The following is a 50,887-nucleotide window of genomic DNA, read 5'->3' as shown; positions in this document are numbered from 1 at the left end:
ACAACCACAGGCGCTTGAGCTCAGCCATCTACGCGCGGCGGCAAATTTAAGTGACCATCAACGCTTTATTCAAATGTTAGAAAGCGAAGGTCGTCTTGATCGCGCCATTGAATATCTGCCATCGGATGAAGAGATTGCCAAGCGTCAAAAAGCGGGCACAGGTCTCACCAATCCAGAGCTGGCAGTGGTCATGGCTTACGGCAAAATGTGGGTGTACGATAATTTGTTGGCGTCAGATTTGCCTGATGCGCCGTACTTCGTTAATGAGCTGCGCCAATACTTTCCCGATGAGCTAGCAGCAAACTTCTTTGATGAGATGAAAGAACATCGCCTGCGCCGTGAAATCATCAGTACTTATTTGACCAATAGTATCGTCAACCGTTTGGGTATCGAAGCCTTATTCCGTTTATTTGAGGAAACGGGGCAAACGCTTGCTACGATCGCGCGCGGCTATGCAATTGCTCGTGATGTCTTCCATGTATCCAAAGCTTGGGAAAAACTTGAGTCACTAGACAACCAAGTCGATGCCACCTTGCTACTCGAGCTTGAGCTGCGTTTGCGTGATGCGCTTGAAAATGGCGTAGTGTGGTTTATCAATGCCTTTGGGCAGGACTTGCAAGTTGCCGATATGATCGAGCGCTTTGAAGACAGTGTGGAAAAATTAACCAAAGCAGGCGGTTTTATCGAGCAGCAGTTCTCAGAGTACTTGCAAGAAGACATCACAAGCTTAACGGAAAACGAGCTGTCTGCGGATGACGCGGCGATGTTCGCGATGTTGCCGTACCATGTCGATGCCCTAGATGCCGCGCTGTTGGCTGAGCAGTACGAGCGCCCAGTCGATGAGATTGCCACTTTATACTTTGAGGCCTATCACGTTTTACAGCTAGATTGGATGATGGATAATATCGCCACCTTACCGCAGCAAGACCACTGGGATCGTCGCGCGCGTCATGCCCTTGTCAACGAAGTTTCGCGCAGTCTGCGTATGCTGATGGATACTTTATTAAAGCAGCCTAATGCCAAACAAGCCTTTAATGACTGGAAATCGCGTCATGAAAGTCAGCTTGAGTCCATCACCGCTGAGATGCAAAAAATTGATGGCAATGATGAAAGCGCTATGAGTTTATCCACCCTATCTGTGCTCATGAGCGAGCTGAGTGGTTTGGTAAGTAAATAATAAGCTAAAAAATAAGCCAGATAGCAAATTACAGAAAATCTAGACTATATGTTTATAGAAAAAAATCACCGTTATGAGTTAACGGTGATTTTTTGTTTTTCAATAATAAAAAGAAAATTAAAAGCACTAATCTAAGCGTATAAAGGTATTTAAACGGCGCATTTTGCCATCTTTTTCAACCCAGACTTTCTCGCCATCATCACGATAGCTAGCAAATTGAGGTGTTAGTATTGCATCACCTTTATCATTCATAATCCCAAACTTGCCAGCTTGTTTATAAGTATAAAGCTGATGGTATAGCAGCTTTCTGATGGGGGCGTCTGATGCGAGGATTAACTTACCATTGGCATCGATAATTTGGGCGCTAACAATCTCGTCTTGGATATCTTCGCTCATGCCTGTAGCGGTGCTACCATCAATTAACGTACTACGCAAAAAAAGCGGTGGCTTAGCAGAAGTATTAAACGCTTCGATATGTTGATGGGCGGCAAAAGGAATAATAACGTCATTGTTTTGGTCAATGAGCGCTGTCTTATCGTTTAAGCTTACTTGCAGGTATAAAGGCTGACCCGTACAAGCATTTAACGGATGAATCGCTTCATACTTTGGCATGATTATCCAGTAGCCTTTATCATCAAGCAGTCCTGTACACCCTTGATTATTAGTTATTTTAAAATAATCTTGGTCATGATCAGAATCGTAGTGCGCATGCTCGATACGTGCCGTAGTTAGTGGAAAAATCCAGTCGCCATGACGATTAATAATACCTTGTCTGGTTGTCGCATCTGATGATTTTATGCTGACAATAAAGCTGGTTGCGATATCCGGTTCGGTTTGAATATCATCATAGTCAAAAGGGACAATAATCTTGCCAGCAGCATTGATAACGCCGTATTTACCATCCTGCTTAGCAAGCACATAGCTGTCCATCACGATATAAGCATCGGACAGATTATCCATGACGATCTGACCACTTAGGTTTTGCAGTTGCTGCGACCCGTCAGCTTGTTCGATCAACTTGCCAGCAAACGGCGTATTATTTTCAATACGCTCAAAGTAGCTACTGGGTAAAGTTCCGGCGCAATTAATCGTCGCCTGCGCAGACGTCATGCTTAAAGTAAAAGCAGTAATGGTAAATATAAAAGCAATAAGAAAACGCGCATTAATATAAATAATTTTAAATAGAGTATGCATAAATGTGCCACCTTAAAATTACTTTAGCCATTAACTGGCAATATGATAACAGCCTTGTCCAGTGATTTTACTAAAGCCGCCTGAGAGCTTAGTGACTTGAATTTGGGTCAAAATACGCTCTTTTAGCGCCTGCACGTGTGAGATGACGCCAATCAATTTGCCTTCTTGCTGTAAGCTTGTCAAGGTATCGAGGGCGATATCCAGTGATTCCTCATCAAGGGTGCCAAAACCTTCGTCCAAAAATAACGAGTCGACGCGAATATTATGACTGGCCATCTGCGACAGCCCAAGCGCTAATGCTAGGCTAATAATAAAGCCTTCACCGCCAGAGAGATTTTTAGTGCTGCGTCTCTCGCCACCTTGATAGTTGTCAATGACATTGAGCTCGAGCGGATTATTGTCGTCACGCGCCAGCAAATAGCGATCGCTCATTTTATGCAGTTGGGCATTGGCATGGTTCACCATGATATCAAAGGTCAAACCTTGGGCAAAGGTACGATACTTTTTGCCACTGCTTGAGCCTATCAGTTCATTGAGCTGTCGCCAAACTTGCAAGGTGTCTTTTTGCTGAGCAATGGCTTGGCGCTGCGCCTGCTGGTTGCCTTTTTTCTCTTCATTGTCTTTGAGCTGTTGGCTCATGGCGCCGATTGCCTCAATCAAGCGCTGCAACTCATTGTGCGACAGTTGCTGCTGTTCGACCAGTGTTTCTCTATCTTCATTGGTTAAAGGGTTGGCTTTTTTCTCCGCCAGTGCTTGCAGGGTTTGAGTCAATAAGGATTGCGCTTGCTTGAGCGTATCGTTTATTTGCTGCTGCTGCTCGGTTAAGTGATGACGCTCGGCAGCTGGCAGGCGCGCGCGCATGAATGCTGCTTCATCGCTAAAGTCGGAGCTGGCAAGCGCGGTTTTAAAAATATCTTCTTGCGTCGTCAGAGCCGTGCTAGCGGTCGTTAATTGCTCGGCAAGCAGCTGCTGCTGTCGTTGTAATTGTTTGAGGGTAAGCTCAGCACTATCTAACTGCCGCTGCGCTGCTGCTTTTTCGCTATGCGCCTGTTCAAGGACAGTGCGTAACCTTGCTTCTTCTGCATCAGGATTGATATTAATATTGCTATTATCATTATCAGTGTTTGGCACATTACCTGCAAAAATATTGTCTGCAAAAATATCGCGCCGCTCAGCCGTTAATTGCGCCAGTGTCTTAGTTTTTGTATTAATTGCTTGCAGCAAATCATCAAGCTCAGTCTCTTCTTTATCTAACTGAGCTTGTTTAGTTTCGATTTGCACAGTGATGCCGCTAATCGCAGTGATTAGGTTTTGTTGGGCATTTTTATAAGCAGTAAACTGCTGCTTTAATTGCACCAAACTACTACGCTGCTGACGCAGCGTATTAAGATGAACCTCATAGTCAGCTTTACTTAGCACAACTTGCTGGTCAATACTCGCCAGCAGCGGCTGTAAAGCAGCAGGTTCGGTGACGGCATCTAGCTCATACTTGCCCGCAAGATATTTATTTAGTATCGCCAATATAGCGTCTTTAAGCTGTGTTAATTCGGCAAAATTCGTCGAGATTTTTTTCTCGATAGCATCCAAAGCCAGCGCGCTTACTTGATTGTTGCTTTTAATCTTATGAATATCAGTGGCAAGCTGATACTGCTGCTTTTCAAACGTCTCAATGGTTTTGTTTGTTTTAGCAAGCTCATCGCTTAACGCTTCATGTTTTGTAAGCGTGTCTTTTAAAGACTGCTTGCGCTCGCTAAGTTGGTCTTTAATCGTATCTAGCAATAACAAACTATCTTTTATTAAGCGCTCTTTTATCAATGTACAATCGGTCGAATCATCAGCTCGCTTAGTCAAAAAATCCATATCTATACCAATTTGGCCAAGCTGAGTCATGCTTGCGATCACAGCGTTAGAATAGGTATTAGCCAAAAGCGGCTGTATTAAGTCATCGCTGTCCGCGCCCAGCTTTTTGATCTGCTCATAGAGTGGGATTTTTTGGTCGTGCAACTGCTTAATCTGATTTTGTGTGGTGGCATATTCAATACGCTGCTTAGAGATGGTTTGTTCTAGCGTATTGATCGTCGTATCCAGCTCGCTTATTTGCTGCTGCGTTTGAGCAATTTCAGATTGCTCTTTGTTCAATACAGGATGATGGGCGCCGTAAGGATGTTCACGCGCACCGCAAAGCGGGCAAGGGTCACCTTCTTTTAATTGGTTAATATAACGCTCTAAACTGGCAACCTGTTGCCATGAATCGAGAAGTTTTTGCTTATCTTGACGTCGGTCTTTGGCGTCTGCCATAAGCGCTTCGTTGTCAGTAATGCTCGCCGCCAGTTTGGTCAAGGCATCATTAATGGTCGGCAGGGCAGTGTTTATCTTATTGATTTGGCTAGCAAGCGCTTCAATGTGCTGTGCCTTAAAGCTCACTTGCTCTATCTGACTGTACGTGTGCTCAATCTGATCTTGCTCATCACGTATAGCAGCCAATGACTGCGTTTGGGTTAACGCTGCCTGCTGTTTTTGCAAAGTGGCTAGCGCTTCACGCGCCTTAGCAATCAAAGCGTTGGTCGCATCTTGCTGCTGCTGACATTGATCAAGATTGGTTTGATATTGGATTGATTGCTGCTGATGAGCAATTTTTTCGTTTGCCAAAGCGGCATTGTCTTGCAGCAGCGCTTTTAGGCGGCTGCCTTGACTATCAAAATTTGCCGCATCGGTATCTATATCGTGCAAAGCGGCGGCGTCAATCAAGTATTTTTCTATCGTTGCTAACTGAGCCTTGTCCTGATTGAATTGGACGGTATGATTTTCTATCTCTTGACGTAAGCCTTGCGTATTAGTCGCTAGGCGTTGTTTTCTTTGCTGCTGATCGTCTAACGCCTGCATTTGCTGAGCGATTGCGCCATCTAGCTTACGAGCGTGAGCAATTTTTGGTAAGGTGATTTGCAGCTTGTCATAGGCGCTCTGCGTATCAGCGTCAGCTGCTTTTAGCGTATTCACCGCGTGCGCAAGGCGCTCTTCTTGCTGCGGCAGCTGATGGTTTAGCGCCTGCTGATCATTTTGCAAACGCTTGACAGTGTCCCGATTATGGGCAAGTTGACTGTATTGGCTGTCAATCTCCAAGGCTTTATTAGCGGCGTTAAGTCGCTTAGCGTCAGGAGCGAAATCTGCCTGCGCTTGCTTGGCGACCGTAACCTCGTTTTGATAATTATCGACGTTTTTTTCTAATTCTGCCACCGTATCGAGCCAATTGATTTGCGTTTGCAGACGTTGATACTGTTGTTGCTGCTTGGTTTGCGCGGTTTGATGTGAGGTCAGTTTTTCGTTAATCAGCGCTTCCTCATTGGCGTCTAACAAAGTTAAACCCTCTAAACCAAACTGCAATTTATTTAAAATCTCTTCTTCCGCGCGTTTTTTTTCAAAGACATGGGTCGATATCGTCGCGTAGATATCTGTACCCGTGATTTTTTCTAAGATATCGGCGCGCTCATCGGCCTTAGCCTTTAAAAACGCGGAAAAACTCCCTTGCGCCAGCAAGATTGAACGCGTGAACTGCTGAAAATCCATTCGTGTCAGCTCAACGATTTTTTCTTTGGTGCGTGAGAGTTTGCTTTCTAGTATTTCATCGCCTTTAAGCTTGTCATCTTTGCTATCGGCATTACTGTCATCGTCAGTTTTAGGCGTTACCAAAGCGATTTCGTGGGTGGCATCTTGCAAGTTACCATCCGCCTTGCCATAAGCGCGGCGCTGTCCCCAGCGGCAGCGATATTGAGTGCCATTTAAATCAATGACCACTTCCGCGAAACACTCTGCCGTTTGCCGCGTCATGACCTCGTTGCTACTTTTACTGATGTTATTAATACGCGGCGTCTCACCATAGAGCGCCAGACAAATCGCATCCAAAATCGTGGTCTTGCCAGCGCCGGTCTGCCCAGTAATGGCAAAGATGCCTTCATTGATAAATGCGGAATCAGCAAAATCGATATGCCATTCGCCCTTTAAAGAGTTTAAGTTTTTGAGTCGCAGTTCGATTAGGCGCATGTGTCGGTCTTTGTCGTTTGAATGGATGGTTGTGATTGGAATTATGTTTTGATGCCGCGCTCATTGCTCATTTATTCAGCTTGAGCGTCATCATGGTAGATATTATGGAGTATCTGCTCATAGGCGCTGCGTAATGACGCTTTTTGCGTATCGGCAATGCCATTGATTTCTAAGCATTTATCAAACACATCAAGCTCATTTAAATCTTGTAAGGTTTCAGAGGATTGCTGCTGATTGAGGACTTTATTGTAGGTGCGCGTATTTTTGATTTTTAACACTTCGCAAGTTAAACCCTCAATCATGGCATTCACTTCTTCACGCAGCTCATTGACAATTTCATCACCGTCATAAATCACTTCTAGCCAAATAGACTCTAACGGCTGCAATGATTTTATCGTAGCAGCGATGGCGGTCAAATCGCCCGTTATCTGCGCCAGTTTTTGAAAGCAAGGAATCGGCAGCGAGATTACCTGCATTTGCCGTGACTCATCATGATGCAGTCGTTGAGATGTTAAATCAGACGTTGTAAAAGTGGAATCAAGCTGCACCGCCTTTGACTGAGTAAAGGGTTCTTCATTGACGTTAATTGCGGCGCTTTCTTCTTGCTCAACAAAAGCAAATAAATCATCCATCAATTCCGGCGTTTGAATGGCTGCTTTTTTCGCGACTTTTTCAACCTTACTTGTGGTATTGGCAGGCTGAAGAATAGTACTCTCATCAGACAAAGATTTTTCTACTTCGCCAAACTCTACCAACAACACTTGCTTTTGCTGCTTTGCTTCGCCAAAACCCATGGCGATAGGCGAGCCTGAATAGCGGATATGCTCACAGCCGCCGACGCGCTGCGGCACGTGTAAATGCCCCAGTGCCACATAATCAAAGCCATCATCAAACATATCAGCGGAGATATGACCGAGCGAGCCAACATAAAGATCGCGCACGCCATCATCTTCTGTAGTTTTACTACCTGCGGCGAATAAATGCCCCGTCGCAATAATAGGAATATGGCGCTGATGAGCGTCGCTTAAATGCTCCTGTCTTGCTTTGGCAATGCTAGCCACTTCATCATAATGCGCTCGAATACCCTTGATAACATTGGTATCTTTGCTATCTGCTGATTCGCCAGCATGGCTACCACGCACATCGCGGTCGCGCAGATAGGGCACAGCGGCGATAATACAATGCGGTGTGCCATCTACCGCGTCTAAAACCAACACCTCATCGTTTAAATCGTCACAAGCAGTACCGATGACATGGACATTTAGAAACTTTAAGACTTTACTTGGGGCATCTAAAAAAGTCGGGGAGTCGTGGTTGCCCGCGACGATGACGATATGCTCGCAGCACAATTTTGATACTTTGCCTAAAAACTCATAGTACAGCGCTTGGGCTCTGTTACTTGGCGTCATGGTGTCAAAGATATCGCCAGCTACGATAAGTACGTCCACTTTTTGTGCGCTAATGGTCTCTTGTAGCCAACTTAAAAAGGCTTCAAATTCCTCATAACGCATGCGCCCATAAAGTCTGCGTCCCAAATGCCAGTCGGAGGTATGAAGAATAGTAAGCGGTTTAATAGCAAATGCAGGCATAAGTGAACTTAATAATGGTTAGAAGACTGCGATTATTCTAGCAAGAATTGCTGCAGTTTGCTGTGCTTATAAATTATGGCAGCAGAAAATCACTCTTGGGGCTAAAGACGGAAATGCTTATTCAGCATTGATTAGTAAATCCGACTTTGGTCAGAAAAATGCTGGACAGACGAATAGCCAAACAGGTTGGGTGTATCGATATAGTGGTATAGAGGGCTTTGATTATCAGCCGCATTACGAGTACACCTTGCTTATCAAGAATACAACAATCGCCAATCCACCTGCGGATGCAGCGTCCATTCATAGTAAGCTGATAGAGGTAATTGAGAAGAAAAGGACTATAGAGTAAGGATTACAAAAACCTCTATTAGAGATTGCTTAGAGTATTAATGCATTATGGCTTGTTATGAAAATTTGTGAGTTTTCTAACGCTTGGCTTGCGCACCCTATCACAGTTAACCAACCTCAAAAACTAACTCTCTATTAACACTAATTGTTAATATTGAATTTCATTACGGCTTTGGCTTATCGTCCCAATCAAGTAAGAATTTTCTACGCAATTCAGGAGTTAGGACTTCAATAGAATGTATAGTTGCTACTCTATCCGTTAAGCATTTTTCATCGCCAGTAGTTTGAAGTGCAGGAATATTTTTCTTATCAATAAAACCGCCCCCTGCGAAAACTTCTGTATCAAATGGAACTGCTATTGCATTTAAGATTACAGTCTTTGAATCTAAGTCAACTTTGACATTACTAGCTTTCGTATCAAACACTGGGGTTATATAACCATCTTCGTCGCCAAATAAAAGACAGCCATTCTTCATTATAAATGTGCCTGATAATAATGCAGTTAATTGAACATTATTACTTTCATCATAATAAGAGAAGAGATCGAGTGAGTTTTTCGTTCTTATCACTGGGTTAGAAGTATTTCTTACTGTTTGATTAGTGCAACCAAACTGAAATAGAACTACGATAGGAATTAGGAAAAAATATCTATTTATCATGTGTAATAACCTCATGGCACTGATGGAATAGTAACAGATATTTCATGTGCGTTATGTATTGAGGAAAAGTATTTTAGTAATGAATCGACAATCTTGATAGTCGCTTGACCTTAATCGCACTTAGCCAATCACTAATTGCTCCACATCACCAGCGGTCGCCAAATTAGCGACCATTGATAGCGCATGTGCTTGCTGGCTAGTAGGGGCTTTTGCCGCCGCTGTCTTGCCACCGCGCAACCAATTATCATCGGTATCAGCAGCATTTTGGTTGTTTTGCTCATTGTCTACATGATACCAAGCCAAGTCATGATGTAGGGCGACCACATCTCCCATAATCAGCAGAGCAGGCGTGGGTAGCTGATTTTTTTCTTGCAATTCAACAATATTGGCAAGCGTACCAGTCAATACTTGCTGATTGGGCATACTGGCATTAGAGACAATGGCGATTGGGGTATCGCTACTACGTCCAGCATCAATTAAACCTGTCGTCAAACGTGCCAGTGAATGCAGCCCCATATAAAACACCACAGTTTCGTCGGTATTTAAAAAGCTTTTAAAGTTACTGTTTGGCGTGCCAGCCTTCAAAAACCCCGTGACAAAACGTACCGACTGCGAGTGATCGCGGTGTGTGAGCGGAATACCAGCATAACTGGCAGCGGCATTGGCAGCGGTAATACCGGGTACGACCTGATAAGGGACGCCATGCGCACGCAAGCTTTCAATCTCTTCACCGCCGCGTCCAAAGATGAAAGGATCGCCGCCTTTTAAACGCACCACACGGCGACCATCTTTTGCGCTATTGATTAATAGCTCATTGATGCCAAGCTGAGCGACGGCATGGTTGCTACGTTTTTTACCGACAAATACTTTGTCAGCATCGCGGCGGCATAAATCCAATACTTGCGGTGATACTAACGCATCATAATAGACGATATCGGCTTGCTGCATAAGACGTAGGGCTTTAAAGGTCAGCAGCTCTGGATCACCGGGGCCTGCACCGACGATATAAACTTCACCCATTGGATTTTTTACGGTGTGAGATTCTGTAGATGTATTACCTGCTGTACTTTTTTCATTGATAGCAGGTGCAGTGTTATCTAAATCCGCTTGCAGTCGCGCCGCTGCTGCATCTTCATTGCCAGCAAACATCAGCTGACTGACTTTACCTTCAAAAGTGCGCTCCCAGAACTGACGACGTCCTGTCAGCGTTGGGATTTTGGTTTTTACCTCATCCCGAAAGTCACCAGCCAGCTTGGCCAATTTGCCATAACCTTGCGGGATTAACGTCTCTAGACGTGCGCGCAGTAAACGTGCCAGCACCGGCGCTTTGCCATTGGATGAAATGCCAATCACAATTGGATTACGATCGACGATGGCTGGGAAAATAAAGTCGCATAAATGCGGCGTATCAACGACGTTGACGGGAATATTCAGCTCGCTGGCATCAGCATGAATTTGATGATTGAGCGCTTCATCATCCGTTGCGGCGATAATAACGCGTGCGCCAGTCATATAAGCTTTATTGTAGTTTTCATAAATCAGTTCGTGCTTGGCTTTGTCCTTAGTATGGCTGAGCAAAGCTTGTATTTCAGCACTGATAGTTGGTGCAAGAATCGTGATCGCAGCACCAGCGCGCCTGAGTAAGTCAGCTTTACGTAGCGCGACATCACCGCCACCAACGATCAGTACTTTGCGGTCTTCTAATTTAAAAAATAGCGGAAAGGTGTTCATAGCATCACCAATGATTCAGTCAATATAAAATATGTCATCATTATGCGGTATCACGCGCTACGTCTCATGCAGTGAATTGGCATTAACATATTCGTTTTTGTCATGTTGCTGATGGTTTTTTGCTAAGATGTGGAATAGCTGGGGAATAAAAACGTAGAAACGTGGCAGAAAAAAACCACAAGCTCACTTTTAAGCTTGTGGCTGATGTGGATTCTAAGTCTTATATTTACATGGATAGTGTTTAACGTACTGCCAAAGTCTACTCAAACTCACTTAGCATCTTAGTAATGCGGGCATCTTTTTGTTGCCAAATGTCCTCGAGCCAATCAAACATCATTTCTTTAGTGGCTTCATCACGGTCATAGCCGCCATCCATAATGGCCGCAAATAACTCGTCCGGTATGGTTAAGCGCGTCACATCGACGCCCAAGCGACGAATATTACCTTTCCATAAATCATCATAGTCAGGCGCACCGTCGGGATAGACGATAGTCACGTCTAAAATCGAATCCAATTCATTGCCTAACGCATTAAGCGCCAATGACAACCCGCCAGCGCGTGGTTTTAATAAATGCTCATAAGGTGAGCCTTGCTTATCATGTTTTTCTTTAGTAAAGCGCGTGCCTTCTAAATAGTTTAATAACGCGAAAGGTTTGTTTTTTAATTGGCGACAGGCGCGCTTTGCTTCTTCGATATCCTTACCTTTGAGGGCAGGATTTTTGGCAATCGCTTCTTTAGAGTGACGACGCATCATTGGGAAGTCTAAAAAGTAAAAGGCTTGACCGATAACGGGAATATAAATCAAATTAAACTTGGTGAAAAACCTTGTTAGAGGCAGGGTGTCTTGGCTGATATATTGCACGATACTGGTATCGACCCACGACTGATGGTTACTGACCAAGAGGTACTGCTTGTCCTCGCTTAGACCATCGGGCAGGTTGATGCGCCAGTCTTTATGAGGTAGGGCGTGGTCGATAACGGCATTATTAGTATTAATCCAATACTTAGTAATTGCAATTAAGGCATCATCAGTCAGTTTTGACCCAGTCAATACTTTCGCCGCGCCCATAGTCCAGACCGGTAGACCAACCAACGCACTATTGGCGGTGAGGACGCCAGTACCCGTCAAAAAAGAGGCAGCCTTGCCGACAGCTGGCAATTTATCATGCAGTTTTTCATAGAATGAATCGATTTTTTTTATTAAAGGCATATCAAATATCCGTATTGATGAGTGTGGCAAAGCCATGATCGAGCTTGATGATAAAAAGGCGCACAGGTAGCCGCAACGACGGGCAGCTTCGTCCATAGTTTAGCGTTAAAAGAGTGGCTTAACGTTTAATGTGAGGTTGCGCCAGCTTTGAAGCCATAGAATACCTTAATGTTAGCCGATAAAACGTTAAGAAAACGTTATTTATGCAACTAAAAGGCTAGATATATGCCAGTTATTAGCTGATTAAAAATGTCCAACATAGCCTAACATTCACAGTTAGGTGACTATGTTAATCTAACCTAGACGTTATCAGATAGAAAAAAGTTTTATTTACAACATAAAAACAAGGATGAACATGATGAAATTACAAGACAGGGTGGCCATTATATTTGGCGGCACATCAGGACTGGGCGAAGCGACTGCAAAAGCCTATGCCGATGAAGGGGCAAAGATCGTCGTCACGGGTCGCGATGAAGAAGACGGCAAGCGCATTGTCAAAGACATGACAGATAAGGGTCAAGAGGCTCTCTTTGTGCATGCTGATGTGACCAAAAAAGCAGAGATTGAAGCGGTAGTTGATAAAGCATTAGAAGCTTATGGTCAAATTGACATTTTATATAATGGCGCTGGCATCCACGACGCTTATGATAATGCCGTCGAGTTAGAAGAAGACTTATACGATAAATTGATGGCAATTAATGTCAAGGCGCCATATCTCGCCTCAAAAGCGGTGATTCCGCACTTTATCAAGCAAGGACGTGGAGTTATCATCAATGTTGGCTCACAAGCCACGCAAATGGCAGGCCCCGGCGGTTCCGCTTATGTGACCTCTAAGCATGCGGTGTTAGGATTTACCAAACAGTTGGCATTTGATTTTGGCAGTCAAGGGATAAAAGTAAATATTCTATCGCCAGGCTTTATCGAAACGCCTATGACCGATGGTATTGATGATGAGCGCTTAAATCGTATCCCAGCCCAGCGCGCTGGCAAGCCCGAAGAGATTGCAGCGCTCGCGGTATTTTTGGCGTCAGATGACTCAAACTATATGCATGGCTCGAACGTCTTTATGGATGGTGGTTGGGTTCTCGGTCGTAAATGACGTTCTAAAAAGCTATAATCTTAAGCTATCTAAGTGTAAAAAGCCCTCTTAAATGATAAGAGGGCTTTTTGATTTCACAGGTTAAGAATAAAACTTAAATTAAGAATAAAGCTTAAAGCTGCGTATGCAACCCACATTCACGGCTTTCTTCAACTTTGGTTGGATCAAAGTAATCAAACTCGTTAGGCAAGTTATGCTCTTCAAGATAGACGTCTAAATCCGCGTCTGTTTTTTCAAATAAAGGCGCGACTTTTAACACGCCATCTTTTGATAAGCTTAAAACATCAAGACCTTGGCGGAATTCCGTTTGATCTTTACGAATGGCGTTAAACCAGACATCAGGTTTTAGCTCATCTAGCGCACGGCGAAATGGCTCAAGCTTTACTTGATCAGTGAATTCATCATGTTGCGGATTATCAATGCCTGGGATACCATTCATGGTTGCGTCACGATAGGCGGCCGTTTGCTTAGGAATATAAGTGATGACGTTTAAGTTTAAATCACGGATGACTTTATTGGCAAACTGGTAAGTAGCATCGGTGTTATAGCCAGAATCTACCCACAATACCGTGATATCAGGGCGCTGCTTAGCAACCAAATGCAAAATCGCGGACTCATACGGGCGGAAATTGGTGGTGATAATTGGGTTTTTTGCTTGGCTAAGCGCCCATGCGACGATTTCTTCTGGTGATTTACCTTTTAGTTCTTGGTTGGCTTGATCGATATCTATATTTGGGTGTAATTGGCTCATGATGGATTCCTTAAGGGTAAAAAATATATAAATGATTGATAATAAGTAGGGTGGTGAATATGAATATTAAGCACCAGCAAACATCGGTAAGTCGGCGGCGTTACGACCGTCATAACTACTGGCAAGCGCATTAAATGCTTGGCTGATATTAGAAATAGAGTGCAAATCATGCGCACTTATCACAAAACTGTCGGCGCCTGCGCGTAGCAGATAGGCGATTTGATCGCGGCCAAACTTGCCAGCCATACGAACCTCGCCTTGATAGCCCATTTGGCGTAAGGTTTGGGCGTAACTGAAACCGCGTCCGTCCGTGAAAGCGGGGACGTGAATCACAATCAAATCTTGCTGTAATAAAAACTCTGGAATACGCGTCAGCACTTCGGTGTCGCTATCGGATGTCACCCAGACACCGGAACGGCTAATATGCTCGGCCAACAATTCACGGACTTGTTGTAATAGTCCGCCTGCAATATTGCCTTTAGCATCTAATAAATCAGCAAGCGGTAAAACGACCTCGAGTTTTTCTTGTTTTTGCAGCAGCTCTAACAAAGATATATCGGTCAGGGTAATACCGTCAGGCAGCTCATTGGTGCTAAGCGCAAGCCAAGTGTCAGTCTCACTGATATCGATGCCATCGCTATTGAACACATGGTGATTAGCCATAGACCTTCTCCTTAAAAGGGGCAATACCAATACGGTCAATTAACTCACCAAAGCCTTCGACGTCATTATCATTACTGACGCGCTGCTCAAGGTAGACGTCGATTATCTTTTGTATCGTCGTTGCTACGGCATCGGTCGGCACAGCTTTGCCTAATATCTTACCGAGTTTGGCGTCGTTGCTAGAGTTACCGCCAAGGCTGATTTGATACCAGTATTCACCTTTTTTATCGACCCCAAGGATACCAATATCGCCGGTATGGTGATGGGCGCAGGCATTCATACAGCCAGACATATTGAGGCGTATCTCGCCTAAGTCATAAAGGTAGTCGAGATCATTAAACTGTTTTTCGATTTGCTCAGCGATATTGTGGGTCGTTGCATTGGCAAGCGAACAAAAATCCCAGCCCGGGCAGACGATCATATCGGTTAGGGTATTGATATTTGGACGGGCCAAATGTAGTGCAGCCAACTGCTGCCATAACTCGTACAAACGGTTGGTTTGTACATCGGCAAAGACCAGATTTTGCTGATAAGTGCCGCGCAGCTCGCCAAAGCTATGTTCGTCAGCGAGGTCGGCGAGGGCGTCCATTTGCGACTCAGTAATATCACCTGACGGTACGTAGCGTCCGTCGACCAAGCCTGCTTTTAACGAAATGACCACCGCGCGGTAGCCTGCGATTTTATGCGCCACAGTATTTTGCTGGTACCAATTGGCAAAATCTTTATCAGCCTCTAGTTGCTGCTGCAAGTCCGACTGTACCTGTAGTGCATCAAAGCTGAGATAATTAGGCTCGGTAAAATAGCTGCTGGCCTTGTCAAAGTTGGCATCGGTCAAGGTCAACGGCCCATCTTTGATATTGGCTTCCCATTCGGCATCGACCAATTTGGCAAACGCCGGGCCGCCCATGCTATCGACCAATATCTTGATACGCGCTTTGAATTTATTGTCGCGGCGACCATGCAGATTATAGACACGCAAAATCGCATCTAAATAGCTGAGCAGATGCTGGCGCGGTAAAAATGTATTGATGGTTTTGCCAATCACTGGCGTACGTCCAAGTCCGCCCCCGACAATCACCTCAAAGCCAAGCTCGCCTGCGTCATTTTTCTTTAAATGGAGTCCGATATCATGTACCTGCGTTGCCGCGCGGTCTTTTGCCGTACCGATGACGGCAATTTTAAATTTACGCGGTAAAAAAGCAAATTCCGGATGAAAGGTTGACCATTGACGAATAATCTCACAATAAGGACGAGGATCGGCGATTTCTTCCTTATGAATACCCGCATAAGGGTCGGTGGTGGTATTACGAATACAGTTGCCCGAGGTTTGGATAGAATGCATTTGCACCGATGCCAATTCGGCCAAAATATCTGGCACTTCTTCAAGTTTTGGCCAGTTCAGCTGCATATTGGTACGGGTGGTAAAGTGGCCGTAACCTTTATCATATTTACGGGTAATCTCAGCCAATTTGCGTAATTGATAGGTTGCCAGCAAGCCATAAGGCACGGCGATACGTAGCATCGGTGCGTAGCGCTGGATATACAGCCCGTTTTGTAAACGCAGCGGTAAAAACTGCTCTTCTGGCAGCTCACCTGCCAAAAACCGCTCGGTTTGGTCGCGAAACTGGGCGACTCGTTCCTCTACCAAGGTTTGGTCAGCGTAATTATATTGATACATGACGTAATCTCAATTTTGTTTTTAACTTAAAAAGCCGCGACGAAAATGATTTGCGTGTGATCGCTTGTATTGCCAATCGCAAGGTAAACAATTCAGAGTCACATCATATAAGCTTAAATCTATAAACATAAATTCCTTTAAGACATATCCATATCCAAACACAGCATAAATTTTCATAACCAAAGTTAGGTAGCCTATGTTTATCAAATTTAAGCGCTCATTCTCCTGACCAACTATCTCTCAATTTCATTATTAAGGTTTTAAAAATGACATCTACCAATCCCAATCGCTCCTCATCAAAACTTGTTCCGCCGCACGGCAGCAGCGAGCTAAAACCATTACTATTAAAAGGTGAGGCGCGCAAGCAAGCATTAAAGCTTGCCAGCACGTTGCCGACGATTACCTTAAGCTCTCGTGAGCGTGGCGATTTGATTATGCTTGGGATTGGCGGCTTTACCCCGTTAAATGGCTTTATGAATCAGGCAGATTGGCAAGGCGTCGTGGATAATATGCGCCTGCAAAGTGGCGACAATGCTGGCTTGTTTTGGCCGATTCCTATTACCTTATCAGCGCCAAAAGCAACCGCCGACAGCCTAAACCAAGGTGATAAAGTGGCATTGGTCGCAAAAGATGGCGAGATTATGGGTATTTTGACGGTAGAAGAAACCTATACCATCGATAAAGCCCACGAGTGTCAGCAAGTCTTTACCACCACCGATAGCGAGCATCCGGGCGTACAGCAAGTACTTAACCAAGGTGACGTCAATATCGCCGGTCACGTTGAAGTACTAAGCGAAGGCGAGTTCCCAACCTTATACCCAGAGATTTATAAGACGCCTGCTGAGACGCGCGAAATTTTGGATGCCAAAGGCTGGAAAACCGTTGCCGCCTTCCAAACGCGTAATCCGATGCACCGCTCGCACGAATACCTTGCCAAGATTGCTATCGAAATTTGTGACGGCGTATTGATTCATTCATTGCTCGGCGCGCTAAAACCGGGCGACATCCCAGCAGAAGTGCGCCAAGAAGCCATCAAGACCTTGATTGATAATTACTTTAGAGCAGACACCGTTATCCAAGCTGGGTATCCGCTCGATATGCGTTATGCTGGACCACGCGAGGCGCTACTACATGCGGTATTCCGTCAAAACTACGGCTGTAGTCATCTGATTGTTGGTCGTGACCATGCGGGCGTTGGTGATTATTATGGCGCGTTTGATGCGCAAACCATCTTTGAATATGTTGGTAAAGACGACTTGATTACGCAGCCGCTAAAAATTGGTTGGACGTTTTGGTGTAATGCTTGTAACGCCATGGCTTCTGATAAAACTTGCCCGCATGAAGCATCTGAGCATGTCAAGGTTTCAGGCACCAAGCTACGTAAAGCATTGTCAGAAGACCTCGATGTACCAGAGAACTTTAGCCGTCCTGAAGTGCTAGAGATTTTACGTCATTACTATGCTGGTATCGCTAAGGAAGAACGTGCTGAGGTGAAGTTGGTCGGTGCCTCTGCAGTATAAGAACCTTAATATTTAAAAAAGATAATGCGCAAGAAAAAAGGTGTCAGAATAAATATCTGGCACCTTTTTTTTATCTCATTTTATTATCTAAAATAGGCAATTAAAGCTATTAATTGAGCGCTAAATCACCCTCAAGCTTTTGATAGTCGCCAACGAGTGAAGCTCCACCCGAACAAAAATAATTCAGTGCATATTTATCTTGGCTATCAATGGTCAAGATATCATCTTTAAACTGGAAAAAGGCGGTACTGTCATTAACCTTAGCTTGGAAAATAACACCGTGCGCCTCGTCTTGACCCATTAATGTCGCTTTACCATCGAAGTGACAAGTGGGTTTTTTCACATCGCTACGCGCTCGTACTTTAATATCAATTTGCTCGCCATTGTCTGCGCCGTCAGCTCTTATCATCACACCTACCCAATCATAGCCTTGGGCACGCTTGGCATAATCTTCAGAAGCGTAATCGCCAACGACCATCTGCACCGCTGGCGTGACAGCAGCGTTTGGTTGCTGAATCGTTTGGTTATTAACGCTTGACGTTACGTTATTACAGCCACTTAAGGCCAATAAAGTCATAGAGGTCGTTAAAATACCAACAAAAAAGCGTGAGTGACGAGCATAACGAGGTGGAGACTTGATCATTGCATTACCTTTAATAAAGGGGTTAGTAAACAGGAAATAAGTGAAAGCGGATCGGCTAAGTTTTATCAGTGCAGCGCCTGATATATAACAAGCTAAGGGATAATATCGACTCTATAGAGGCTCGTCTAGAGCCTAAGCAATACCGTAACTTACTCAAAAGTGTCTGCTTATCACAAAACTACAAAAATACCGAGGAAAAACAAGCACTTTAGAATAACTAATAAAATTACTTATGCCAAGTTAATCACTCGATAAGCGTATTTGTCACTAAGCAATTGTCTCGCAGGCTGTTAGCATATTGCTCATTATCCATAGAACCGAATTTCGAAACGCAAGGTTTTTATCCCTATTATTAGAGAGCAAATATGCAACCAAAAAAAAAGAGCAGTCAAAAAACACCTCCCAAGCCCATTAATGTGCGTGCTCCTTTCGGCATTCAACCTAAAAGTATTGGCACAGTGCTCGCCAATCGCTTTAGTTATACCGTCAATCTTGCCAGCAGTTTTGGTCTTGGTAGTGTGCTCGCAGCGGCGGTGCTGATCACAGGCTGTAAGCCTACCGAAGCCAATCAAAATAACGCTGCCAATGAGGCAAAAAATATTGATTTATTAAATGTGTCTTATGATGTGTCACGCGACTTTTATAAAGACTACAACCTGTTGTTTAATGCAAATTATCAACAAAAACACCAAGGTATTAAGGTGAATATCAACCAATCGCACGGCGGATCGAGCAAACAAGCGCTAGCGGTTGCTAATGGCTTGCAGGCAGATGTCGTTACTCTCAACCAAGAAAGCGATATGAATTTGCTGGTTGAAAAAGGCTTGGTGGCTAGCGATTGGCAACAGGCATTGCCAAACAATGCCGTGCCTTATAGCAGTACCATGGTACTCCTAGTTCGTGCGGGTAACCCAAAAGGTATCAAAGATTGGGCAGACTTAGCCCGTAACGATATCGCCGTGGTGATACCAAATCCCAAGACCAGTGGCACGGCGCGTTATGCCTTTTTGGGCGCTTATGGCTACGGCTTACATCATTTTAAAGAAAAGGTGCAAAGCCCCGCCAAAACCGATGCTTTTATCAAAAAACTACTGGCAAACGTCGTCACCTATGACAATGGCGCGCGTGCTGCCACCACGACCTTTACCCAGCGCGGTCTTGGTGATGTTTTAATCACCACCGAAAACGAAGCGCATCTGGCTGCTAAGCAGTTTGCCAAAGGTCAGGTCGATATCTTATATCCAAGTTACTCGATTGTGATTGCCAACCCTGTGGCTGTCGTTAAAACCGTAACCGATAAAAAAGGCACCACCGCCGCGGCAAATGACTATTTAACAGGCCTATGGTCGACGCCCGCACAAGAGCTGATGGCACACATGTATATGCGCCCTAGTAATGCCAAGGTGCTTGCCGCCCACAGCAAGACCTTACCTGAAATTGCAACCTTTGAGCCGGTGGCGCTATTTGGTGATTGGGACAGCATCATGGCGACGTTCTTTGTCGATGGCGGGCGTTTTGATCAGTTAGCGAAGGTGAAGTAGAGCAGGGTTTTGAATAGTTATAAGCAATTTTTATAGGCAAATAATACAAGTGTAAAGGCTATTTAAGAGATTGCTCGTTTAAGTGCTTGATAAAGCTGTATTTTAATTACCATTACTTCATTATTCCATTTTGGCAATAACATACGCATATTCATCATTAAACATAATAAGCTGGCGCTGTTAGCATACTTGCATCATTTAATAAATATCATCTAACAGACACCTTTGAGGGATTTATGAAAGACGCAGCAGGCTATCAACAAAGAAGTAAAACACTTAACGTCTTGAGCATTGCAGGCGTTGCATTGACCTTAGGTATTGCGGGCTGTAGCAATAACGAAAAGACAGAAACGACTGCTAATGCAGAAGGCACGCCCGCTGCCGCAGAAGGACAAAATATCGAACTGCTAAACGTCTCTTATGATGTGGCACGCGACTTTTATAAAGACTACAACCCATTATTCGTTGAGCACTATAAAAGCGAGAATCCAAACAGCAATATCTTAATCAAGCAATCGCACGGCGGCTCTAGTAAGCAAGCATTGTCGGTGGCTAACGGTTTACAAGCCGATGTGGCGACCATGAACCAAGGCTCAGATATCGAGCTACTTGAGAAAAAAGGTTTGGTTGAAGCGGACTGGGAAAGCAAATTCCCAGATAACGCCGTACCTTTTACCAGTACCATCGTATTTTTGGTGCGTAAAGACAATCCAAAAGGTATCAACGATTGGCAAGACTTGACCAAAGAAGGCGTTGAGATTGTTATGGCCAACCCAAAAGTCACGGGTAATGGTCGTTATGCCTTCTTAGGCGCTTATGGTTATGGTTTGCATGCCTTTAATAAAGATGAAGCTAAGGCAAAGAGCTACGTCAAAGACATGCTAAAAAACGTCAAAGTCTATGAGAATGGCGGACGTGCAGCGACGACGACGTTTGTTCAGCGTGGTATCGGTGATGTCTTGGTCACCTTTGAAAATGAAGCCAACTTGGCTGCCAAAGATTTTGGTGCAGGGCAAGTCGATATTGTTTATCCAAAATACTCTATCAAGTCTGAGAGCCCAGTCGCTGTTGTGAAAACCGTGACCGATAAAAAAGGCACCACCGATGCGGCAAAAGCCTATCTTGATTACTTATGGAGCGAGCCTGCGCAGCAATTGGCAGCCAATTTATACTTGCGCCCAAGTGTAAAGAGTGTGCTTGATAAAAACAGCGATAAATTGCCACCTATCGATACTTTCCGTCCAAACGATGCCTTTGGTACGTGGGATGAAATCATGAGCACTTACTTTAGCGATGGCGGCGTATTTGATCAATTGGCCGTTAACGCGCCAAAGTAAGCCGCTAGTACGCTGACTGATTGCGCCATTTATAAATTTTCTTAAATAACGTTTAAACCGTCAGTTTTACCATAACGTCCAAGCACCTAAAGGACATGGCTATCCACGCTGTGTCCTTTATCGCTTACACAGACCAATAATAAATACATCTGATAGCACGTGGTGCTTACAAGCAGCAAATAAGCGCCAGCAGTTAGGCAATAGGACATCACTATGAGTGCAACAACTTCTCCTGCCAGCAAACCCATCAAGAAAGGGTGGCTGACGCGCTTGCGTCAACGTAATGTGCTACCAGGGTTTGGGCTAAGCATGGGCATCACCGTCTTTAGCTTATCGTTACTGGTGGTGCTACCGTTTGCCATGATGGCCTATACCACGACACAAATGGGCTGGACGGGTTTTTGGGAAACCATTACCCAGCCGCAAGTCACCGCTGCTATCAAACTCAGTTTATGGATGTCGTTTTTGGCGATGCTCACCAATATGGTGTTTGGTACGCTGGTCGCTTGGGTGCTGGTGCGCTATGAGTTTTGGGGTAAGTCGCTGATTAATGCCTTGGTTGATTTACCATTTGCACTACCGACAGCCGTTACCGGTATCTCGCTTGCGACCCTGTATGCACCCAATGGTTTAATCGGCCAGTGGTTTGCCAAATTTGATATTCAAGTGGCCTTTACGCCGCTCGGTATTTGGCTCGCTTTAGTGGTCGTCAGTTTTCCCTTTATCGTCCGTGCGGTGCAACCAGTATTAGCAGAATTGTCCGTTGAATTTGAAGAAGCGGCGGCGGTATTGGGTGCCAATCGATTTACGACCTTTCGTAAGGTAATTTTACCAGAGCTATTGCCGGCTTTACTCATGGGAGCTGGCATGATGTTTGCCCGTGCCACTGGCGAGTATGGCTCGGTGATTTTTATTGCTGGTAATATTCCGATGCAGTCTGAGATTTTACCCTTAATCATTATTAGTAAGCTTGAGCAGTTTGATGTGCAAGGCGCATCCGCTGTTGCACTCTTTATGCTACTGATTTCGTTTGTGATTTTATTGACCATTAATATCGTACAGTGGAAGCTGTCGCGCCGCGTAGGAGCCCGCTAATGCAAATTTCTAATAGCTACGACTACCAAAGCAATCCAGCGACCAAAGACACGCCGTGGATACGCCGTACTTTTATCGGTATCGCTGTGTTGTTTATGGTGGCGATGTTGGTGGTGCCACTTTTAGCAGTGTTCTATGAAGCCTTTAAAAACGGCTGGCAGTTGTATATCGCTTCACTGGTTGACCCTGAAGCTTTGCAAGCAATTAAATTAACCTTAATTACGGCGGCGATTGTGTTGCCGATTAATATGGTGATGGGTATTGCAATAGCTTGGCTTGTGACCCGTTATCAATTTAAAGGTAAGCAGCTGGTAACCACCTTGCTTGATTTACCGTTTTCGGTATCTCCGGTGGTGGCAGGATTGATGTTTGTGCTGTTGTTCGGGCTGAACTCTAGCATTGGCGGCTGGCTTGAGAGCATGGGCTTTCAGGTGATTTATGCTGTACCAGGGATTATTTTAGCGACGTTATTTGTGACTTTTCCGTTTGTGGCGCGTGAGCTCATACCCTTGATGCAGACCCAAGGCGATAGTGAAGAGCAAGCGGCATTAACTTTAGGAGCTAGCGGTTGGCAGACCTTTTGGCATGTGACACTACCCAATATCAAATGGGCGCTGCTGTATGGTTTGATTTTGACCAACGCACGGGCGATGGGCGAGTTTGGCGCAGTAAGCGTGGTATCTGGTCATATCCGCGGTGAAACCAACACCATGCCACTATTGGTTGAGATTGCTTATAACGATTATAACTTTACCGCCGCCTTTGCTTTATCGAGTTTGCTTGCAGCGTTAGCGCTGGTGACATTGCTAATTCAGCAAGTGATGACCAAGCTGCAAGAGCGCAAATTCGCCAAGTCTGAGCGTTTAGCAAGTGCGCCTGAGTTGCCAGTTAGTGCCAATGCTAGTAGTGCTGGCAATGTTAGCAAGGCGTCAAACACTAAAGACGCTAAGAAAGCGTCAGATACGGATGCTACTTTAGCGAAAAGCACAGGCAGTTTATAAGCGCTATTTTACAAATCCGTCGGCACTAAAAGCATAGGCCAAGCCAAAAATATAATAAGAGAACCCATTATGAGTATCGAGATTCGCAACGTTAATAAAAAATTCGGTAACTTTACCGCCTTAGATGATATCAATATCACCGTACCAACGGGCAAGTTGACGACGTTGCTTGGTCCGTCAGGCTGCGGCAAAACCACCTTGCTGCGTATCATTGCAGGTTTAGAATACGCGGACTCTGGGCAGATATTATTTGATGAGCTCGATGTCACCAATACGCCAGTGCAAAAGCGCCATATCGGCTTTATGTTTCAGCACTATGCGTTATTTCGCCACAAAAACATTGCCGATAATGTCGGCTTTGGCTTAACCTTGCTACCGAAGAATGAGCGCCCGAGTAAAGCGGATATCAATAAGCGCGTTGCTGAATTGCTAGATTTGGTGCAGCTGCCGCAAGTTGCCAATGCTTATCCGCATCAGTTGTCAGGTGGTCAGCGTCAGCGTATTGCGCTGGCACGAGCCTTGGCAGTAAAGCCAAAATTATTATTACTTGATGAACCGTTTGGCGCGCTAGATGCGAAGGTACGTAAAGAGCTGCGCACTTGGCTAAAAAATATCCACCACGAGCTGGGTATTACGAGCATTATGGTAACCCACGACCAGGAAGAAGCGCGGGCGGTATCGGATGAGATTGTGGTGATGAATCAGGGCCGCGTCGAGCAAGTAGGGACGTCAGAGGAGCTGATTCACCAGCCAGCAAACGCCTTTGTCAGTGATTTTTTAGATTTAGTCTAATTTAGGCTTAAAGGCGTATTTTAAGGCAGTGCTTAAAAACGAAGCTTGAAAACAAAAAAGACCTATCATTGATAGGTCTTTTTTATGTGCTTAATTATTTGTTGTTAGCCTTTCTCAACCTGCTTCTTTTTAATATTAAGCAGGCTTCGGCATATTGATATCTTTGGTCGATATTTGCTTATAGGTGATTTCTAAAATATCTTGGCACCATTCTGGCAAATCATCAGACACTTCATACCACATCCACGTCCCATCACGAACACAGCTTAAAATGCCCAGTTTTTTCAAATGATTTAAGTGACGCGAGATGGTCGGCTGCGGCTGATCGAGTATTTCTACCAGTTCACCAACACAGCGCGACTCTTTATTAAATAAGATTTGAAAAATCTTTAAGCGCGTTGGGTCAGACAAGACTTTAAATAACTCAAGTGGCTGTATCGTAGAATTATTATTAGACATAGAACAATTCCAATATAGATTTAGTTAATAGGGGGTCAATATAACAGCAGTTAACGGTAAAATCGATTAAAAAATGAGCAGATTTACAGTTCGTCGCCATTTTACTACCTTTGGTACTTTGTGGTTACACCTAAGACTGTATTCAGTTACATGGATAAAGTTAGGGTAATATATCTTTTAGCCGTACCTAATATGACGGATAAATATACCAAATACTATTGTAAATGGTAATAATTATCGTTATTATAAAGCATAACCAGCTAGATATTCATAGTAGGAGCCGCACATGTACGTATGTATCTGTAACGACGTCAAAGACAAACAAATCAAAGCTGCCATTGCTTCAGGCATTGACACATTAGAAGGGTTAAAAGACACTCTAGATGTAGCGACGTGCTGTGGCTGCTGCGAACCTATGGTCAATGACTTTCTTGACGAACATCATGCCAAGCTTGATGCGCTGGCCTACGCAGTTTAAGAGACAGTTTAAACATTTGCCTGTATCCACTTCTATTGCTAATCCCTCAAATCACGTTTCTGTTTTCCCTCTATCTGTAGTGTTTTAGCCGCTAATTTTCCTTTATCCACGTTCAAATCGTCTTTTTATGGTTATTTATAGTTAAAAGCCATTACTATAAAAGATGATAAATAACTCAAAAGGCTAATGCGGCTCTACTTTATAACTATCTCTGTTTGCCTTTATAAATCGTCTATTAAGATTACTCGCTAAACGCTATTGGTGTAAGCGAGTTAATTATAATTCTCAATTAGCATCTTATTCTTAGTTCATATCGTTACAAGCGCTACGGCGTGCCTATGCTACTATATCTGCCTAACTTTGTAAGACGTTTGATGGATTTTAATCTTTACTGATTAGTTTACGAATGGTACTTTAACTATATCTATTATTGTGAATGTATTGGTAGGCAAATAAAAATATAGGAGTATGAGTCATGATAGGCAGCCAAAAGGTCATTGATTATTTAAATTTTTTGTTAGGTGGCGAGCTTGCGGCTCGTGATCAGTACTTCATTCATTCTGAGATGTATGCAGAATGGCATTACGGTAAATTATACGACCGTATCCACCATGAGATGCAAGATGAAACGCAGCACGCGCAAGCGATTATCCGCCGTATCTTGATGTTAAGCGGTACGCCTAAGATGCGCGTCAATGAGATTAATATTGGCGCAACGGTTCCTGAAATGCTGCAATTGGACCTTGACTTAGAATATCAAGTACAGCAGCATCTAAAAGACGGTATTGCGCTTTGTGAAGCAGAGCACGATTATGTGACGCGTGAGATGTTGGTTGAGCAGCTCAAAGACACCGAAGAAGATCATGCCCATTGGTTAGAGCAGCAGCTGCGCCTGATTGATATGGTTGGTCTGCCCAATTATTTACAAAGCCAGATGGCGGAAGTGTCTCCTGATATTGTTTAGTATTTTATATATTAAGCAGTTTTCACGAATATTAAATTGATAAATGAGTAAGCAGGACAGGGAGAACAGCATGAAAGGGGATAAAGAAGTTATTCGCGCACTCAATCAAGTGCTCGGTCAGTCATTAATCGCCATCAATCAGTATTTTTTGCACGCCCGTATTGCCCGCCATTGGGGATTAGAGGCATTAAACGAAAATTTCTATAAGCAATCTATTGCAGAGATGAAATGGTCGGATGACCTTATTGCGCGTATTTTATTGTTAGGCGGTCTGCCAAACCTGCAAGATTACGGCAAAATGTTCATCGCAGAAGATGTGCCTGAAATGATTGACTGCAACTTGCGCTTAGAAAAGCAGAAGTTTTCTATCATAACTGATGCGATTACCTTGTGTGAGAGCAAGCGCGACTATGTCTCGCGTCATTTATTGGTTATCCTAAAAGATGGCAATGAAGAGTATCAAGATTGGCTTGAAACCCAAGAGGACTTGATTAAAGACGTTGGTATTGAAAACTATATCCAGTCACAAATGGATGATGACCACACGCCTTAAAGTTATAAGAATTGCCGATACTTGCCAGCGTAACCTAAAATGAGTTTTAGATTAACTGATTTTAGGTTACGCTGGCATTTTTATGTTTAATGCTTTTTTAATGTCTGTTACTTTTAGAGATAAGTATTTTTTAATACCAGTAACTTAATACAAGCCGCGACCGTCTTCAGGTTTGAGGCGTAAAAAGTATAAACCTGAAAGGATGGTTAATATACCCAGTATCCAATAGGTCTGAAAGGCGACCAAAGTATCAAGCTCGAAGCGCTCCCGCAGTAGATTCAAGACCGCCGCCCCAAAGGCGATACCAAAGCTAATCGCCAATTGCTGATTGACCGCCATTAAGCTGTTACCGCTACTGGTCTGCGCGCCCTCTAAATCACCGATAGTAATGGTATTCATGGCGCTAAACTGCATGGAGTTACAGGCGCCCATAACGGTCAAAATAGGGATAAACCAAATCCAATTTGCCGCATCATTAAACTGCGCTAAGACAATAATAAGCAGGCCTATCAAAAAGGTATTGGCCACCAACACTTTGCGGTAGCTAAAGCGCTGAATAATTTTACTGACCCAAGGCTTGATACCGATTGCACCAACGGCAATAGGCGCAAGCAGCCAACCTGCTTGCGACGGTGAGTATTCAAACACCACTTGTAGCAACAGCGGCAATAAAAAGGGCACGGCACTGATGCCTAAGCGAGTGAATAGGTTGCCAGTAATACCGATACGAAAGGTGCGAATATTAAACAAACTTAGTGGAAATAATGGCGCTGCACGGCGTTTGGCATGCCACACATAAGCGCCTATCAAGATGCTGGCGCCGAGTGCGAGCAGCAAACCGTAAAACCCGCGCCCGGTCTGCGAGCCAAACTCGACCGCCAAAGTAAATCCACAAGCAGCGGCGGCAAATAAAGCAAAACCCGTCCAATCTAAACGCTTGGTATCTTCAAATAATGCCGGTACCAGTTTTTTACCCATGATAAAACCAAATATACCCATCGGGATATTGATGAGAAATATCCAATGCCAGCTGGTATATTGCACGATATAACCGCCCAATACTGGCCCAACTAAGGGCGCGATTAATGCGGGTATCACCGCAAAGTTCATCACGGTTAACAGCTTATTGCGCGGATAAGATTTGACCAATATGAGACGCGCCACAGGGGTCATCATCGCACCACCAATACCTTGGATGACGCGCGAACCAATCAATAAATTCAACGTTGGGGAGGCAGCACACAATAGTGAGCCGATACAAAAGATGATCACGGCATATAAAAACACCCGCCGCGTGCCATATTTATCAGCCAAAAAGCCGCTGATAGGAATAAAAATCGCCAAGGTTAGCGCGTAGCTGATGACTGCCCACTGCATTTTTAATGGTGACTCGCCAAGGGCTTGCGCCATTTGCGGCAAAGAGGTGTTTAAGATGGTAGCATCTAAAATCTGCATAAATAGCGCCACCGCCAAGACATAGGGTAGGTATTTATCTTGCGTTGGGGTTAGGGTTACCATATTGTCATCACCATGTTTTTTGACCTCATCTTTTGACTTCTGTTGTTAAGACCATCTCTAAAAAGCCGTTAAGTTGGGGTAGTATAAAAACAACCGACTATGAGTTAAAGAGTAGCAAAGTAACGGTATGCACGCAGTTATTAGAAGTTTGCCCTCAAACGCTTTGCTATTCCTGCTCGTTACTTTTAAAAATAGGTTACAAGACAGGGCTTTAACTGAAGATTTGCTATAGTAGAATTGTCATATATGATGAGGCGGGAATGATAAAAATTTTCTTGGCTGGCTATGCTTACGGCGATAGATGCTGCAAAAATCATATCAATTCAATTCTACTGGCTCTCTTTTATAGAAAAATAAAAATAGGAAGTATTATGAGTAGTGATAATAACCAATCAAGCAATATCCAAAACGACATTCAAAACAACCATACCAATGCCTATAAGCCACCTAAAGTATGGAAAAACGACAGCGAAAATGGTGGTAAGTTCGCCAGTATCAATCGCCCAACGGCTGGCGCGCGCCATGAGCAAAAACTGCCCGTTGGCGAGGCACCTTTACAACTGTATTCACTAAATACCCCGAATGGCGTCAAAGTAAATATCCTGTTGGAAGAGCTGGCTGAGCTCAATATTAAAGGCGCTGAATATGACGCCTATCAAATTGACATCTCTGCGGGCGATCAGTTTGGCTCAGGGTTTGTCGCTATCAACCCCAATTCTAAAATCCCGGCGCTGGTTGATTATACTGATGCTTTAAATGATAAAAATGCTGGCGAGCCTATTGCGCTTTTCGAGTCGGGGGCTATTTTATTACATTTAGCGGAAAAGTTTGGCAAATTTATCCCGATGCAGCAAGGTAAAGCGCGCGCCGACTGTTTGTCTTGGCTGATGTGGCAGATGGGTAGTGCGCCGTTTTTAGGTGGCGGTTTTGGGCATTTCTACGCCTATGCGCCCGAACCGCTAGAGTATCCTATCAATCGCTATACGATGGAGACCAAACGCCAGCTTGATGTGCTAGATAAGCATCTCAAAGACCATGAGTATATGTGCGGTAATGAGGAGGCGGACTATAATATCGCTGATATGATTATCTGGGCATGGTACGGTCAGCTGGCGCTGGGCAAGCTTTATGATGCGGCAGAATTTTTACAGGTAGATGATTATAAAAACGTCAAACGATGGGCACAAAAAATCGCCGACCGTCCAGCGGTAAAACGCGCCGTAGAGTTAGAATTAAAGCCTATTGTTTAAAGGTTTAACTTTATCAGTTTATATTTAAATAGTCGTAGCAAAACATAAGTTTTCATAAAAAGGTTAATAAGCCATTGCTTGTTAACCTTTTGCTTTCTTAATATCTGTTATTCCAAATATATTTATCGATATATCGCTTTTTGACTATACTTTCGTCTTTACATAATGGTACATTAGTATAACAGATAGAAACATTAGTACGTTAAGATAGCAGCCACCGCCTTCTTGGGCAGGTGTTGATATTTCTTCTATTAATGAGTAATGACTATGAAGAAGAATAAAACTCAGCCTATACCACTGCCTCTATTCAATGAGATGGTTTTTCTACCTTCACCATTCACTCGTCAATCCCATCGCGCATGTAGTCTGCTAACAGACAATGCTCCTAGCAAAAACAATCCGCATAGAAAAAACATTTTGATAAAAATAAAAAAGTTGCCTTTATTCATGACAAAAAAAATGATACTACCGTTATTTGCTGCCCTTAGCGCCGCTTTATTGAGTTCCGTGACGCAGGCTGCCACGCCTGTAAGCTTTAGTAATCAAGACTGGGAAGTCGCTTGCGACAATACCCGTACTTGCCGGCTGGCAGGTTACCAAGCGGAGAATAATAGCGATTTACCTGTGTCTTTATTATTGGTGCGCCGCGCAGGAGCGAATGCTACCGTCGATGGCAAAGTAAAGCTTGGCGGTGCCAAAGAAAGCTCTGCTAAAGCGCTGATGCAGCTTGGTAATCGCCATCGTATCTCGCTGTTTATTAATGATAGAGATTATGGAGAAACCAAGCCTTACTCAGTAGCCGCAGGTCATGCCGAGCTAACCTCAGCGCAGGTGAGCGCGCTGCTCGATGCCTTGACCAAATCCAGCAAAATTGAGCTGGTGATTCGCAATACGCGCTGGCAGTTATCGGATAAAGGGGCCAGTGCAGTGATGCTCAAAGCCGACGAAGCTCAAGGCCGAGTAGGGACTTCAAGCGCTTTTATTAGCAATAACACCAGTAAATCTAATAGTGGCATCTTATCGCCGCAAGCCGCTCCTTCACTACGACTGGTCACTCCTAATCCTAACGCCCTCTCTAGTAGTAAGAAAAAATTTGCCATGCGCTCATCGCAGTTGGCAGAGATGATGAAAACCACCATGAAAGATGTCAACACTGAATGCCCAAACTTGGCGGATAAGACAGCGTGGCGCGTCAGCCGTCTAAATAGTAAGCAGCTCCTCGCTCAGCATGATTGTTGGACGGGCGCTTATAACACGGGTACGGGCGTTTGGGTACTCAATGACAGTAAGCCTTATAAGCCGACATTGGTGACCACCAGTGCAACCGATTATAGCAATGGCAAAATAACCTCAGTGCAAAAAGGTCGCGGGCTTGGTGACTGCCTAACTAAAAGTGAGTGGATCTGGACAGGCACAGCGTTTGAGAAAAGTCATGAAAGCACCACAGGTATGTGCCGACTGATAGAGGCGGGCGGCGCTTGGCAACTGCCAACCTATGTGACGGAAGTGAAAATGTCGCGTTAATTTCGCGCACGTTAGAAATTATTGTATTAAAGATAAAGGCGTTGAAGCGGCTGTGTTAGAGACTGGCGCAGCGGTTTTTACGCCTAAATTTTTTGAGATATGACCTATTTTTATCATAAACAGAAAAATAGGTACTGTTTGCTTTTATGTTGTGCTATACTGCGTCGCCACGTTAGCATAGACTAGCGTGAATTATGAGATTGATAACATCGCCTGCGATTTTGGGTCTAGGATGACCATAAGTAATTGTTGCCGATGATTTTGTGTACTTAAATAACCTTTTCTATTAATAGTGAAAAATCCGTTATTTTTGACTCATATCTTATCTACTGACCGCTATATCGGTTAGATTGGTTGTTACCAGCCTTTATCTGCTTTGGACAAAGCATTGATAATGCGCTTTTAGCAAACAAGGATAAGACACTCGGCACTACCACCAAAATACGTCAGACAGCACGAACGCCTTTATAATATGGACAAGCTTTATAGCTTGGCTTTTGATTGTTAAGCCTTTTTAAGGTGAGACAATAATTGTATAAATGCGGCGTGATGAACGGTTATCAGTGGTATGCATCAAGCTTGCTGAATTTACAGCAGCTTATACTTACCAAGGATTACTATGACTGACATCTTATCTGCTATCGCCGCTGAAAACGGCATCATCGACAGCACTGACACCCCAAACACAACTACAACTGCTGATACCAATAATCAAGCGGCTACTACTGACGCTGCTGAAGAAAATAAAATCACTTTTAGCGACCTTGATATTGCCAAGCCGATTTTAACCGCGCTTGATCGCGTCGGCTATACCAACCCAACACCTATTCAAGAACAAGCCATTCCTTTTGCTCTAGCGGGTCGCGACTTATTATTGTCAGCGCAAACCGGTAGTGGTAAAACTGCGGCATTTGTTATCCCAGTACTTGACCGTTTAAGCCGTGCCACTAGCTTTGACAAATTAACCAAAGCCCTTATCTTAACGCCAACGCGTGAGCTTGCTCAGCAAGTACATGACAGCGTTCGCACCTATTCAAAAGACATGCGCGGTTTGTTCTGTGTGCCATTAGTCGGCGGCGCACCATACAACGGTCAGATTACTGCACTAAGAAAAGGCGTTCAAGTGATTGTTGCGACGCCTGGTCGTTTACTTGACCATATCAAAGCGGGTCGCGTTGATTTATCAAATCTTGAAGTTTTGGTACTTGATGAAGCTGACCGCATGCTAGACATGGGTTTTGCTGATGATATCAACGATATCTTGAAAGCGGCTCCTGATAATCGTCAAACCATCATGTGTTCAGCGACTTGGGATGGCCCTGTTGGCAAGATTGCGGCGAGCTTCACCAAAAATCCTGAGCGCGTATCAATCAAAGTTGAATCGGCACATATCGAAGAAAAAGTATACTACTGTGATGATTTTGATCATAAAAACCGTTTGCTTGATAAAGTTGTTTGTGACAAAGATATGGAACAAATCATTATTTTTGCAGCGACTAAACGTAGTACGGAAAAATTGGCCAAACAGCTGCAAGAAGCGGGTCATAAAGCCAGTTTCTTACATGGCGATTTGCCGCAGAGCAAGCGTAACCGTATCGTACAAGACTTACGTAATGGCAAGGTTAAAATCCTAGTAGCGACCGACGTTGCTGCTCGCGGTCTTGATGTACCAGCGATCTCACACGTTATTAACTATGACTTGCCACGTCAAACCGAAGATTACGTCCACCGTATCGGTCGTTGTGGCCGTGCTGGTCGTACTGGTATTGCTATCAGCTTATGTAGCATGGATGATCGTCCACAGCTAAACGCTATCAACCGTTACTTAGATCGCAAAATGGAAGTCTGTGTTATCGAAGGTATGGAACCTAAGAAGACTTATGTACCGAGCGAAAACAAAGGTAATGGTCGTGGCCGTGGTCGCGGACGCTCTAACGGCGGTGGTCAAGGCCGTGGTCGTTCAGCAGGCGGTTATGCAGGTCGTTCAAACGGCGGCGGTAATGGTCAAGGCCGTGGTCGCTCAAGCGACAGCGCGCCGACTGGTCAACGCGCCAGCAATGACAGCGGCTATCAAGGCAAACCAAGTGAGCGCTCAGGTGGCAAACCCTATCAAGGCAAACGCACAGGCGCGCCTAGCCGTGGTGACGGTACCAGCGCACCACGTGGTGATCGCGCTGCAACCGGTCGCGGTCGTCCAAGTGGCAGCCAAGGTCGCCCAGCGAATCGCTCTGACAGCCGTGGTCAAGGTCGTCCAACAGGCGGCAACCGTGGTAGAAACTCGTAATAACGTTATAATAAATGGTTAATAATGGCTTAAATAAATGTCATTATTAATCATATAGCGTCATATTAAAAAGCCAGATACTTGTTATCTGGCTTTTTTGTGCGTCAAAGTTTTGTCAAAATACTTGTATGTTTCACTAATAAAAAGTCAACGATGCTATATCGTTGCTTGCGCGTCTTTTTCGCCTTGTCTATACTGACAGGCTTTTAATCATCGTGTGCTGCGGAGCTGTCTGATGCCCGATATTTCTCATTTAGCCATTGATAATTTGCCGTTAGCCTTTGGTATTATCATGGCCATTATTGGTTTGGTGTTTTATACCCAAGGGCTGCCTGGTAAGTTTTGGCGCCGCTTTTATGCCGTACTGCCGGGTATTGTGCTGTGCTGCTTTATTCCCGCTACCCTAAATAGCTTGGGTGTCTTTGCTGATGGTATTGGTTCGCAGATTTATGGTTTTACCGCCACCTATCTGTTGCCAGCCAGTTTACTATTGATGACCTTGTCGATGGATGTGCCAAAAATATTAGGTTTAGGCTGGAAAGCCATTGCAATGTTTTTTGCGGCCAGTGTTGCCATTGTTATTAGTGGTCCGATTAGCTTAGGTATTGCCAAATGGATATCACCTGAGATGTTTACCGACGATACCTTATGGCGTGGGTTTTCAGCGGTGGCAGGTAGCTGGATTGGCGGGGCAGCAAACCAAGCAGCGATGAAAGAGCTGTTCGGCGTCAGTGATGATTTATTTGGCATGATGATTTTGGTCGATACCACCAATGCTTCATTATGGCTATTGGCGATTTTGGTCATGGCCAAGCACAGCGCGAAGATAGATAAGTTTTTACGGGCGGATAGCAGTAGTATTGATAAAGTGATTGCCGCGGTGGAAAGCTATGAGCGTGACCATGCGCGTCCTGCCACTATCAATGATTTGATGGTGATGTTTGGCTTGTGTTTTGCCATGGTTGGAGTGGCGCATTTCGCAGGTGGGCAGATAGCAGGCTTCTTTGCACCCTATAGTTGGGCAGTGCAATACAGCTTTGCCAGCTCGTTCTTTTGGATGGTGGTGATCATCACCCTAATAGGGGTGGTGTTTTCCTTTACCAAAGTCCGCCGTCTTGACCATGTTGGCGCTTCCAAAATCGGGACGGTATTTATCTTTGTCTTAATCGCGGCTATCGGCATGCAAATCAATCTCGCCGGCATTGTCTCGCAGTGGCGCTTACTACTCATTGGTCTACTATGGATGAGTATTCACGTTGTGATTGTTTTTGCGGTTGCTAGAATGATTCGTGCGCCATTCTTCTTTTTGGCAGTTGGTTCTAATGCCAATACTGGCGGCGCGTCATCAGCACCGATTGTCGCTACGGCATTTCACCCATCACTAGCGCCAGTTGGCGTTTTCTTGGGTATTTTAGGCTATGCCGTGGGTACTTTTGGTGGTTATATCAGTACCCAGATGATGCGGCTAGTGGTGGGGTAAAATTTAGCTGTTTTTATTCTTTATACCATTCATTGGTATCTATAAACGCCTGCAAACTTTGGGTTTTAATGAAGGTCAGCTTCTTATCGTAAGTTTCCACTATGTTTTTATGTCTGTTGATGGCATACAGCCTGCCTTCAGGATCATAAAGATTCGTTCTAACATCATAGTATTTCATATCAAGTACCACTTTACCTGATAAATTCATTAAACCTAAATTATTGGCTTCACCAACGGTCTCGCTGTCAGCGCTTTTATCTTTGACGACTGCTAAATAAGCGGGGTAAATAAGAGATTGTATATAATCATATGCTATTGGTGCTACAACGCTGCCGTTATGAGCAAAAATACCGTGTTTGCCATTTTTTCCTACGATGTATAGCAGTAGAGGGGCTTTGTTCTCACCCCATACAGCCTCATAGTTATTTGATAGCCCTTGTAGTTCTAAAGAATCATAAACGGCTGGTATGATGGTTTTACCCTTGTAGTCAATCACCCCGTATTTATCGTCGTTTGTTTTTACGATGATATTGTTTTCATTATTTGATCGCTCAATTGCAGCATATTGTGACAAATCACTAATCAGTACTTTGCCTGACGTATCTATTAATACTTTTTTGCCATTTAATTGGGCAAGGATGCTGTCGTTATAGATACGCTCATACATATCCTCATATATAGGCTGAATAAGTACCTTCTTTTCTTTTACGCTGAATAAGCCGTATTTGCCGTCTTTTTCAATCACACTCATATTGTCTAAGTAATCAAGTTTATTATCCACAAATCGATAGTCAGAAAATGGCGTTATGATACTGCCAAATTCATTAGTGAGTTGTTGCTGATTGCCTTTGGTAAAGACAATACCGATATTATCCTCGGTTCCATGTGAGTCGCTAAGTGGGGTAATATCATCATAAATAAGTGCTTTTACTGTCTCATTATTATCTATCAGTAAGCCATACTTATTGTCTTTTTTTACCTTTATAAACCTATTGAAATAGCTGAGTTCATCGTAAATGATGGGTATCAATACCTTGTTGTTGCTATTAACCAAACCAAACTTATGATTTATTTGAGCAATATATGAGCTATTAGATGGGTTGTATAGGGTCGCTCCAAGCGTATTATCCGCTTCTTCAGTAGCTTCTTCAGCGCTTGTAGCCTCATAAATGACTTCCTCTTCAGTACTGGCGTCCTCCCCATTTTTTAATAATTGACTCTCTATTTCATGCAAAGTGTAAGTACTGTCTTCATTTAGCTCAAGGCCATCATAGAATTCACTGACCTTAAGTTTGCTATCAGCGCCCTTGGTAACAATACCTATTTTTTGATTGTAGGCGGCCAAGATAGGAGCGTTATATTGGCTATACTGACTGTATAAATAGTCAAAGCTCGCTGGTAGTACGATGGCCCCACTATTATTAATGATGCCGTACTGACCAGATTTTTTATACTCATATAAATGGCTGTTTAGCAGTCTAATACTGGCGTCAGATTTTATTAGCGGTACACCTTTACCATTTATTAGGTTTTCGGAAATAACGGTCTCTCTATTCAAATGACCAATATTGCCAGTGCCTTTAGGAACGTAGGACTTAACACTGAATATCTGCTTATCTTCATTAAAGTTTTCGATATCTATATTTTTGGTAAAGGGTACGACGACTTTTTGATACTGATCGATTAAACCAACTTTGTCCCCTAATTTTGCCTTCATAAACAGACGTTCATTAGGGCAGGTGTCTAGCAACTCTAACTGGTCATACACAGGGGTAATCAAAGTCTGTTTTTTATCATTGATTAAACCGTATTTACCATCTTTTGAAATCATAAAGTAGGTAACGTTATTAGTTTTATCCGCATACAGATAATTAGTTTGGATATCTTTATCGAATACTTTGCTGGCAGGATAAAGCCAATCACCTGCGCTATTGGCTATTGCGGTGGCTTCTTTACTACCAAAATACTTGGTTAGATGATAAAAATTATTGTCTAAAACCTCAATAGCACCATATTTGAAGTCTAAAACCATCTTTCCAGTTGCATCAATAGCGCCAAAGTAGCCATGACGTTTGGCGACAATACGCCCATCTTCATAGGCTTTGATGTCATATAACTTGTCTTGAACGACAGCACCTTTATCATCGATAAGCTGATAATAAGCATTGTTGGCTGTTAATGTTAGCTTATGAGGGTGGGCGTTGTTTAGCTCATCAATTTCAATGGAATACAATTTACCTTGATCACAACTACAAGTGTCGGCGTGGGCGCTTTGTGTCGTTGTTATTGAAACGATGGTAAGTGATGCTAACGCTAACGAGATAGCTAAGCTTAATTGACGTACCTTAGTTGCAAGTGATTTGGCGTTCATAGTGGTTCTTGGCATATTTAATCAAATTTTGTTGGTAGTAGGAGTTGAAATTTACCCTATATATAGATTCATTGGCAATAGCTTTGTTTGCTTAATAGGAGATAAACAAACTTTTTATAGCTACAGCTGTACACTCACAGTCAAAAACTCTGCACGCACAGTCCATCTATTTGACCAAAACCTAGCTATAGTGAAAAAGCTTGATCATTAGGATAGATGATAAGCCAGATAAAGCGCACGCTGAAGGATAAGGATAAATGGTCATATAGACCGGAATATTCTTTTATTTCGCCTATGCAAATGCACTTGTTCTGACCCAAATTTCTCGACAAGGAGTCTTTTATGAGCAACGCTCACCCCTCTATAGATCCCATTACCTTGTCTGTCGTACGTGGCGCCCTAGAAACGGCGCAGCGTGAGATGACAACCACCTTAGAAAAAACCGCCCGTTCGAGTGTCTTTAACTTAGCTCATGACTATAGTAATGCGCTGTTTGATCATTTGCCTGAGATGATTTTGCAAGGGCAAGACATTCCCATTCATTTAGGCTCACTGATGCCCGCCATGAAAGCTGTCGCCGAATATTATGGTGATGACATTCATGAAGGCGATGTGATTTATCATAACGACCCTGTGATGATGGGCAGCCATATCCTAGATTGCTGTATGTATAAGCCGGTATTTTATAAAGGTGAGCTGGTCTTTTGGACAGTCTGTAAAGGTCATGTCACTGATATCGGTGGTCCTGTACCCGCCGGCTATAATCCTGATGCTAAAGAGATATATGCCGAAGGCTTACGCATTCCGCCCATTAAGATTTGGGAAAAAGGCGTCAAACGCCATGACGTCATTAATTTGCTGCACAGTAATATGCGCTCACGCCGTAATCAAGAAGGCGATCTTAATGCTCAGTACGGCGCGTGTGCCGTCGGTGAGCGCAACATGATTGCGCTGTTAGACAAATATGGCATTGAGACGGTGCGCGGCGCGATTGAAGAGCTAAATAGTATGGCTGACCATCATATGCGCTCGTTAATCTCGTCTATCCCAGATGGCGATTATCATGGCGAGGCAGTATTAGAAGACTCAGGTCATGGCTTAGGTGATATGACCATCAGCGCCGACATTGTCATCAAAGACAGCGACGTGCATATTCAAATCACCAGTCCGCCGCAAGTCCCTTATTTTATCAACTCTTATGCTGGTAACTCGATGTCAGGGGTATTGCTTGGGCTAATGATGTTTGCCCAAGTAGAGCCGCCGTATAACGAAGGCTTATATCGCTGTGTGACCGTTGATTTGGGTGAGCATGGCACTTTATGTAATGCCAAGGAACCAGCGCCGCACGTTAACTGTACGACCACGCCGATGGAAACCTTAACTGACGCAGTACGAATGGCATTTGAAGCGGCCGCGCCAGAGCGTGTTACCGCCTCTTGGGGGCATTCATCAGGGATTAATATCGCTGGTATCGACCCAAAAACTGGCGAGCAATACGTCACCATGATTTTGGCGTCTATTATTTCAGGCGCTGGTGCAACCCAGCAGATGGATGGCTGGCACGCTTGTGGGCCATTAAGCTGCTTTGGCGCGTTAAGCTCGGGAGACATTGAGCTTTTAGAGTACCAGTATCCTATCTTGATCCATAAATATGGCTTGGCAGAAGACAGTGGCGGCGCAGGCGAGTACCGCGGCGGCTGTGGTACGGTTTGGGAAGTTGAGCCATTAGATCATACTATGACGGTTATTGCCTTTGGCGAAGGTCGCCAGCATCCTACTATGGGCGCTGGCGGCGCGGAACAAATCTCACCTGAGCTCAAAGTTGGGCGTCTAGAGATACTACATAAAGACGGGCAAACGGACTTATATAGAAAAAACACTGTTACGGAAATCACGCCGGGTGAACGCGCGCGCAATATCAATCCGGGTGGCGGCGGCTACGGCAGCTCATTTGATCGCGATATTCAAGCGGTCATCAAGGATGTAAAAGAAAGAATTATCTCAATTGCTGCGGCAAAGATTGAATACGGCGTGGTAATTGACCCAGAAACTTTGACGCTCAATGAAGCCGAAACTGAGTACTTACGTCGCCAGATAACCGCATAAAACACACATTGAACTTTCATGATTGAGTTAAGGATGACTTATGAACAACGATTTTCGTATTGGCGTTGATGCTGGCGGGACTTTTACAGATTTTGTCTTGGCAGAAAAAACCGGTGACATTCATCTGTTTAAAGCGCCATCGACCCCAGAGGATGGCACCTTAGCCATTGCCAATGGTCTCCAGCAAATTGCCAATAAATTTAACCGTCCTATCGAGGATATCATTCAAGCCTGCGACTTGTGTATTAATGGTACGACCGTCGCCCTAAATGCGCTGATTCAGATGACAGGCGTAAAAGTAGGATTGCTATGTACCAAAGGACATGAAGACAGTATCGAGATACGCTTAGGGCACAAAGAAGAAGGACACCGCTATGATGCCAGTTACCCGCCAGCGCCGCAGATTGCTACGCGTGACCGCCGCTTTCCTATCCGTGGTCGTATCTTAGCAGACGGCAGCGAACACGAGCCGTTAAATGAGCAAGATATCCTCGATGCGATTGAAGTGTTAAAACAGCAAGACGTGCAAGCGGTTGCCATCTCTTTTGTGTGGTCTATCCGTAATACCGAGCACGAACAGCGTGCCAAAGAGCTGATTGAGCAGCACATGCCGGGGGTGTTTGTCTGCTGCGGTAGTGAAGTATATCCGCAGATTAAGGAATATACGCGTACCTCAACGACATTGGTCAATGCCTATTTAAGTCCGGTTATGGCGTCTTATGTACATAAGATTGATGATTACTTTAAAGCGCTCGGTGCTGAGCAGCCCGTTCGTTACTTTCAGTCAAATGGCGGGCTTGCAGTCGGTAACATCATGCGTGAACGTGCAGTTAATGCCATCAATTCAGGACCGGCATCAGCACCGCAAGCAGGACTGTATATTGCCAGCGCCTTTGGTATTGATAATATTATTACCGTTGATATGGGCGGTACGTCTTTTGACATCACCATGGCCAAATCTGGCCGAACCAGCTTAAACCGTGATATTGATTTTTTACGCAATCGCATTGGCGTGCCGATGATTCATGTCGAAACATTGGGCGCAGGCGGCGGCTCTATTGGTCATGTAAATAACTTTGGTATGCTCGAGGTCGGTCCACAAAGTGCTGGCGCGACCCCAGGTCCTGCGTCTTATGGTAAAGGTGGTGAGTTGCCGACGGTGACTGATGCCAATCTGGTGTTAGGTTACCTTGAGCCCGATGCCGTGCTAGGCGGCTGCGTGACTTTGGATAAAGACAAAGCGCTACAAGCGGTACAAAAACATATCGCCGATCCATTAAAAATTGACTTGGCACATGCCGCCTTTGGTATCAGTGCCATTGTTAATCAAAACATGGCAAACGGTATTCGCCGTATTACCATTGAAAAAGGCTATGACCCTCGCGACTTTGCATTAATCTGTGCCGGTGGCGCAGGTGGCATGCATATTGTCGACTTGGCCGAAGAGATGGGGATTGGTACTATCTTGATACCAAAGATTGCCTCATGTCTTTGCGCCTTTGGTCAAATCATCTCTGATATTAAATATAACTATCTTGCCACACAGATGATGATTATTGCGCCAGATTCAGAGCTACAGTCGCTCAATGCTACCTTACATGAGCTAGAAAGCCTAGGCGTACAAAAGCTGTTAGAAGATGGCTTTGCAGAAGATGATATCATCATCGAGCGTACCATGGAGATGCGTTACGTCGGTCAGGTGCATGAGTGTAATGTGCTGATACCCAATGGCAAGCTTGATGCCGATAGCGTGCAAACGATTTTGGAAGCCTTCCATCACCGTCATAAAGAGCTCTATACTTATGATGAGCGTGACAACAAGGTCGAGCTGGTTAATATCGAAGTCGCTGTCATCGGTAAAATCAGTAAGCCTAAGCTACCAGAGCTTGCTAAGCAACAAGGTGATGTCAGTCAAGCGCAAGTAGGTAGCCGTGAGATGATCATGGATCAAGAATACGAATGGATTGATACGCCTATTTATAATGGTGAGGAATTTGGGGCAGGGGCGCTGATTGCAGGGCCGGCGCTTATTAAAGAACCAACCACCACGATTGTGATTAAAAAAGGCTGGCAAGCAGAATTGCATGAAACGGGTACTTATAAGCTAACCAAAGCCGCTTAGCTTACTGTTTTTATCGTTATCGCTTTCTAGTTTTCCCATCAGGCATTAAATCTCATTTAATGCCTGATTTTATTTTTGATATCGTATTTAGTACGCATCATATTTAGAAATCCAGTCGTCATACAGGTATGATATAAAGGAGAACGGCATTTTATTAGCTGGCATGATGCCTAAATGCCTATCAATTTTGTGATAGCTATTTTTACACACAGAGTATTCAAGGATGAATGCAAAATTAACCCCTTCCTTATGGTTACCTTCAACGCCTCCGATAAGTGCTCCTCAAACATTAGACGCGTTTGATTGGAAGCGCACCATCAACGACACCTATTTTGATCTCAATGTCAGCTTTCGCCAGCCAAGCCAGTTTTCTGGTTATTTGCAACACGCCAAGCTTTTAGATATCGGCGTATCTCATTATCATGCCAGTACCGTATATTATAAACGCAGCTTAGCGAGCAATCAGTCTAGTCACGGCAATAGTAATAATCGCAGCGACGACAGTATTTTAATCACCTTTCCTGTGACCGGTAGCGTTCGTTTTGCGCAAAAAAACCGCCAATTAACCTCAAGCCCGGGTCAGTTTTTTATTGAGTTATCAAACTTACCTTATGAGTTTTATCATTTGCAGCAGGTGTCGTTATATGTAATTAAGGTGCCTTTGGCGCTATTAACCCCGCAGATGGGCACCATAGAACGGCAGTTTGCCCGCAGTCTGTCTATTGATGAAGGGGCAGGCAGGTTGCTGGTTTTTCAAATCAAACAAATATTAGAGCTGATTCAACAACATAAATTGGCGGCTTTAGAGGTTAAAATCCTAGAACAGCAGCTGCTTAACCTTATTGTATTGACATTGAGCACCCCGAAAGAGGTGATGATGAGTAGCAGCTCGTCCATACAGTCGGTACACCTAAAGCGCATCGAGCATTACGTCCATCTGCACCTAGAAAACCCCGCTTTAACCCCAGCGATGGTCGCTGCTGCTTGTCATATATCGGTCAGATACTTGCATAAGCTGTTTGCTGAGTTGCCCTATAGTTTTTCGGAATGGGTAAAAGAATTGCGCTTAAAGCAGGCCAATCATATTTTAAAAACCAAAAGTTATGTGACCATCGATGAAGTGGCGCATAGAGTCGGCTACGGCGATCAAGGTTACTTTGCTCGTATTTATAAGCAGCATTTCGGTTATACGCCGCGAGATACTCCAAGCATCGACACAGGCACGGAATAGTCATTGTTATGTACTCTGTCATGCAGTCGCTGTATGATTTGCCTATTAAGAATAATAGCCACAGCGCAAGTATTTGTATTTGGATTGGGGAGAGCTGAGATGATTAACGTTATGAATGATGACGTGGCAAAAGTAGAGATATATGAAAGCGCTGATGGAGAGGCGCAGGTAGACGTTCGCTTCGAGCAAGAGACTGTCTGGCTTACGCAAGCACAAATGACCAAGTTGTTTGGTCGTGACCAATCAGTGATTTCGCGTCATATTGCCAATGCTATAAACGATGAAGAAATTGCTGAAAAAAGCAATATGCAAAAAATGCATATTGCAAATTCTGATCGCCCTGTGACTTTTTATGACTTAGATGTGGTTATCTCAGTGGGTTATCGCATCAAATCTCCCCAAGGTGTGCAGTTTAGACGCTGGGCAACTCAGCGCTTACGAGAATACTTAGTTCAAGGCTACACGCTCAATCAAGAGCGCTTTGATAAAAACTCAAGCGAGCTACAACAAGCGTTAAATTTAATTCGAAAAACCGCGCAAAGTCCCGAGCTTAAAACTGATGAAGGCCGTGGCTTGGTTGAGATTATCAGCCGTTACACACAGACATTCTTATGGTTACAGCGCTATGACGAAGGATTACTTGATAATCCTGCAGGGCAAGAGGGCGGTATCTTACCCAGTCCAACTGAGGCGATGGCAGCGCTGACGGATTTAAAAGCGCAGCTGATAGATAGAGGTGAGGCGACTGAGCTATTTGCTAAGCCTCGCGGTGACGGGTTGGACAGTGTACTGGGTAATTTAGAGCAGACGGTGTTTGGCGAGCCTGCATACCCGACCATCGAGAGTAAAGCGGCGCACTTACTGTACTTTATGGTCAAAAATCATCCTTTTACCGATGGCAATAAACGCAGCGGCGCTTTTTTGTTTGTGGATTTTCTGCATCGTAATAATCGACTGCTCAATGATAAAGGTGACATGGTTATTAATAACACAGGCCTTGCCGCATTAACGTTGTTGGTCGCTGAGTCTGACCCCAACCAAAAAGAAACCTTAATTAAATTAATTATGAATATGTTGTCGTTAGAATCTTGATAAATAGGCTTATTGTCAGCATCACTTAACCCATTAAAAACACATAACGCCAATAATAAAAAGCACAGTCTAACGACAAAATTAAAGGAAATTCACTATGTTTAGCATGATAAAAGACTGGCGCGAGCAGCGCATATTGGACAACAGCGAGTTTACCCATGCTGACTGGCTGCAAGCGGCTAAGCGTATTGTGATACTTGATAGGCTAGACGAGGATGAGCTAATACGTCTGTTTGAGCTGGCGACGTTGTTTTTGGCGGATAAGTCGATTACTGGCGCGCAGGGTTTCGAGATTACCGATGCGGTTAGGCAATCTATCGCCTTACAAGCTTGCCTGCCTATTTTAAACCTAAGCCTTGAGTGGTACGCTGGCTGGTCGGCCATTATTATTTATTCAGGTTCCTACAAAAGCGAAACCACCACTGTCGATGAGTTGGGGGTTGTCCATGAGGGCAGTCAGCACCGTAGCGGCGAAGCGTGGCTGCGCGGGCCTGTCATTCTGTCATGGAAGGATGCCAAACACTCAGGCGAGCGCGATGGTCATAACGTCGTCATTCATGAGTTTGTCCATAAGCTTGATATGCTAAATGGTCGTGCCAATGGCTTTCCGCCGCTGCAACCCGATATGGATCCTGCGCGCTGGACTGAAATTATGACGCGAGATTTTGAGGATTTTCAAAGCCATCACAAATCAGGTCTCGACCGTTATGGCGCGACCAATCCTGCGGAGTTTTTTGCGGTACTGAGTGAGGTGTTTTTTGAAACGCCGCAAAAGCTGATTGATGCTTATCCTGATATTTACGACATAATGGTGAAGTTTTTTCGCCAAACGCCGCTTTGAATGAAAGTTGTCTTGGTAAAAGTGATTAGAAAAAACCATACTTACGAGAATATGAATTTCATGAAAAAATTGCTAATTTTAATTTATGCTTTGCTGATAACGCATCCGGCCTATGCTATTAATGCGCCCTCACAATATCCTAAAGAGCTGCAAGAATTAGGAGTATATATAGATTCAACACTCGATAAAGTCAAAAATATACCTGATAATGAAGATTTTTGTTCAACTCAGTCAGCTTTTGCTTTCAATATTATGGAGATGAGACAAAAAGGGGTTGATTATAGCGACATTTATCATTTAATGAATATAAACAACAAATCGGATTTAACGACAAAAGGTATGGATAAACTAGACAGTTATAAGGGCGTTTTTGAGGAAGCGTATGATTATCCAGTATATGAAAGCAAAGAGGATAAGGGTACTGCTACTACCTTCTATATGACCTATAAAAATCATCAATGTTTACTCAGTTTATAAATATTTCTACGGATTTTTCAGTCGCTAATGTCTTAATTATCCGTTTAATAGCTTAGAAAACAGATGAAAAGGGCGGTGTGTTGACTTAATAGCACTGCCCATTATTGTTGGCTTTTATGACTGTAAGCGCTTGTTTTTATAGCTAAAAATTATTTAAACCGTCCATTGTTCATTGACGATAGCGACCAAATAGCGCTTGCCTTGGTACTCATCAAACACTAAGCGTAGGATACGCCAGTCCATACCAGAGTATTGCTCTGAGCCTTTATGATAAAACTCAACAAACTCGGAATTGGGGTAAATTTCTTTTAAATTATTAATCATATTGCCACTGTGCTTAAACTCGTTAACGCTGATACTGGCATTGTTATAGGTATCGCCATCGACCCACGTTTCCAAGTATTCTGGGAGCGGAATCACTAACGGCTCACCAGAGCCATCACGTTCACCCCAAGTAAAGCGGATGTTAGATTGTTGTAAGTACTGCGCAAACTGCTCGCGGCTAAAGACTTTATCGGTCTCAGGGCGCACATAGGCATACATGGAAAAACGCACGCCGCGCGTCGGATGAATGTCGTTGGTAATGCGCGCAAAGTCGTTGTTCGCTAGGGCACGCTGGATACGTAAAGCTTGCTGCCTAAGTGTTTGCTGGCTCATATCGGAGATAACGGGTGCTGAGGTGTTGCCATTTTGTTGGCTGGGTATTTTGACGCTAGACTCAGCGGAAGATGAGCAGCCAGTCGCGACAAGTATGGAAGCAAAGCACGCAGCAGTGGTTAATTTATACAAACCTGACTGAAAAATATTAAAACGAGATGATGCCATCATAAAAATATCCTTATCGTAGCTTATTAAAATTAGAATAGCTTGAAACCTAGGTTATTACTGGTTTACATCGGTGTTCGCTTATCAGTAGCGATTATTTATCAATAGTACTCATAACTGCCCAAAGTTGATAATGTTGCTGTGTAAACGGGGTTTTGGTTTAAAAGCTTAATTGACATAATAATAGCGTAAAATGATAGTTTATATTCTTTTTTATGAATATAATACATCATATGTTGTAGTCGATGGAGAGCGCCATGCAGAAAACAATATTTTCTATCATGATGTTAATCATAGGGTTTTTTGCCATGTCTGCGACCGCCAATCTAACAGAGGCAATGCAGGCGACGTTTGCCATGAAAGTCAAGACCATCGCAGATATGTACAAACAAGATATCGATAATCAGGGTCAGGATTATCCAGTGGTTTTACACCAATATGGCAACCCAGAGCTAAAAGCGGCCATGGAGCTTGAGCGAGATTATTTTGATAGAGAGCAAATGTCTTGTCATATCGGTTACGATGTTTTATGGAGTTCGCAAGATCCTGATTATGAGCAAGATAAGCAGTTTGCAGTGACCGAGCAAGGATTGGTGCAAGTCAGCTTGGCACAAGGCAATGATGTGTATTATGAACTGTCATGTAAGAGCGTTGATAATGACGTGGCTTGTCAAGTGACGGATGTGATCCTAGATGAGGATGGAAAATCTTTGCGCGAGTATTTGCTAGAGCATTGTCGTTAGCTGACACTGAAGTTTTAAATGGAGCTTTAAAGTCGGTGCTGGTATTAATATTAAATGCGAAGATGAATATTGTAGATATTTAAGTTTGGCTGCAAACGAATGACAGTAATTACAAATAGTGCTGGATAAAAATATGACACACAATTCTTAAAACCGTTGGTTTGTTTTCGCATAATGTATATTATGTTAAATAAGCACTCTGGGAGTCTTGCTAGCTATGGCTTTCATTAAAGGATAATAGTTCAAAAAGCCGTCGATGCCACACCATGCTATTCGTTGTGTGGCATCACGGCTTTAATTATAAAATCTCTATACTCGAAACCATCTTATCTTTCTCAATCTTTATTAACGTTAGCCAATCATACTGTCGTTATCAGTCGCTGTTGATACTGATGACTGCTCTAAACTTTTCTGCAAATTTTGCAACGTTTCGGTTGCGCCAGCAGCGCGCTTTATCAGCAGATCAACTGGTGCATCAGGACTTAATGTGCCAAAGGCAAGCCCATGCTCACCTGTAAGCCGTGAACGACAAAATGCTTCTGCAATCTCTGGATGAGCGCTTGATAATAAAATGGACGCCTGCAGCATCAATGCTAAGCGCTCAATCACATAGCGACTGCGAAACTCTAAGGTTGCAGTGTCATCAAAGCGTGCTGCTAACAGGCTAAGCTCAGCATCGTAATGCTGGTTTTTGCCAGCGGCTTTTTGTAGCTCGGCGAATAGCGCATCACGGGTTTCAGGCTCTTTATTTAAGGCGCGCAGCACATCTAAACATTGCACATTACCACTACCCTCCCAAATGGAGTTTAAGGGCGCTTGGCGGTAGAGACGTGGCAGGATATTTTCTTCAACGTAGCCGTTACCACCTAGGCACTCTTGCGCTTCATTAATAAGCACGGGCGTACGTTTGCATATCCAGTATTTGCCAATCGCGGTAGCAATGCGTGCAAGGGCGGCTTCATGCGGGTCGGTTTCTATCATGCCTACCGCGCGCGCGATGCGCATCGTCAGTGCCAATGCTGCCTCCGACTCTAGCGCCAAGTCAGCAATCACATTACGCATAATCGGCTGGTCAATCAGTAATTTACCAAAGGCTTCACGCTGACTGGTGTGATGAATGGCTTGTACAATCGCTTGACGCATTTGGGCGGCAGAACCAATCATGCAGTCCAGCCGAGTCAGCGCCACCATTTCAATGATAGTGGCAATGCCGCGACCTTCGACGCCGACCAATTCACCAAAAGCGCCATGAAATTCGACTTCTGATGAAGCATTTGCCCAGTCACCAAGCTTATCTTTAAGACGCTGAATACGAACGGCGTTTTTTGTACCATCAGGACGAAAACGTGGCACTAAGAAGCAACTTAGGCCGTTTTCAGACTGCGCTAACACCAAGTGCGCATCACACATTGGCGCTGAGAAAAACCACTTATGACCGACGATTTCATAAGTAGCATCTTCTTGGCGTATTGCGCGCGTGGTATTGCGACGTAAATCCGAACCACCTTGCTTCTCAGTCATGCCCATACCCATGGTACAACCGAGTTTTTGCTCCATCGGCAAGCTACGCGGATCGTATTGTTGCGATAATAATTTGGGTAGCCATTTCTCTGCAATTTGCGGCGTGTGACGTAAAGCAGGAATGGCAGCATAGCTCATCGACATCGGACAACCAAAACCGGCCTCGGGCTGCGAACCTAAGTACATTACAGCAGCGCGCGCTACATGGGCGCTTTCGCGGTTTTCATTGCGCCAAGCAAAGTTATTCATCCCATACTTCACGCCAGCCGTCATAAGCTCATGATAGGCTGGATGAAACTCAACTTCATCTAAGCGGCGACCATAACTATCAAACGCGCGTAATTTAGGCGGGTTTTCATTGGCTAAAAAGCCACTAGCCATCATATCACCGCCAGTACGAGCACCAAACTCGCTTAAATGATCTTTCGCCCACCCTGCTCCTTCGCGCGCGACCGCTTCCATCAGCGCTATATCCGTCACCCAAGCGTTATAGTTCGCAAGCGTAAAAGGTTGATTATTGACTTCATGCGTATTAAATTGATTTGTCGTTGCCATAACTGCTATCTTCCTTGATTTTGGCTTATATCTACTATTTTAAAACGCTTAGTATTACATCATACTGTTTATTTCGTCAAGGAATGTAATATGAATAACCCCAGTCCCCGTCTGCTCATTATGCGCTTGTTGACGGTAGCGGATAACCATACTCTTAATATTAGTGAAGCTATTTTGGCAGGCACGGTATTTGGTATCACAGAAAACAGCATTCGTGTCACCATGGCACGCTTAGTCCAAGCAGAGCTTGCTGAGGCAATCGCACCTGCGACTTATCGATTAGGCCCTAAAGCACAAAAACTAGGCGATGATGTGGCTTCATGGCATACGTCCAATACAAAAACTATGAAATCAGACGGTTCGTGGATAGCAGTAGCAACAGGTGGTTTGCCGCGCAGTGATCGTAAAATACTCCGCGCTCGTGACCGCGCTTTATCCTTATTAGGATTTCGTCAGCTGGACAGAGGGCTTTATATACGCCCAAATAACCTACAAGGCGGTATAAATGGCGTGCGCAAACGTTTATTAAATTTGGGATTAGGCAAAGAAGCCATCATCTTTAAGGCTGACGATTTTGATGATCAGCGACAAAAAAAGGCTTTGGCGCTGTGGTCAGATATGCAATTGGCAACACACTATAAAGAGATGTCTGCTCAATTGAATGAATGGTTAGCGAATAAGGATAGTTTGAGCGCGGATACAGCTTTGCACGAGGTATTTATGCTTGGCGATGCCGGTATCCGTAGTGTGATATTTGACCCTTTATTACCTGCGCCTTTAGTAGATGAGGCGGCACGGCAGCAGTGTTTTGATACGATACGGCGCTTTAATGATGAAGGCCGTCGTCTGTGGTTAGCGTTTTTTTCTGCAAATACGGTGAAGGTAGATTAATCTGACTAGCGGTGTGTTTTTTGATGAGATTATCTTTGATAAAGTCTTGTGAATTAAGACCAAGGATTGAGGTTAATTAGACAATGCTATTGACGGTCACTTACTCTCATCACGGTATAACACCTGCTCAGCTTCTACTTTAAAATCCTCATTACTGATGGCAGCGTTCACTTCTATTATGGCAGCTTGTAAGCTTATAGGCTGTTTCTCTTCATCGCGAAACAGCATGCTTTGTGCCTCTTGTCTAAAGTCATTTTCGCTAAGTGCTGTTTTACTGGCTAGTGCATTATCTTCTAGATGTGCATGTTGTCTTTCAATAGGCTCAAGGTTGGCGACTACTGTCGCATGCGCTTGATTGGTAGATGGCGCTTGATTAACTGAAACATCGTTCATCACTTTTTGTGTCTGTGACCCTTGTACAAGGAAATAATTGAAGGCGAATACAACAACTAAGAATACGGCGCAAAAGATACCGATAACGCTTAAGAATTTGGCATTGCTAAATAACTCACCCTTTGATGATTTATCACTGTTGGTAAATTTTACTGCACCATTAAAATGAATATCATTGGTTGAGCTGTTCATAGGTCGATACCCTATCAATATATTGGATTAGCGCGATATCACCGCGTCTTTTATATAATGATACGAATACTGCCATATTGTGCAATGATTTTTGGGATGAGCGTGCGAATTAACAGATAAACGGTATTTAAATACAGATTTGTTGCTCAAATCCCCTTTTATCTCAGTTTAATCATTGGTCTCACGGTATAACGTATTTTGCGACTCTTCTCTAAAGTCCTCGTATGTGATCGCAGGCTCAGGCGTCGATTCATCTTCTGAATCATTGATAGCAGCGGCTTGTTTATTATTAGCCCCTTTGATGTCATTGTTTGCTATATTGGGCTGGGTATCTACCGTCGATTGATTGCTGCTATCGGCACTATGGGTTGCTGTATTTATGGTATTACTCTCGCTGTTATGGCTACCGTTCGACGTGCCAGCGTTATCAGATGCCACCACCTTAGGTGCAGGCGCTGTGGTTGACGTTGATAAGACTCCCATAAAAATAAGGGCTAGTACCACCGCAGCAATTAATAATGAGCCCACAATCATGCCAATAATCAGCGGTTTTTTGCTACTTGCCAGCTTTTTATTTTTTGAGAGAATGAGTGGGGTTGGACTTTGTGCTACCAAATGGTCGTTGTCAGTACTTTCATCAGAATTTTTGGAATCATAACCTGGCATGCTGTCAGAGCTTTCAGAAAGGCGCTTGGGATCATCTACATAGTCTGTACCGGAAAAAGATGCTTGCTCTTTTTCCATAGCGTCATGAGACACGTTGTCTCTATTAGTTGTTGCTGTACTTATATCTAGACGCTCATCTTCATCAGAAAAATCTAAATGAACGCCTTTACTTTTACTGCTCGTTCTCTGTAAGCTGCCGGATGGTTGCCAATCCTCTTGCTGGCTGGCAAACAGTTCTAGCTCTGCTGCGCTCAAAGGCTCATACGATGACAGTTTATCAGCGTT

40 protein-coding genes and 1 pseudogene are annotated in these 50,887 nt (G+C 44.0%); 24 read left to right on the top strand and 17 right to left on the bottom strand.

Going from position 1 to position 50,887, the window contains the following annotated elements:
• A pseudogene (locus V7D75_RS03810) lies at window positions 1-1,177 on the top strand (NAD-glutamate dehydrogenase); the annotation flags it as partial.
• Between the two features lie 126 nt (window positions 1,178-1,303).
• On the opposite strand, the gene V7D75_RS03805 reads toward V7D75_RS03810, so the two are convergent.
• From V7D75_RS03805 to V7D75_RS03795, 3 genes are all read right to left on the bottom strand, one after another.
• Complete coding sequence (locus V7D75_RS03805; protein ID WP_333613474.1) at window positions 1,304-2,371, bottom strand: WG repeat-containing protein; 1,068 nt, start codon at window positions 2,369-2,371, stop codon at window positions 1,304-1,306.
• A 30-nt stretch (window positions 2,372-2,401) separates the two neighbouring features.
• Entirely contained in the window at window positions 2,402-6,409 is a 4,008-nt protein-coding gene (locus V7D75_RS03800; protein ID WP_333613473.1) for an AAA family ATPase, read from the bottom strand.
• A 71-nt stretch (window positions 6,410-6,480) separates the two neighbouring features.
• The gene (locus V7D75_RS03795; RefSeq protein ID WP_333613472.1) at window positions 6,481-7,998 is read right to left on the bottom strand and encodes an exonuclease SbcCD subunit D C-terminal domain-containing protein; all 1,518 of its coding nucleotides are present in this window, start codon (window positions 7,996-7,998) and stop codon (window positions 6,481-6,483) included.
• Window positions 7,999-8,125: 127 nt separating this feature from the next.
• Between V7D75_RS03795 and V7D75_RS03790 the strand changes: the two genes are divergently transcribed.
• Window positions 8,126-8,347: a DUF4377 domain-containing protein gene (locus tag V7D75_RS03790; protein WP_333613471.1), complete on the top strand. Its 222-nt coding sequence runs from the start codon at window positions 8,126-8,128 to the stop codon at window positions 8,345-8,347.
• 163 nt (window positions 8,348-8,510) lie between these two features.
• On the opposite strand, the gene V7D75_RS03785 is transcribed toward V7D75_RS03790, so the two are convergent.
• From V7D75_RS03785 to V7D75_RS03775, 3 genes are all read right to left on the bottom strand, one after another.
• Entirely contained in the window at window positions 8,511-9,005 is a 495-nt protein-coding gene (locus tag V7D75_RS03785; RefSeq protein ID WP_333613470.1) for a hypothetical protein, read from the bottom strand.
• A 120-nt stretch (window positions 9,006-9,125) separates the two neighbouring features.
• Window positions 9,126-10,736, bottom strand: a complete 1,611-nt coding sequence (gene cysG / locus V7D75_RS03780) for a siroheme synthase CysG (RefSeq protein ID WP_333613469.1) — start codon at window positions 10,734-10,736, stop codon at window positions 9,126-9,128.
• A 259-nt stretch (window positions 10,737-10,995) separates the two neighbouring features.
• Window positions 10,996-11,946, bottom strand: a complete 951-nt coding sequence (locus V7D75_RS03775; RefSeq protein WP_068405407.1) for an acyltransferase — start codon at window positions 11,944-11,946, stop codon at window positions 10,996-10,998.
• A gap of 355 nt (window positions 11,947-12,301) precedes the next feature.
• Between V7D75_RS03775 and V7D75_RS03770 the strand changes: the two genes are divergently transcribed.
• Entirely contained in the window at window positions 12,302-13,045 is a 744-nt protein-coding gene (locus V7D75_RS03770; protein WP_333613468.1) for an SDR family NAD(P)-dependent oxidoreductase, read from the top strand.
• A gap of 112 nt (window positions 13,046-13,157) precedes the next feature.
• On the opposite strand, the gene V7D75_RS03765 is transcribed toward V7D75_RS03770, so the two are convergent.
• The 3 genes from V7D75_RS03765 to V7D75_RS03755 all read right to left on the bottom strand — a co-directional run bounded on the left by V7D75_RS03765 (window position 13,158) and on the right by V7D75_RS03755 (window position 16,137).
• Window positions 13,158-13,796 carry a phosphoadenosine phosphosulfate reductase domain-containing protein gene (locus V7D75_RS03765; RefSeq protein ID WP_333613467.1) on the bottom strand — a complete coding sequence of 213 codons (639 nt, stop codon included), beginning with the start codon at window positions 13,794-13,796 and terminating at the stop codon, window positions 13,158-13,160.
• Between the two features lie 66 nt (window positions 13,797-13,862).
• A complete protein-coding gene (locus V7D75_RS03760; RefSeq protein ID WP_333613466.1) occupies window positions 13,863-14,459 on the bottom strand; it encodes a DUF934 domain-containing protein in 597 nt (198 codons plus the stop codon).
• Complete coding sequence (locus V7D75_RS03755; protein ID WP_333613465.1) at window positions 14,452-16,137, bottom strand: nitrite/sulfite reductase; 1,686 nt, start codon at window positions 16,135-16,137, stop codon at window positions 14,452-14,454. Before V7D75_RS03755 ends, V7D75_RS03760 begins: the two co-directional genes overlap by 8 nt.
• Window positions 16,138-16,403: 266 nt before the next feature.
• Here V7D75_RS03755 and sat point away from each other — a divergent pair, with 266 nt between their 5' ends.
• A complete protein-coding gene (gene sat, locus V7D75_RS03750; RefSeq protein WP_333613464.1) occupies window positions 16,404-17,657 on the top strand; it encodes a sulfate adenylyltransferase in 1,254 nt (417 codons plus the stop codon).
• Between the two features lie 109 nt (window positions 17,658-17,766).
• Here sat and V7D75_RS03745 read toward each other — a convergent pair whose 3' ends face one another.
• Window positions 17,767-18,300: a hypothetical protein gene (locus V7D75_RS03745; RefSeq protein WP_333613463.1), complete on the bottom strand. Its 534-nt coding sequence runs from the start codon at window positions 18,298-18,300 to the stop codon at window positions 17,767-17,769.
• A gap of 365 nt (window positions 18,301-18,665) precedes the next feature.
• Between V7D75_RS03745 and V7D75_RS03740 the strand changes: the two genes are divergently transcribed.
• The 5 genes from V7D75_RS03740 to V7D75_RS03720 all read left to right on the top strand — a co-directional run bounded on the left by V7D75_RS03740 (window position 18,666) and on the right by V7D75_RS03720 (window position 24,066).
• The gene (locus tag V7D75_RS03740) at window positions 18,666-19,841 is read left to right on the top strand and encodes a sulfate ABC transporter substrate-binding protein (protein WP_333613462.1); all 1,176 of its coding nucleotides are present in this window, start codon (window positions 18,666-18,668) and stop codon (window positions 19,839-19,841) included.
• Window positions 19,842-20,077: 236 nt separating this feature from the next.
• Entirely contained in the window at window positions 20,078-21,178 is a 1,101-nt protein-coding gene (locus V7D75_RS03735) for a sulfate ABC transporter substrate-binding protein (protein ID WP_333613461.1), read from the top strand.
• 213 nt (window positions 21,179-21,391) lie between these two features.
• Complete coding sequence (cysT, locus tag V7D75_RS03730; RefSeq protein ID WP_144296177.1) at window positions 21,392-22,273, top strand: sulfate ABC transporter permease subunit CysT; 882 nt, start codon at window positions 21,392-21,394, stop codon at window positions 22,271-22,273.
• Window positions 22,273-23,274: a sulfate ABC transporter permease subunit CysW gene (gene cysW / locus V7D75_RS03725; protein ID WP_333613460.1), complete on the top strand. Its 1,002-nt coding sequence runs from the start codon at window positions 22,273-22,275 to the stop codon at window positions 23,272-23,274. Before cysT ends, cysW begins: the two co-directional genes overlap by 1 nt.
• Window positions 23,275-23,343: 69 nt before the next feature.
• Window positions 23,344-24,066, top strand: coding sequence for a sulfate/molybdate ABC transporter ATP-binding protein (locus V7D75_RS03720; RefSeq protein ID WP_082894303.1), 723 nt, complete (start codon window positions 23,344-23,346; stop codon window positions 24,064-24,066).
• Window positions 24,067-24,201: 135 nt separating this feature from the next.
• Here the strand turns inward: V7D75_RS03720 and V7D75_RS03715 are convergent, their stop codons facing one another.
• Window positions 24,202-24,525, bottom strand: coding sequence for an ArsR/SmtB family transcription factor (locus V7D75_RS03715; protein WP_068405491.1), 324 nt, complete (start codon window positions 24,523-24,525; stop codon window positions 24,202-24,204).
• Window positions 24,526-24,811: 286 nt separating this feature from the next.
• Here V7D75_RS03715 and V7D75_RS03710 point away from each other — a divergent pair, with 286 nt between their 5' ends.
• The 3 genes from V7D75_RS03710 to bfr (V7D75_RS03700) all read left to right on the top strand — a co-directional run bounded on the left by V7D75_RS03710 (window position 24,812) and on the right by bfr (V7D75_RS03700) (window position 26,520).
• A complete protein-coding gene (locus tag V7D75_RS03710; RefSeq protein WP_068405488.1) occupies window positions 24,812-25,003 on the top strand; it encodes a (2Fe-2S)-binding protein in 192 nt (63 codons plus the stop codon).
• 475 nt (window positions 25,004-25,478) lie between these two features.
• Window positions 25,479-25,967: a bacterioferritin gene (gene bfr, locus V7D75_RS03705; RefSeq protein WP_068405485.1), complete on the top strand. Its 489-nt coding sequence runs from the start codon at window positions 25,479-25,481 to the stop codon at window positions 25,965-25,967.
• A 70-nt stretch (window positions 25,968-26,037) separates the two neighbouring features.
• Window positions 26,038-26,520 (top strand): bacterioferritin, encoded by a 483-nt coding sequence (gene bfr, locus V7D75_RS03700; RefSeq protein WP_068405482.1) that lies wholly within the window; start codon window positions 26,038-26,040, stop codon window positions 26,518-26,520.
• Window positions 26,521-26,664: 144 nt separating this feature from the next.
• On the opposite strand, the gene V7D75_RS03695 is transcribed toward bfr (V7D75_RS03700), so the two are convergent.
• Entirely contained in the window at window positions 26,665-28,038 is a 1,374-nt protein-coding gene (locus V7D75_RS03695; RefSeq protein ID WP_333613459.1) for a DHA2 family efflux MFS transporter permease subunit, read from the bottom strand.
• Between the two features lie 371 nt (window positions 28,039-28,409).
• On the opposite strand from V7D75_RS03695, the gene yghU reads away from it, so the two are divergent.
• The 4 genes from yghU (at window position 28,410) to V7D75_RS03675 (ending at window position 34,576) form a co-directional block, all read left to right on the top strand.
• Entirely contained in the window at window positions 28,410-29,288 is an 879-nt protein-coding gene (gene yghU, locus V7D75_RS03690; RefSeq protein ID WP_333613458.1) for a glutathione-dependent disulfide-bond oxidoreductase, read from the top strand.
• A gap of 447 nt (window positions 29,289-29,735) precedes the next feature.
• On the top strand, window positions 29,736-30,812 hold the full coding sequence (locus tag V7D75_RS03685; protein ID WP_333613457.1) for a DUF1176 domain-containing protein: 1,077 nt from the start codon (window positions 29,736-29,738) through the stop codon (window positions 30,810-30,812).
• Between the two features lie 619 nt (window positions 30,813-31,431).
• Entirely contained in the window at window positions 31,432-33,096 is a 1,665-nt protein-coding gene (locus tag V7D75_RS03680) for a DEAD/DEAH box helicase (RefSeq protein ID WP_333613456.1), read from the top strand.
• A gap of 235 nt (window positions 33,097-33,331) precedes the next feature.
• Window positions 33,332-34,576 carry a DUF819 family protein gene (locus V7D75_RS03675; RefSeq protein WP_333613455.1) on the top strand — a complete coding sequence of 415 codons (1,245 nt, stop codon included), beginning with the start codon at window positions 33,332-33,334 and terminating at the stop codon, window positions 34,574-34,576.
• Window positions 34,577-34,589: 13 nt separating this feature from the next.
• Here the strand turns inward: V7D75_RS03675 and V7D75_RS03670 are convergent, their stop codons facing one another.
• A complete protein-coding gene (locus V7D75_RS03670; RefSeq protein ID WP_333613454.1) occupies window positions 34,590-36,947 on the bottom strand; it encodes a WG repeat-containing protein in 2,358 nt (785 codons plus the stop codon).
• 342 nt (window positions 36,948-37,289) lie between these two features.
• On the opposite strand from V7D75_RS03670, the gene capB reads away from it, so the two are divergent.
• From capB to V7D75_RS03640, 6 genes are all read left to right on the top strand, one after another.
• Entirely contained in the window at window positions 37,290-39,053 is a 1,764-nt protein-coding gene (capB, locus tag V7D75_RS03665; RefSeq protein WP_333613453.1) for a caprolactamase subunit beta, read from the top strand.
• Window positions 39,054-39,093: 40 nt separating this feature from the next.
• Window positions 39,094-41,175: a caprolactamase subunit alpha gene (gene capA / locus V7D75_RS03660; RefSeq protein WP_333613452.1), complete on the top strand. Its 2,082-nt coding sequence runs from the start codon at window positions 39,094-39,096 to the stop codon at window positions 41,173-41,175.
• A gap of 223 nt (window positions 41,176-41,398) precedes the next feature.
• Window positions 41,399-42,406 (top strand): helix-turn-helix transcriptional regulator, encoded by a 1,008-nt coding sequence (locus V7D75_RS03655; RefSeq protein WP_333613451.1) that lies wholly within the window; start codon window positions 41,399-41,401, stop codon window positions 42,404-42,406.
• Window positions 42,407-42,505: 99 nt separating this feature from the next.
• Complete coding sequence (gene rhuM, locus V7D75_RS03650; protein ID WP_333613450.1) at window positions 42,506-43,498, top strand: RhuM family protein; 993 nt, start codon at window positions 42,506-42,508, stop codon at window positions 43,496-43,498.
• Window positions 43,499-43,595: 97 nt separating this feature from the next.
• Window positions 43,596-44,339: a zinc-dependent peptidase gene (locus V7D75_RS03645; RefSeq protein ID WP_333613449.1), complete on the top strand. Its 744-nt coding sequence runs from the start codon at window positions 43,596-43,598 to the stop codon at window positions 44,337-44,339.
• Complete coding sequence (locus V7D75_RS03640) at window positions 44,340-44,816, top strand: hypothetical protein (RefSeq protein WP_333613448.1); 477 nt, start codon at window positions 44,340-44,342, stop codon at window positions 44,814-44,816.
• A gap of 153 nt (window positions 44,817-44,969) precedes the next feature.
• Here V7D75_RS03640 and V7D75_RS03635 read toward each other — a convergent pair whose 3' ends face one another.
• Window positions 44,970-45,644 (bottom strand): hypothetical protein, encoded by a 675-nt coding sequence (locus tag V7D75_RS03635; protein WP_333613447.1) that lies wholly within the window; start codon window positions 45,642-45,644, stop codon window positions 44,970-44,972.
• 254 nt (window positions 45,645-45,898) lie between these two features.
• Between V7D75_RS03635 and V7D75_RS03630 the strand changes: the two genes are divergently transcribed.
• Window positions 45,899-46,384: a hypothetical protein gene (locus V7D75_RS03630; RefSeq protein ID WP_333613446.1), complete on the top strand. Its 486-nt coding sequence runs from the start codon at window positions 45,899-45,901 to the stop codon at window positions 46,382-46,384.
• A gap of 351 nt (window positions 46,385-46,735) precedes the next feature.
• Here V7D75_RS03630 and V7D75_RS03625 read toward each other — a convergent pair whose 3' ends face one another.
• Window positions 46,736-48,460 (bottom strand): isovaleryl-CoA dehydrogenase, encoded by a 1,725-nt coding sequence (locus V7D75_RS03625; protein ID WP_333613445.1) that lies wholly within the window; start codon window positions 48,458-48,460, stop codon window positions 46,736-46,738.
• A 90-nt stretch (window positions 48,461-48,550) separates the two neighbouring features.
• Between V7D75_RS03625 and V7D75_RS03620 the strand changes: the two genes are divergently transcribed.
• Complete coding sequence (locus V7D75_RS03620) at window positions 48,551-49,351, top strand: PaaX family transcriptional regulator C-terminal domain-containing protein (protein WP_333613444.1); 801 nt, start codon at window positions 48,551-48,553, stop codon at window positions 49,349-49,351.
• 96 nt (window positions 49,352-49,447) lie between these two features.
• On the opposite strand, the gene V7D75_RS03615 is transcribed toward V7D75_RS03620, so the two are convergent.
• Together V7D75_RS03615 and V7D75_RS03610 are read right to left on the bottom strand one after the other, a co-directional pair.
• The gene (locus tag V7D75_RS03615; RefSeq protein ID WP_333613443.1) at window positions 49,448-49,936 is read right to left on the bottom strand and encodes a hypothetical protein; all 489 of its coding nucleotides are present in this window, start codon (window positions 49,934-49,936) and stop codon (window positions 49,448-49,450) included.
• 168 nt (window positions 49,937-50,104) lie between these two features.
• Window positions 50,105-50,887 (bottom strand): hypothetical protein (locus tag V7D75_RS03610; RefSeq protein ID WP_333613442.1); only part of this gene is annotated, 783 nt, incomplete at its 5' end.

Source organism: Psychrobacter sp., from assembly GCF_036731945.1.
Classification (GTDB): Bacteria; Pseudomonadota; Gammaproteobacteria; order Pseudomonadales; family Moraxellaceae; genus Psychrobacter.
Note: the sequence above shows the minus strand (reverse complement) of the source record. Positions and strands in the feature narration are given on the sequence as shown.

Bases quoted from the DNA above. Each gene is read 5' to 3' on its own strand.
- V7D75_RS03805 (WP_333613474.1), bottom strand. From the start codon at position 2,371: ATGCATACTCTATTTAAAATTATTTATATTAATGCGCGTTTTCTTATT.
- V7D75_RS03800 (WP_333613473.1), bottom strand. From the start codon at position 6,409: ATGCGCCTAATCGAACTGCGACTCAAAAACTTAAACTCTTTAAAGGGC.
- V7D75_RS03795 (WP_333613472.1), bottom strand. From the start codon at position 7,998: ATGCCTGCATTTGCTATTAAACCGCTTACTATTCTTCATACCTCCGAC.
- V7D75_RS03785 (WP_333613470.1), bottom strand. From the start codon at position 9,005: ATGATAAATAGATATTTTTTCCTAATTCCTATCGTAGTTCTATTTCAG.
- cysG (WP_333613469.1), bottom strand. From the start codon at position 10,736: ATGAACACCTTTCCGCTATTTTTTAAATTAGAAGACCGCAAAGTACTG.
- V7D75_RS03775 (WP_068405407.1), bottom strand. From the start codon at position 11,946: ATGCCTTTAATAAAAAAAATCGATTCATTCTATGAAAAACTGCATGAT.
- V7D75_RS03770 (WP_333613468.1), top strand. From the start codon at position 12,302: ATGATGAAATTACAAGACAGGGTGGCCATTATATTTGGCGGCACATCA.
- V7D75_RS03765 (WP_333613467.1), bottom strand. From the start codon at position 13,796: ATGAGCCAATTACACCCAAATATAGATATCGATCAAGCCAACCAAGAA.
- V7D75_RS03760 (WP_333613466.1), bottom strand. From the start codon at position 14,459: ATGGCTAATCACCATGTGTTCAATAGCGATGGCATCGATATCAGTGAG.
- V7D75_RS03755 (WP_333613465.1), bottom strand. From the start codon at position 16,137: ATGTATCAATATAATTACGCTGACCAAACCTTGGTAGAGGAACGAGTC.
- sat (WP_333613464.1), top strand. From the start codon at position 16,404: ATGACATCTACCAATCCCAATCGCTCCTCATCAAAACTTGTTCCGCCG.
- V7D75_RS03745 (WP_333613463.1), bottom strand. From the start codon at position 18,300: ATGATCAAGTCTCCACCTCGTTATGCTCGTCACTCACGCTTTTTTGTT.
- V7D75_RS03740 (WP_333613462.1), top strand. From the start codon at position 18,666: ATGCAACCAAAAAAAAAGAGCAGTCAAAAAACACCTCCCAAGCCCATT.
- V7D75_RS03735 (WP_333613461.1), top strand. From the start codon at position 20,078: ATGAAAGACGCAGCAGGCTATCAACAAAGAAGTAAAACACTTAACGTC.
- cysT (WP_144296177.1), top strand. From the start codon at position 21,392: ATGAGTGCAACAACTTCTCCTGCCAGCAAACCCATCAAGAAAGGGTGG.
- cysW (WP_333613460.1), top strand. From the start codon at position 22,273: ATGCAAATTTCTAATAGCTACGACTACCAAAGCAATCCAGCGACCAAA.
- V7D75_RS03720 (WP_082894303.1), top strand. From the start codon at position 23,344: ATGAGTATCGAGATTCGCAACGTTAATAAAAAATTCGGTAACTTTACC.
- V7D75_RS03715 (WP_068405491.1), bottom strand. From the start codon at position 24,525: ATGTCTAATAATAATTCTACGATACAGCCACTTGAGTTATTTAAAGTC.
- V7D75_RS03710 (WP_068405488.1), top strand. From the start codon at position 24,812: ATGTACGTATGTATCTGTAACGACGTCAAAGACAAACAAATCAAAGCT.
- bfr (WP_068405485.1), top strand. From the start codon at position 25,479: ATGATAGGCAGCCAAAAGGTCATTGATTATTTAAATTTTTTGTTAGGT.
- bfr (WP_068405482.1), top strand. From the start codon at position 26,038: ATGAAAGGGGATAAAGAAGTTATTCGCGCACTCAATCAAGTGCTCGGT.
- V7D75_RS03695 (WP_333613459.1), bottom strand. From the start codon at position 28,038: ATGGTAACCCTAACCCCAACGCAAGATAAATACCTACCCTATGTCTTG.
- yghU (WP_333613458.1), top strand. From the start codon at position 28,410: ATGAGTAGTGATAATAACCAATCAAGCAATATCCAAAACGACATTCAA.
- V7D75_RS03685 (WP_333613457.1), top strand. From the start codon at position 29,736: ATGACAAAAAAAATGATACTACCGTTATTTGCTGCCCTTAGCGCCGCT.
- V7D75_RS03680 (WP_333613456.1), top strand. From the start codon at position 31,432: ATGACTGACATCTTATCTGCTATCGCCGCTGAAAACGGCATCATCGAC.
- V7D75_RS03675 (WP_333613455.1), top strand. From the start codon at position 33,332: ATGCCCGATATTTCTCATTTAGCCATTGATAATTTGCCGTTAGCCTTT.
- V7D75_RS03670 (WP_333613454.1), bottom strand. From the start codon at position 36,947: ATGAACGCCAAATCACTTGCAACTAAGGTACGTCAATTAAGCTTAGCT.
- capB (WP_333613453.1), top strand. From the start codon at position 37,290: ATGAGCAACGCTCACCCCTCTATAGATCCCATTACCTTGTCTGTCGTA.
- capA (WP_333613452.1), top strand. From the start codon at position 39,094: ATGAACAACGATTTTCGTATTGGCGTTGATGCTGGCGGGACTTTTACA.
- V7D75_RS03655 (WP_333613451.1), top strand. From the start codon at position 41,399: ATGAATGCAAAATTAACCCCTTCCTTATGGTTACCTTCAACGCCTCCG.
- rhuM (WP_333613450.1), top strand. From the start codon at position 42,506: ATGATTAACGTTATGAATGATGACGTGGCAAAAGTAGAGATATATGAA.
- V7D75_RS03645 (WP_333613449.1), top strand. From the start codon at position 43,596: ATGTTTAGCATGATAAAAGACTGGCGCGAGCAGCGCATATTGGACAAC.
- V7D75_RS03640 (WP_333613448.1), top strand. From the start codon at position 44,340: ATGAAAGTTGTCTTGGTAAAAGTGATTAGAAAAAACCATACTTACGAG.
- V7D75_RS03635 (WP_333613447.1), bottom strand. From the start codon at position 45,644: ATGATGGCATCATCTCGTTTTAATATTTTTCAGTCAGGTTTGTATAAA.
- V7D75_RS03630 (WP_333613446.1), top strand. From the start codon at position 45,899: ATGCAGAAAACAATATTTTCTATCATGATGTTAATCATAGGGTTTTTT.
- V7D75_RS03625 (WP_333613445.1), bottom strand. From the start codon at position 48,460: ATGGCAACGACAAATCAATTTAATACGCATGAAGTCAATAATCAACCT.
- V7D75_RS03620 (WP_333613444.1), top strand. From the start codon at position 48,551: ATGAATAACCCCAGTCCCCGTCTGCTCATTATGCGCTTGTTGACGGTA.
- V7D75_RS03615 (WP_333613443.1), bottom strand. From the start codon at position 49,936: ATGAACAGCTCAACCAATGATATTCATTTTAATGGTGCAGTAAAATTT.